Source organism: Embleya hyalina (assembly GCF_003967355.1).
In the GTDB taxonomy this organism is placed as follows: Bacteria; Actinomycetota; Actinomycetes; order Streptomycetales; family Streptomycetaceae; genus Embleya; species Embleya hyalina.
Map to the genome: position 1 here is coordinate 226,770 of NZ_BIFH01000018.1, position 47,224 is coordinate 273,993.

12 protein-coding genes and 4 pseudogenes (1 of these 16 running past the window's edge) are annotated in these 47,224 nt (G+C 74.6%); 7 read left to right on the top strand and 9 right to left on the bottom strand.

Going from position 1 to position 47,224, the window contains the following annotated elements:
* The 5 genes and pseudogenes from EMA17_RS16555 to EMA17_RS16575 all read left to right on the top strand — a co-directional run.
* Positions 1 to 1,147: the end of a type I polyketide synthase gene (locus EMA17_RS16555; protein WP_371863010.1), read on the top strand. Its footprint begins 8,255 nt before the window's first position; only the last 1,147 of its 9,402 coding nucleotides appear in the window; its start codon lies beyond the left edge, outside the window; the stop codon is at positions 1,145 to 1,147.
* A gap of 81 nt (positions 1,148 to 1,228) precedes the next feature.
* Positions 1,229 to 11,677, top strand: a pseudogene (locus EMA17_RS54095) (SDR family NAD(P)-dependent oxidoreductase); the annotation flags it as partial.
* Positions 11,678 to 11,736: 59 nt separating this feature from the next.
* On the top strand, positions 11,737 to 18,426 hold the full coding sequence (locus tag EMA17_RS16565; protein WP_126637789.1) for a type I polyketide synthase: 6,690 nt from the start codon (positions 11,737 to 11,739) through the stop codon (positions 18,424 to 18,426).
* Positions 18,427 to 18,509: 83 nt separating this feature from the next.
* Positions 18,510 to 26,189 (top strand): annotated as a pseudogene (locus EMA17_RS16570) (type I polyketide synthase); the annotation flags it as partial.
* A 293-nt stretch (positions 26,190 to 26,482) separates the two neighbouring features.
* Positions 26,483 to 30,457: pseudogene (locus EMA17_RS16575) on the top strand (type I polyketide synthase); the annotation flags it as partial.
* Between the two features lie 1,185 nt (positions 30,458 to 31,642).
* On the opposite strand, the pseudogene EMA17_RS16580 reads toward EMA17_RS16575, so the two are convergent.
* Positions 31,643 to 38,470: pseudogene (locus tag EMA17_RS16580) on the bottom strand (type I polyketide synthase); the annotation flags it as partial.
* 341 nt (positions 38,471 to 38,811) lie between these two features.
* A complete protein-coding gene (locus EMA17_RS16585) occupies positions 38,812 to 39,582 on the bottom strand; it encodes a TetR/AcrR family transcriptional regulator (protein ID WP_126637793.1) in 771 nt (256 codons plus the stop codon).
* A gap of 147 nt (positions 39,583 to 39,729) precedes the next feature.
* Between EMA17_RS16585 and EMA17_RS16590 the strand changes: the two genes are divergently transcribed.
* Positions 39,730 to 40,179 (top strand): DUF1707 SHOCT-like domain-containing protein, encoded by a 450-nt coding sequence (locus EMA17_RS16590; protein WP_126637794.1) that lies wholly within the window; start codon positions 39,730 to 39,732, stop codon positions 40,177 to 40,179.
* An 82-nt stretch (positions 40,180 to 40,261) separates the two neighbouring features.
* Here the strand turns inward: EMA17_RS16590 and EMA17_RS16595 are convergent, their stop codons facing one another.
* From EMA17_RS16595 to EMA17_RS16625, 7 genes are all read right to left on the bottom strand, one after another.
* The gene (locus EMA17_RS16595; RefSeq protein ID WP_126637795.1) at positions 40,262 to 40,621 is read right to left on the bottom strand and encodes an alpha-amylase inhibitor; all 360 of its coding nucleotides are present in this window, start codon (positions 40,619 to 40,621) and stop codon (positions 40,262 to 40,264) included.
* Between the two features lie 149 nt (positions 40,622 to 40,770).
* Positions 40,771 to 41,943 carry an agmatine deiminase family protein gene (locus EMA17_RS16600; RefSeq protein ID WP_126637796.1) on the bottom strand — a complete coding sequence of 391 codons (1,173 nt, stop codon included), beginning with the start codon at positions 41,941 to 41,943 and terminating at the stop codon, positions 40,771 to 40,773.
* Between the two features lie 243 nt (positions 41,944 to 42,186).
* Entirely contained in the window at positions 42,187 to 42,729 is a 543-nt protein-coding gene (locus EMA17_RS16605) for a GNAT family N-acetyltransferase (RefSeq protein ID WP_126637797.1), read from the bottom strand.
* Positions 42,730 to 42,843: 114 nt separating this feature from the next.
* The gene (locus EMA17_RS16610) at positions 42,844 to 43,044 is read right to left on the bottom strand and encodes a hypothetical protein (protein WP_246126709.1); all 201 of its coding nucleotides are present in this window, start codon (positions 43,042 to 43,044) and stop codon (positions 42,844 to 42,846) included.
* A gap of 498 nt (positions 43,045 to 43,542) precedes the next feature.
* Positions 43,543 to 43,713, bottom strand: a complete 171-nt coding sequence (locus EMA17_RS16615) for a DUF5670 family protein (RefSeq protein ID WP_126637799.1) — start codon at positions 43,711 to 43,713, stop codon at positions 43,543 to 43,545.
* 130 nt (positions 43,714 to 43,843) lie between these two features.
* Complete coding sequence (locus EMA17_RS16620; protein WP_126637800.1) at positions 43,844 to 44,182, bottom strand: ArsR/SmtB family transcription factor; 339 nt, start codon at positions 44,180 to 44,182, stop codon at positions 43,844 to 43,846.
* A 75-nt stretch (positions 44,183 to 44,257) separates the two neighbouring features.
* A complete protein-coding gene (locus EMA17_RS16625) occupies positions 44,258 to 45,856 on the bottom strand; it encodes an FAD-dependent monooxygenase (protein WP_126637801.1) in 1,599 nt (532 codons plus the stop codon).
* Positions 45,857 to 46,182: 326 nt separating this feature from the next.
* Here EMA17_RS16625 and EMA17_RS16630 point away from each other — a divergent pair, with 326 nt between their 5' ends.
* Positions 46,183 to 47,121, top strand: coding sequence for a tellurite resistance/C4-dicarboxylate transporter family protein (locus EMA17_RS16630; RefSeq protein ID WP_281290509.1), 939 nt, complete (start codon positions 46,183 to 46,185; stop codon positions 47,119 to 47,121).
* Positions 47,122 to 47,224 lie beyond the last annotated feature (103 nt).

The following is a 47,224-nucleotide window of genomic DNA, read 5'->3' on the forward strand; positions in this document are numbered from 1 at the left end:
GATCACCGACCTGATGCACACCGCCGGCGACCCGGGCCTGGCCACCCTGGTCGACACCGACCCGGCGGCCGTCGCCGACGTACTGGCGGCCAAGGTGGACAGCGCCCGCGTCCTCGACGAACTGCTCGACCCGGACGAACTGCGCACCATCGTGTACTTCTCCTCGGTGGCCGCCTTCTGGGGCAGCGGTGAACACGGCGCCTACGCCGCCGCCGGCGCACACCTGGACGCGCTCGCCCGACGACACCGCGCGCGGGGCCGACATGCCCTGTCCGTGGCCTGGTCGGTCTGGGACCCGACGACGCGGCCCGCCCCGGCGGGCGGCCCCGAAACCGAACAGGACGCCGCCGAGATCGCCCGCGCCCTACGCCGAATCACCCTCGGCGGCCTGCGTGCGCTCGACCCGGAAGCGGCCCTGGCGGCACTGCAGCGGGCCCTCGACCACGACGACACCTGCGTGACCGTCGCCGACGTCGACTGGCCGGTCTTCGTCCGCGCCTTCACCGCCCGCCGACCCAGCCGCCTGATCGACACCCTCCCCGAGGCCCGCACCACCCCGGTCGCGACCGACGAGCAGGCGCACGCGGCCGACGAACTTCGCCACGAGCTGGCCGAGTTGCCCGCCGCCGACCGCTCGCATCGCCTCCTGGAGTTGGTCCGCGCACACACCGCCGCGGCGCTCGGTCACGACTCGGTCGAGGACATCCGGCCCGAACGCGCCTTCGCCGACCTCGGCTTCGAGTCCGTCACCGCCGTCGACCTGCGCAACCGGCTGAACCGGCGCACCGGCCTCGACCTGCCCGCCACCCTCCTGTTCGACCACCCGACCCCGCTCGCCCTGGTCGACCTGCTGACCGCCGAACTCCTGCCGGACACACCCGTGGACGCCGCCCACGTGCACGCCGAACTCGACCGTCTCGGCGCCGATCTGGCCTCGGCATCGGTCGGCGACACGGACCGGGCCGGCATCACCCGGCGACTGCGGGCGCTGCTCGCCGACTGGAACGGCACGGCAGGCCCGACCACCCAACCCCCCGCCGGCCCGCCGAGCGTCGCCGCCGAACTCGAAGCGGCCTCGGACGACGAGATGTTGGCGTTCATCGACAGCCGCCTCGGCCGAGGCACCCCGGCCGGAGGCACGCCATGACCCGCCCCGGCCCCACGCACACCGCGACCCCAGCACCGGAGGACTGCCGTGGCCAGTGAGGAAACCCTTCGCGAATACCTGAAGTGGGCCACGACCGAACTGCACGACGCACAGCGGCGGATCGCCGCCTTCGAGGCCGCCGCCACCGCCACCGAACCCGTGGCGATCGTCGGCATGGCCTGCCGCCTCCCCGGCGGCATCGCCTCGCCCCACGACCTGTGGGACCTGCTCGAACGCGGCGAGGACACGATCGGCCCGCTGCCCGGGGACCGCGGCTGGGACGTGGACCGGCTGTACCACCCCGACCCGGAGCACCCCGGCACCACCTACACCGCGGCCGGCGGCTTCATCCGCGACGTCGCGGGCTTCGACGCCGACTTCTTCGGTATCTCGCCGCGCGAGGCCTTGGCGATGGACCCGCAGCAGCGGCTGCTCCTGGAGACGTCCTGGGAGGCATTCGAACACGCGGGTATCGTCCCGGCCGGCCTGCGCGGCAGCCGGGCGGGCGTATTCATCGGCACCAACAGCGTGGACTACGCCTGGACGAGCGGTCGGGTGCCCGACGAACACCTCGGACACCTGACCACCGGTACGGCCGCCGCCGTGCTCGCCGGCCGGCTGTCCTACCTGTACGGGCTCGAAGGCCCCGCCGTGACCGTGGACACCGCCTGCTCCTCGTCGCTGGTGGCCCTGCACCTGGCCGTGCAGGCGCTGCGCAACGACGAATGTTCGCTGGCGCTGGTCGGCGGCGTCACGGTGTTGTCGTCCCCGATCCAGTTCCTCGGCTTCAGCGCCCAGCGCGGGCTGGCCCCGGACGGCCGGTGCAAGGCGTTCGCGGAGGCCGCCGACGGTATGGGTCTCGCCGACGGCGCGGGTGTACTGCTGGTCGAGCGGCTGGCCGACGCACGCCGTGCCGGACACCGGGTGCTCGCGGTGATCCGGGGGAGCGCGGTCAACCAGGACGGCGCGGGCAACGGCCTGACCGCCCCCAACGGCCCCTCGCAGCAGCGGGTCATCCGGCTCGCGCTGGCCGATGCCGGTCTGTCCGCCGCGGACGTCGACGCGGTCGAGGCGCACGGCACCGGCACCACGCTCGGCGACCCGATCGAGGCGCAGGCGCTCCTGGCCACGTACGGCCGGGGCCGCCCGGCCGATCGCCCGCTGTGGCTGGGCTCGGTGAAGTCGAACATCGGCCACACGGGCGCGGCGGCGGGCGTCGCGGGCCTGATCAAGACCGTGCTGGCGATCCGGGCCGGCGTCCTGCCCAAAACCCTGCACGCCGAGGAGCGTTCGACCCGGATCGACTGGTCGGCGGGAGCGGTGGAGTTGCTGACCCGGGCCCGGGAGTGGCCCGAGGTGGGCCGTCCGCGCCGGGCGGCGGTGTCGTCGTTCGGGATCAGCGGGACGAACGCGCACGTGATCGTCGAGGAGGCGGCGGACCCGCGGACGGGAGAGTCGGCGGCGGGGGAGCCGCGCTCCGCCGTGTCGGGTGCGCTGCCGTTCGTGGTGTCGGGCAAGTCGGAGGCCGGGCTGCGGGCGCAGGCGGGCCGACTGGCCGAATTCGCGGCCGAGTACCCGGAGTCGGACCCGGCGGCGGTCGCGTCGGCACTGGTCGCCACGCGGTCGGCGTTCGAGCATCGGGCCGTGGTGTCGGCCTCGAACCACGCCGAGTGGACCGCCGGACTGGCGGCGCTGGCCGCGGGGGAGCCGGCGGCGGGTGTGGTGTCCGGGACGGTGCGGTGCTCGGGGCGGACCGTGCTGGTGTTTCCCGGGCAGGGGTCGCAGTGGTTGGGGATGGCCGCGGGCCTGTTGGATTCGTCGCCGGTGTTCGCGGGGTGGATCGCGGAGTGTGAGGTGGCGTTGGCGCCGTTTGTGGATTGGTCGTTGGTGTCGGTGTTGCGGTCGGGGTCGGGGGAGTGGTTGGGCCGGGTGGATGTGGTGCAGCCGGTGTTGTGGGCGGTGATGGTGTCGCTTGCGGGGTTGTGGGGTTCGTTCGGTGTGGTGCCGGGTGCGGTGGTGGGGCATTCGCAGGGGGAGGTGGCGGCGGCGTGTGTGGCGGGGGCGTTGTCGTTGGCGGATGGTGCGCGGGTGGTGGCGTTGCGGGGGCGGGCGTTGTCGGTGTTGGCGGGTTCCGGGGCGATGGTGTCGGTGGCGTTGGGGCGTGCCGAGGTGGTCGATGTGTTGGGGCCGTTCGGGGGTCGGTTGTGGGTGGCGGCGGTGAACGGGCCGTCGTCGGTGACGGTGTCGGGTGATCCGGGTGCGGTGGACGCGTTGGTGGGGGTGTGTGAGGCGCGGGGTGTGTGGGTGGGTCGGGTGGCGGTGGATTATGCGTCGCACGGGGTGGGGGTGGAGGCGGTTCGGGAGCGGTTGTCGGCGGGGTTGGCGGGTGTGCGGCCGGTGGTGTCGGGTGTGCCGTTCTATTCGACGGTGACGGCGGGTCGGTTGGGGACGGCGGCTTTGGATGGTGGTTATTGGTATGCGAATCTGCGGCGACCGGTGCGTTTCGAGGAGACGGTGCGGCTGTTGCTGGCGGAGGGGTTCGACGCGTTCGTCGAGGTGAGCGCTCATCCGGTGTTGACCACGCCGATCGAGACCACCATCGAAGCCACCGGCGCCACGGCGGTGGTGCTCGGCACGCTGCACCGGGGCGCGGGCGGCCTCGACGACTTCACCGCCTCGCTGGCGCGGGCCCACGTCGACGGCCTCGCCGTGGACTGGACGCCGCTCGTGGGCGAACACACGGCCGGAGAGGTCGAGTTGCCGACGTACGCCTTCCGGCGCCGGCGGTACTGGCTGCGCGACATCGCGCCCGGCGGGGCCGACGACGCGGCCGGGCTCGGGCTCACCGGCGAGGGCCACCCCCTCCTCGGCGCCTCGGTGTCCCTGGCGGACGGGCGGGGATTCCTGCTCACCGGACGGTTGTCGCTGTCCTCGCACACCTGGCTCGGGGACCACGCGGTCGCCGGGACGGTGCTGCTGCCCGGTACGGCCTTCGTCGAACTCGCCGTGCGGGCCGGCGATTCCGTGGGGTGCGGCCTGCTTGCCGAACTGACCCTGGAGGCGCCGCTGGCACTGCCCGAGCAGGGCGGCGTGCGGATCCAGGTCGTGGTCGCGCCGCCGGCGGCCGACGGCGGCCGGGCGGTCTCCGTGTTCTCGCGCGTCGACGACGACGCCGACCGGGAGTGGACCAGGCACGCCGGCGGCCTCCTCCTGCCCGACTCCGCCGCGTCGACCGACGCCGGCCCGGCCCCGACCGCGTGGCCGCCCGTCGGTGCGCGGCCGATCGAGCTGGATCGGTTCTATCCGGACCTGGCCGAGGCCGGTTACGCCTACGGCCTGTCATTCCGGGGGCTGCGCGCGGCCTGGCGCGTCGGCGAGGACGTATACGCCGAAGTGGCCCTCCCCGCCGAACAACGCGAGCACGCCCATCGCTTCGGGCTCCACCCGGCGCTCCTGGACGCCGCGGTACAGGTGGCGGCGCTGACCGGCATCGGCGACGCCCGTACCACGATCCGCCTGCCGTTCGTGTGGAGCGGCGTCCGCCTGTCGGCCTCCGGCGCGTCGTCGCTGCGGGTCCGACTGTCCGTGGGCGACGGCGATTCCGTGAGCATCGAGACCACCGACCACACCGGCGAACCGGTCTTCTCCGCGCAAGGCCTCACGCTCCGGCCGATCACCGCCGACCGACTCGCCCACGCCGCCGACGAGACGGCCGACAGTCTCTTCCACCTGGACTGGATCCCGACCGAGGTGGTCGAACGGCCCGGTGGGGACGAGGTGACCCGGCTCGACTGCGCCCCGTCGGCTTTCGGCGGCGGGCTCGCGGACGCGGTCGCGGCGGCGACAGCCGAGGTATTGGCCCGGATCCAGGGATGGCTCGCGACCGAGGGGCAGGCACGGTCGCGACTGGTCCTGGTGACCCACGGCGCGGTGGCGGCGGGACCGGCCGACGTGGTGACGGACCTCGTACACGCGTCGGTGTGGGGCCTGGTCAGATCCGCGCAGACCGAACACCCCGGCCGGTTCGTGCTGGTGGACACGGACGACAGCCCGGCGTCGGCGGCGCTCCTCGACGCCGCCGTACGCGGCGGCGAGTCGCAACTCGCGCTGCGCCAGGGCGACATGCTCGTGCCCCGGCTGGTCCGGGCGGGCGCCGCCGACGCGCTGATCCCGCCGTCGGGTGCCTGGCGGTTGCACACGCCCGGGACCGGCACACTGGAGGACCTGGCGGCGGTGCCCGCGCCGGAGGCCCTGGAGCCCCTGCGGTCCGGGCAGGTGCGCGTCGCGGTGCGGGCCGCGGGGCTCAATTTCCGCGATGTGCTGATCGCGTTGGACATGTATCCGGACGCCGCGACGATGGGCGGCGAAGGCGCGGGCGTGGTGACCGAGGTGGGTCCCGATGTCCACGACTCGGCCGTCGGTGATCGGGTGTTGGGGCTGTTCCCGGCCTTCGGGCCGACCGCGGTGGCCGATGTGCGGACCCTCGCGCGGGTGCCCGACGGGTGGTCCTGGGAGCAGGCGGCGTCGGTGCCGGTGGCCTTCCTGACGGCGTATCACGGGCTGGTCGCGCTGGGTCGGGTGGGCCCGGGCGACACGGTGCTGGTCCACGCCGGGGCCGGTGGGGTGGGGATGGCGGCGGTGCGGATCGCTCGCCATCTGGGTGCCGAGGTGTTCGCGACGGCGAGTCGTGGCAAGTGGGACGTGTTGCGGTCCTTGGGGTTGGACGACGCGCACATCGGTGATTCGCGGACGCTCGACTTCGCGGCGCGTTTTCGGGCCGCGACGGGCGGGCGTGGTGTGGACGTGGTGTTGAACTCGCTGGCGGGCGAGTTCGTGGACGCCTCGCTGCGACTGCTGGCCGACGGCGGCAGGTTCGTGGAGATGGGCAAGACGGATGTCCGGGACGAGACGGCGGTGCGCGCGGCTCGTCCCGGGATCCTGTCCTATCGGGCCTTCGACCTGGTCGAGGCGGCGGGTGCGGACGGCATCGCGGAGTTGTTCGCGGTGCTGATGCCCCTGTTCCGGTCGGGTGTGTTGGCGCCGGTCCCGGTGCGGTGTTTCGACGTGCGGCGGGCGCCGGAGGCGTTTCGGTTCATGGCGCAGGCCCGGCATACGGGCAAGTTGGTGTTGCGGATGCCGGTGCCGCTCGATCCGGACGGGACCGTGCTGATCACCGGCGGTACCGGCACACTCGGGGCGCTGGTGGCCCGGCATCTCGTCGCCGAACACGGCGTGCGCGACCTGGTGTTGCTCAGCCGCAGCGGCCCGGCCGCCCCGGGCGCGGCGGAGCTGGCGGACGAACTCGCCGGTCTCGGGGCGAGGGTGGTCGTCGAGGCGTGCGACGCGGCCGATCGGGAAGCCCTCGCCGCAGTACTCGCGCGCATCCCCGAATCCGCCCCGCTCACCGGGGTCGTACACGCCACCGGAGTCCTGGCCGACAGCCTGGTCGAGTCCATGGCGCCGGATGATCTGGCATCGGTGTTGCGGGCCAAGGTCGACGGTGCGATCAACCTGCACGAGCTGACCGCCGGCCACGACCTCGCCGCCTTCGTGCTCTTCTCCTCGATCGCCGGCGTCCTGGGCGGCGCGGCGCAGGCCAACTACGCCGCCGCCAACGCCTTCGTGGACGCGCTGGCCGCGCACCGGCAGGCCGCCGGCGGGCCGGGTACGTCGTTGGCCTGGGGGCTGTGGGCGCGGACCAGCGGAATGACCGGGCGGCTCGGCCGGGACGACCTGGACCGGATGGCGCGCAGCGGCGTCCTGCCCATGTCCGACGCACTCGGACTCCGGCTCTTCGACGCCGCCCGATCCGGGTCGCGGACGCTCGCCGTACCGATGCGGGTGGACCCGGCGGCGCTGCGCACCCTGGCCGGGACGGGCACGCTGCCGGAGGTGTTCGGCGGCCTGGCGCGCGGTCCGGCCCGGCGGGTCGCGGCGACCGACGGGGACGCGGGCGGGTCGACCTGGCAGCGGCGCACGGCCGCCCTCGTACCCGCCGAGCGCTCGCGGGTGCTGCTGGAACTGGTCCGTACGCACGCCGCCGCCGTGCTCGGCCACGGCGACGAGACGGCGGTCCCCGCCGACCGCGCCTTCAAGGCACTCGGCTTCGATTCGCTGACCGCGGTCGAGCTGCGCAATCGGCTCGCCGCCGGCACCGGCCTGCGACTGCCCGCCACGCTGGTCTTCGACCACCCGACCCCGGCCGCGTTGGCCGATCGACTCGGCGCCGAACTGTCCGGAGCGGAGCCGGAATCGCTCGCCGAGGAGCCGCCGCCGGCCGGCACCCACGAGCCGATCGCGATCGTCGGCATGGCCTGCCGGTTCCCCGGGGACGTGCGCTCCGCCGACGATCTGTGGCGGCTGATCGCGGCGGGCGAAGACCCGATCTCCGAATTCCCGACCAATCGAGGCTGGGACCTCGCGGGGCTGTTCCACCCGGACCCCGACCATCCGGGCACCAGTTACACCCGATCCGGTGGATTCCTGCACGACGCCGACCGGTTCGACGCCGACCTCTTCGGCATCAGCCACCGCGAGGCACTGGCGATGGACCCGCAGCAGCGGCTGCTCCTGGAGACGTCCTGGGAGGCCCTCGAACACGCCGGCATCGCGCCGGACGCCCTCGGCGGCAGCCGGATCGGCGTGTACACCGGACTTGCCGCGCAGGGGTACGCGGGCAGGCTCGACCGGGCCCCGCACGAACTGGAGGGCTACCTCGGCACCGGGAACACGCCGAGCGTCGGCTCCGGGCGGGTCGCGTACACCTTCGGGTTCGAGGGGCCCGCGGTCACCGTCGACACGGCCTGCTCGTCCTCGCTCGTCGCGCTGCACCTGGCGGTCCGGGCGCTGCGCGGCGGAGAGTGCACGATGGCCCTGGCGGGTGGGGTGACCGTGATGTCGGAACCGGGGTTGTTCGTCGAGTTCAGTCGGCAACGCGGCCTCGCGGCGGACGGCCGCTGCAAGGCGTTCGCGGCGTCCGCCGACGGGTTCGGACCGGCCGAGGGCGTCGGCGTCCTGGTGGTCGAGCGCCTGTCGGACGCCGTTCGCAACGGGCACCGCGTACTCGCCGTCGTCCGCGGATCGGCGGTGAACCAGGACGGCGCGAGCAACGGGCTGACCGCGCCCAACGGGCCGTCGCAGCAGCGGGTGATCCGACAGGCACTGGTCGACGCGGGGCTGGCGACACGGGACATCGACGCGGTCGAGGCGCACGGCACGGGCACCACGCTCGGCGACCCGATCGAGGCGCAGGCGCTCATCGCGACCTACGGCCGGGACCGGCCGGCGCGACAGCCGGTGCACGTCGGCTCGGTGAAATCCAATATCGGGCACACGCAGGCCGCGGCGGGCGTCGCGGGCGTGATCAAGATGGTGCTGGCGATGCGTGCGGGCGTCTTGCCCGCGACGCTGCACGTCGACGAGCCGACCCCGCACGTGGACTGGTCGGCCGGCACGGTGGAGTTGCTGACCGCGCCGCGCCCCTGGCCCGACCTCGGCCGGCCGCGCCGGGCGGCCGTCTCGGCGTTCGGGGTCAGCGGTACCAACGCGCACGTGATCCTCGAACAGCCGCCCGCCGCGCCGGCGCGGGAGCTGGTCCCCCGACCGGCCGGCGGCCCCGGAACCACTCCGCCCCGCCTGCCCGTCGTGCTGTCCGCCCACTCCGCCGAGGCACTGCGCGCGCAGGCCGCACGGCTGGCCGAACACATCGAGTCGCCGACCCCGGAGCCGTCCGCCAATGGCCTCGCGGCGCACGAACCCGGGCACGATCGCCTCGAGTTGGTCGATCTCGCCTACTCGTCCGTCGTCTCGCGGGCCGGGCTCGAACACCGGGCCGTGGTCGGCGCGGGCGACCGAAAGGGGTTGGCGGCGGCTCTTGTGGGGTTGGCGACCGGGGGCTCCGGGGTCGACGCGGTGCTCGGTGTCGCCCAGGCTGGGCACCGTCCGGTGTTCGTCTTTCCCGGACAGGGTTCCCAGTGGGTCGGGATGGCCGGTGGGCTGCTCGACGCGTCACCCGAGTTCGCCGCGCGGATCCGGGCGTGCGAGGAGGCGCTCGCGCCGTTCGTCGACTGGTCGTTGACCACGATCCTGGGCTCCGATTCGGACGGGTGGCTGGAGCGGGTCGACGTGGTGCAGCCGGTGTTGTGGGCGGTGATGGTCTCGCTGGCCCGGATGTGGCGGGCGTACGGCGTGCACCCCGCCGCGGTGGTGGGCCACTCCCAGGGCGAGATCGCCGCCGCCTGCGTCGCGGGCGCACTCTCCCTGGAGGACGGCGCCCGGATCGTCGCACTGCGCGGCCGCGCGCTCCTCGACCTGTCCGGCAAGGGCGGGATGGCCTCGGTCGCGCTGTCCGCCGAGGAGGCGGCCGAGCTGACCGCGCCGTTCGGCGACCGCGTCGCGCTCGCGGCGGTCAACGCCCCGCGTTCGGTGACCCTTTCCGGCGACCCGGCGGCGCTGACCGAGGTGCTGGAGCGGTGCGAGGAGCGCAACGTGTGGGCGCGGCGCGTCCCGGTCGACTACGCCTCGCACTCCCCGCAGGTCGAGTCGATCCGCGAGGCACTGCTCACCGCCCTCGCCGACCTCGAACCCCGGGCCGCGGACGTGCCGTTCCACTCCGCCGTCACGGGCGCGGTGGTCGAGGGCACCACCCTGGACGCCGAATACTGGTACACCAACCTGCGCCGCACCGTTCGCTTCGACGAGACCGTCCGGGCCCTGCTCGACCAGGGCCACGACACCTTCGTCGAGGTCAGCGCCCACCCGGTGCTGACCACCGCCATCCTGGAGACGGTCGAGGCGGCCGGCTCGCGGGCCGCGGTCCTGGACACCCTGCGGCGCGGCGAGGGTGGTCCCGACCGGTTCACCGGCGCCCTCGCCCGGGCGTACGTGCACGGCGTGGACGTCGACTGGCGGGTCGCCTTCGCCGACAGCGAGCCGCGGGTGACGGACCTGCCCACCTACGCGTTCCAGCGGGAGCGGTACTGGCTCCGGGGCGACTCGGGCACCGCGACCGACGCGCGGGGGCTGGGTCTGACCCCGACCGGACACCCCGTGCTCGGCGCGGCGATCGACCTGCCCGACGCGGCCGGGATCCTCTTCACCGGACGCGTCGGCCGGCACACCCACCCGTGGGCCGCCGAGTCGCCGTTCCCGGGCACGGCGCTGCTGACCGGCGCGGCCCTCGTCGAACTCGCCCTGCACGCGGGCCGATCCACCGGGCTCGGCACGGTGGAGGAGCTGACCCTGACGGCACCGCTGCCGCTGCCCGAGCGCGACGGGGTACACCTGCGGGTGGTGGTCGGCGCCACCCGCCCGGACGGCCGCCGCACGGTGGCCGTGCACTCCCGGCCGGACGATCCGGCGACGGCCGGCGCCTGGACCCGGCACGCCGAGGGCCTGCTTGCCCCCGAGGGGGCGGAGGAAGCGGCCGGGCCCGAGGACGACCTGCTCGTCTGGCCTCCGGTCGGTGCGGTACCGGTCCCGATCCCGGTGCCCGTTCCGACCGCCGGCGATGTGCCGGACCCGGCCGATCAAGTGCTCCGCGGCGTATGGCAGTGCGGCGCGACCCGGTACGCGGAGGTCGCGCTCCCCGCCGACCGGCGACGGGAAGCCGCCGGTTGCGGGCTGCATCCGGCGCTGGTGACGGCCGCGCTGCGAGCGCTCGACGCGGGGGCGGCGGCGGGGGAGAGCGACGCGGCGATCCGGATGCCGTTCGTGTGGTCCGGCGTCACGCCGCACGCGCCCGGCGCGACCTCGTTGCGGATCCGACTGGAGGCGGTCGGCGACACCTCGGACACCCTGTCGCTGGTCGCGGCGACCCCGACCGGGGCTGCGGCCTTCACGGTGCGCTCGCTCGTCTTGCGCGCGGCCTCGCCGGAGCGGCTCCGGGCCGCGCTCGCGGAGGCGGAATCCTCGGCGGCGGGCGCCGATTCGGTGCCGCCGCCGCTCGTGGCGGTCCGGTCGGTGGACGACGTCGCGGTGGGGGACGAGGCCGAGGTCGGCGCCCTGTCGCGCCGGCTGACCGCGCTGGGCGCGGCGGACCGGCGGCGGACGCTGCGCGACCTGGTGGTGGCCCAGGTCGCGGCCGTCCTGGGCCAGGCCGAAGCGGGCGTGCCCGTGGACAAGCCGCTGCGTGATCTCGGCCTCGACTCGATGGCCGCGGTCGAACTGCGTGGTCGGCTGAGTACCGCCCTCGGCCTGCACCTGCCGGTGACCCTCGTGTTCAGCCACCCCACGGCGGCCGCCCTGGCCGCCCACCTGGACACCACACTCGGGCCCGAGACCGCGACCGAGGCCGGTCCGGCGCCGATGGCGTTCGGCCGGCTGGAGCACGCGTTGTCCCGGCTGCCCGCCGACCCGGCGACGCGGGCCGCGGTTGCCCGGCGCCTGGAGACCCTGCTGTGGACCTGGCGCGACCCGTCGCCCGCCGAGGCGCCGGACGACGCCGCCCTGGACGGGGAGGCACTGGCCGCCTCCTCCGCCGAAGACATGTTCGACCTGCTCGACCGGGAACTGGGGCCCGACAGCGCCTGACCCGACCCAAGAGGACTCCCTACGGCTTCCCTCCGGCCACCTGGCGAAAGTGGGCTCGCGTGTCGACCAACGCATCGAGCGACGCATCGACGGACGCTTCGACCAACGCTTCGACCGACGTATCGACCGACGACGTATCGACCAACGAGGAAAAGCTCCTCGACTACCTCAAGCGGGCCACCGCCGATCTCGGCCGGACCCGCCGCCGGCTGCGCGAGGTCGAGGCGGCGGCACACGAGCCGATCGCCGTGGTCGCCACCGCCTGCCGCTACCCCGGCGGGGTGCACACGCCCGAGGAGCTGTGGCGGCTCGTCGCCGAAGAGGTCGACGCGGTCGGCGACTTCCCACCCGACCGCGGCTGGGACGTCGACGGCATCTACGACCCGGACCCCGCCCGGGCCGGGCACACGTACACCCGACGCGGCGGATTCCTGGCCGGCGCGGCCGACTTCGACGCCGAACTGTTCGGCGTCAACCCGCGCGAGGCACTGGCCATGGATCCGCAACAGCGGCTGTTCCTGGAGACCTCCTGGGAGGTGTTCGAGCGCGCCGGCATCGACCCGACCTCGCTCGGCGGCAGCCGGGTCGGGGTGTTCGCCGGCGCCATCTCCTCCGGTTACGCCGAGCGGATCGCCGACGTGCCGGAAGAGGTCGAGGGCTACCTCGGCACCGGCGGCATGGTCAGCGTCGTCTCCGGGCGCGTCGCCTACACCCTCGGCCTGGAGGGGCCGGCCGTCACGGTCGACACCGCGTGCTCGTCCTCGCTCGTGGCCATCCACCTCGCGGTGCACGCGCTGCGTCGCGGCGAGTGCACGATGGCAGTGGCCGGTGGGGTGACCGTGCTGTCCACGCCCGGCATCTTCATCGAGTTCAGCCGGCAGCGCGGCCTCGCCCCCGACGGACGTTGCAAGGCGTTCGCCGCGGCGGCCGACGGCACCGGCTGGGCCGAGGGCGCGGGAGTGCTGCTGCTCGAACGGCTCGGCGACGCGGTCCGGGCCGGACACCCCGTACTGGCCGTCATCCGAGGCAGCGCCGTGAACCAGGACGGCGCCAGCAACGGCCTGACCGCCCCCAACGACCTCGCCCAGGAACGGGTCATCCGCCAAGCCCTCGACGCCGCACGGCTGAACGCCCACGACGTCGACGCGGTCGAGGCACACGGCACCGGTACGGTCCTGGGCGACCCGATCGAGGCGCGGGCCCTGCTGGCCACCTACGGCCGCGACCGGCCCGCCGGACGCCCGCTGCGCCTCGGCGCGGTCAAGTCGAACATCGGCCACACCGGCGCGGCGGCGGGCGTGGCCGGCGTGATCAAGATGATCGAGGCCATGCGGCACGAACTGCTGCCGCGAACACTGCACGTGGACGAGCCGACCCCGCACGTCGACTGGTCGTCCGGCGGCGTGGAACTCCTCACCCGGGCCCATCCCTGGCCCGGCGACGGCGGTCCGCGCCGCGCCGGGATCTCGTCCTTCGGCGTGAGCGGCACCAACGCACACGTGATCGTGGAGGAGGCACCGCGGTCGGCGGCGGAACCGGCGCGGGGCGAACCCGACGTGCCGACCGGCGCCGATACACCCGCCCTGCCGTGGGTCCTCGGTGCCCGGGGCGACGAGGCGTTGCGGGACCAGGCCGCCCGGCTCGCCGCGCATCTGCGGGCGCGGCCGGGGTTCCGGCCCGCCGACGTGGGCTATTCGCTGGCCGTGTCGCGAGCCGCCCTCGACTCACGCGCCGTCGTCGTGGGCACCGGTCCCGACGACCTGCTCGCCGGGCTCGACACGCTGGCCCGGGGCGAGGACTCCACCCGTGTCGTGCGCGGTCGGGTCGGTCAGGACACCCGCGTGGCCTTCCTGTTCACCGGGCAGGGCAGCGCGCGTGCCGGCATGGGCCGGGAACTGTACGCGACCTGGCCGGTGTTCGCCGACGCCTTCGACACGGTGATCGGGGAACTGGACGCCCGGCTGGCCGGACACGTCGAACGACCGTTGGCCGAGGTCGTGTCGAGCGTCGACGATCCGGACGCGGAGGAACTGCTCGGGCGGACCGTCTACGCGCAGACCGGCCTGTTCGCGCTCCAGGTCGCCCTCTTCCGACTCTACGAATCGTGGGGTGTGCGGCCGGAGTTGCTGCTGGGCCACTCGATCGGCGAGTTGTCCGCCGCGCACCTGGCCGGGGTGTGGTCGCTGCCCGACGCGGCGGCGCTGGTCGCGGCCCGTGCGCTCGCGATGCAGGAACAGCCCTCCGGCGGCACGATGATCGCGGTCGCCGCGAGCGAGGAGGAGGTACGCGCCGCGATCGTCGAACACGGCGGCGCGGTGGACCTGGCGGCGGTCAACGGCCCGGCCGCCGTGGTGGTCTCCGGCGATCCCGAGCCGGTGCTCGCGCTGGCCCGGCGGTTCGCCGAACAGGGCCGCCGGACCCGGCGGTTGGCGACCGGCCACGCGTTCCACAGCGCGCACATGGACGGCCTGTCGGATCGGTTCCGCGAGGTGGCGGCGAGCCTTTCCACGTCGCCCCCGCGCATCCCGGTGATCTCCAACCTGACCGGCCGCCCCCTCACGGCGGAGGAGGCGGGCAGCGCCGACTACTGGGTCCGGCACGTGCGCGGGACGGTCCGGTTCGCCGACGGCGTCGCCGCGCTCGCCGACGCGGGCGCGACCGCGCTGATCGAACTGGGCCCCGACGGGGTGTTGACCGCGCTCGCCCGGGACTTCCTGGTCGCCCGACCGTCCGGATCCGCCGCGATCCCGGTCTGCGTACCGACCCTGCGCCGGGGCCGACCGGAGGCGGTCACGGCGGTACACGCCCTCGGCACACTGCACGTATCCGGCGACCGGATCGACGGCGAGCGGTTCTTCGCCGGCACCGGTGCCCGCCGGATCGACCTCCCCACCTACGCCTTCCGACGCGGGCGGTACTGGCTCGACGTGGACGCGGGCGCGCCGATACCGGCCGGTCCCGGATCGACCGCCACCGGGCACCCGCTGCTCGGCGCGGAACTGAGCCTGGCGGCCGGCGACGGACCGGTCCTCACCGGACGGTTGTCCCGACGCACCCATCCGTGGCTGGCCGACCACGCGGTCGGCGGCAGTGTGCTCTTCCCCGGCACCGCGTTCGTGGAGATCGCGATCCGGGCCGGCGACCGGGTGGGCTGCCCGCACGTGGCCGAACTCATGGTGGAGGCACCGCTCGTCGTTCCCGAGGTCGACGCGGTGTGGATCCAGGTCACGGTCGGACCGGACGAGGAGGCCGGGCGCCGTCGGGTGGAGGTGCACTCCCGACGCGCGGACACGGGCGACCACGGGTCCGGTACGGACGGCGCCTGGATTCGGCACGCGGTCGGCGTACTCACCTCCGAGGCCGCCGCCGAGAGCGGGCCCGACGCGGACCCCGTCACCTCGGCGCTCTGGCCGCCGCCCGGGGCCCGACCGGTCGACCTCGGCGACTTCTACGCCGACCTCGCGGCCGGCGGATTCGGGTACGGCCCGTCGTTCCGCGGTCTGCGCGCCGCCTGGCGGCTCGACGATCAGGTATACGCCGAGGTGGCCCTGCCCGACGAACACCTCGCCACCGCAGCCGACTTCCTCCTGCATCCGGCGCTCTTCGACGCCGCCCTGCACGCCGGCGGCCTGATCGGGCACGGGCGCGATCCCGGGCAGCCGCGACTGGTGTTCTCCTGGAGCGGGGTCGGCGTGCACGCCGTCGGCGCGGGGGCACTGCGCGTGCGCGTGTCGGTCACCGGCTCCGACGCGGTCGAACTGGTCGCCGCCGACGGCGCCGGCAACCTCGTGGTCTCGGTCCGCGAACTGGTGACGCGCCCGGCCGGCCCCGCCGACGCGGCCGGCGGCGAGCTGTACCGGCTCGACTGGGTCCCGTTCGCCGCACCCGAGCAGCCGCGGGACGCGGGCCCGTGGGCCGTGCTCGCCCCCGACCCCTTCGGCCTCGGCGACGCGCTGGAGCGGGCCGGGATCGCGGCGCGCGAGTATCGCGAACTCGACGCGCTCGCCGCGGAGTCCGCGACCCCGACGGTGGTCCTGCTCCCGCTCGCCCCGGAGCCCGCGGCGGCGCTGCCCGACTCGGCCGACCGGTCCGTGGAGCGCGTGCTGCGCATCGTCCGGCAGTGGTTGGCGCAGCCCGCGTGGGCGACGACCCGGCTGGTCGTGCTCACCCGCGGTGCGGTCGCGGCCCGGCCCGGCGAGGGCATCACCGACCCGGCCCACGCGCCCGTCTGGGGCCTGCTGCGCTCGGTACAGGCCGAACACCCGGGGCGGTTCCTGCTGGTCGACATCGACCCGGACGCCGACACGCCGACCACGCCGGCCGACGCGGTGGGGGCGGCGTTCGCCGCCGGCGAGACGCAGATGGCCCTGCGCGCGGGTGCGATGCTGGCCCCGAGGATCGTTCGAGGCGACGACACCGGACTGTTGCCCGCCGCCCCCGACGGCCCCTGGGTGCTCGACACCACCGGCGCGGGCGACCTGGACCGCCTCGCGCCGCTGCCCTTCCCGGACGCCGCCCGCCCGCTCGCCCCGCACGAGATCCGGCTCGCCGTACGGGCCGCCGGCCTCAACTTCCGCGACGTCCTGGTCGGTCTGGGGGTGGTGCCCGCGCACGTCGGCATGGGCACCGAGGCCGCCGGGATCGTCACCGAGGTCGGCTCGGCCGTCGGCGACCGGCGACCCGGCGACCGGGTGACGGGCCGGGTGCCCGCCGCGCTCGGCCCGGTCGCCGTCGTCGACCATCGGGCCGTCGTGCGCATCCCGGCGGGATGGACGTTCGCCGAGGCCGCCGGCATGCCCGTCGCGTTCCAGACCGCCCACCACGCCCTGTTCGACGTCGCCGACCTCAAGCCGGGCGAATCCGTCCTGATCCACGCGGCGGCCGGCGGCGTGGGCATGGCCGCGGTACGACTGGCCCGGCACCTCGGCGCCGAGGTCTACGCCACGGCGAGCCCCGGCAAGTGGGACACCCTGCGCGAACTCGGCCTGGACGACCGGCACATCGCCTCCTCCCGCACGCTCGACTTCGAGCACGCCTTCGCCGGCGCGGGCGACGGCCGCGGCGTCGACGTGGTACTCAACGCACTGGCCCGGGAGTACGTGGACGCCTCGCTGCGCCTGCTGGCGCCCGGCGGTCGGTTCGTCGAACTCGGCAAGACGGACCGGCGCGACCCCGAAGCCATCGCCGCGCGGTACCCGGGGGTGACCTACCACCCCTTCGTCGACCCCGGCCCCGAGCGCATCGGCCGCATCCTCACCGAGATCGTCGACCTCGTCGAGGGCGGCGCACTGCACCTGCTCCCGGTGCGCACGTGGGACATCCGGGAGGCGGCACACGCCTATCGGTACATGAGCCAGGCCAGGCACATCGGCAAGATCGTGCTGACCGTGCCCGCCGCACCCGACCCCGACGGCACCGTACTGATCACCGGGGGCACCGGTGCCCTGGGCGGCCTGCTGGCCCGGCACCTGGTGACCGAGCACGGTGCCGAACGCCTGCTGCTCACCGGTCGCGCCGGCGAGCGCGCCCCGGGTGCGCCGGCACTGCGCGAGGAACTGCGCCGGCTGGGCGCCCGGCACGTCGAGATCGTCGCCTGCGATGTCGCCGACCGGGAGCAACTGGCCGACGTACTGGCCCGGGTACCCGCCGCGCACCCCCTGACCGCCGTCGTGCACGCCGCCGGCGTGGTCGAGGACGGCGTGGTCACCTCGATGACCGACGACGGGCTGCGCCGGGTGTTGCGCCCGAAGATCGACGGCGCGATGAACCTGCACCGGCTGACCGCCGACGCCGACCTCGCGATGTTCGTGCTGTACTCGTCGGTGGCCGGGGTGTTCGGCGGCGCGGGACAGGGCGGCTACGCGGCGGCCAACACCTTCCTGGACGCGCTGGCCCACCATCGCCGGGCGGCCGGGCTGCCCGCCGCGTCGCTGGCCTGGGGGTTGTGGGACCAGGCGAGCGAGATCACCGCCGGCCTCGGTCCGGCCGACCGCGCCAGGGCGGCGCGTGCCGGGATGGTGCCGCTGTCCGCCGCGCGGGGGCTGGCCCTGTTCGACGCCGCCGCGAACCTGCCGGATCCGGTGCTGCTGCCGCTGCACCTCGACGGCGCGGCCCTGGAACGCGGCGCCGGCCCGGTGCCCGCCGTGCTGCGCGCCCTGGTGCGCGGCCCGGGACGGCGCAGCGTCCGCGCCACCGCCCGGGCGGAGCCGGCCGCCGACCTGGGGCGACGCCTGGCCGCGGCGGCCGAGGCGGACCGTCGCAGGCTGCTGGTCGACCTGGTCCGCGGCCACGCGGGCACCGTGCTCGGCCTGGGCGGCGCGGACGCGGTGGACCCGTATCGGGGTTTCACCGACATCGGCTTCGACTCGCTGACCGCCGTGGAACTGCGCAACCGCCTCGACGCCGCCACCGAGCTGCGGCTGCCCGCCACCCTGATCTTCGACCACCCGACCCCGGCCGACCTCGCGGACCACCTGTACGCCGAACTCGTCCCCGACGCCGACACCTCCGCCGCGGTGCCGGCGCTGCTCGCCGACCTCGACCGCCTGGCCGCCCGGCTCGCCGAAGTGCGCGCGGACGAGGACGACCGGGCGGAGATCGCCGGCCGGATCGACCGGCTGCGCACCGCGTGGCGCGGCCGGGAGGAGCACGACACCGAGGCCGTCCCGACATCCGCCGCCGCGCGGCTCGAGGAGGCGAGCGCGGACGAGGTGCTCGACTTCATCGACCGCGAACTCGGGTCGACCTGACGGGGGTTCGCCCCATATGGCCGCCGATAAGCCCCGTTCAGCCCCGTTCAGCCCTGTTCAGCCCAGGAAGGACCGACGCGACCATGCCGGACCGCGACCCGCCGGACAACCACAAGCTGGTCGGCTACCTCAAGCGCGTGGCCGCGGAACTGCACGACGCGCGCGCGGAGTTGCGCCGCGTCGAGGAGCGGGACTCGGAGCCGATCGCGATCGTCGCGATGGCCTGCCGCTTCCCGGGCGGGGTGGCCTCGCCCGAGGACCTGTGGCGCCTCGTGACCGAGGGGGGCGACGCGATCGGACCGCTGCCGACCGATCGCGGCTGGGACCTGGACGGGCTCGACGCCGTCGCCGGGAGCCGGGTGCGACAGGGCGGATTCCTCGACCGTGTGGCCGACTTCGACCCCGAGTTCTTCGGCATCTCGCCGCGCGAGGCCCTGGCGATGGACCCGCAGCAGCGCGTCCTGCTCGAAGTGGGCTGGGAGTTGTTCGAACGCGCCGGCCTGGACCGGGCCGCCGTGCGCGGCAGCCGTACCGGTGTCTTCGTCGGCGGTGGCTGGACCGGCTACGGCAGCGACCTGGGGGAGGTGCCCGACGGCGTCGGCGACCACCTGGCCACGGGGACGATCATCAGCGTCCTGTCCGGCCGCCTCGCCTTCGTGTACGGGCTCGAAGGCCCCGCCGTCACCGTCGACACCGCGTGCTCGTCCTCGCTGGTCGCCCTGCACCTCGCCGTCCGGGCGCTGCGCGCCGGGGAATGCACGATGGCGCTGGCCGGCGGGGTCACGGTGATGCCGCACATCGGCGTGTTCGGCGCGTCCGGTCGGCAGCACGGCATGGCACCGGACGGCCGATGCAAGGCGTTCGGGGCCGGCGCGGACGGTACCGGCTGGTCCGAGGGCGCCGGACTGCTGCTGCTGCAACGGCTCTCCGACGCGCGCCGCGCCGGCCGGCGGGTACTCGCCGTGGTGCGCGGCAGCGCGGTCAACCAGGACGGCGCCGGCAGCGGCCTGACCACCCCCAACGGCCCCGCGCAACGCCGGGTGATCCGGCAGGCGTTGGCCGACGCCCGGCTCACCCCGGACGACATCGACGCGGTCGAGGCCAGCGCCACCGGCACCCCCCTCGGCGACCCGATCGAGGCACGAGCCCTGCTGGCCGGCTACGGGCCGGGCCGCGACCCCCGGCAACCCCTGTGGCTCGGCTCCCTCAAGTCCAACGTGGGCCACACCCAGTCCGCCGCCGGCGTCGCGGGCGTGATCAAGACGGTCATGGCGCTGCGCCACGGCGTGCTCCCCAAAACGCTGCATGCGGACGAGCCGACACCGCACGTGGACTGGTCGGCCGGCACCGTACGCCTGTTGACCGAGGCGCGGCCGTGGCCCGACACCGGGGAACGGCCGCGCCGGGCCGGGGTCTCGTCCTTCGGGATCAGCGGCACCAACGCGCACGTCCTCGTCGAACAGGCGCCGGACGAGCCCGGGTTCGAGCCGGTGCGGACCCCGGTGGCACACCGGCCTTTGGTGCCCTGGGTGTTGTCGGCGCGCGACGAGGAGGGGCTGCGCGCGCAGGCGGATCGGCTGGCGGTCCGGGTCGCCGCCGAGCCCGATCTCGTGCCCGACGACGTCGCCTACTCGCTGGCCACCACCAGGACGGCACTGGCCTGCCGCGCCGCGCTGACCGCCGGCGACCTGAACGGCTTCGGCGAGCGTCTACGCGCCCTGGCCGACGGCGAGGGCACGGTCGCCATGGCCGCACGGGACCCGCGTCCGGTCTTCGTCTTCCCGGGCCACGGCCCGCACCATCGGACCGCCCTGCTCCGCGAACTGCTGGACACCACACCGGAGTTCGCCGCGACGATCGCGGAATGCCAGCGCGCACTCGACCCCTGGGTCGACTGGTCCGTCGCCGAGCTGTTGCGCGCGTCGCACGAGCGGGCGCCGACCCGGGTCGCGGTGGCCGAGCCCCTGTCGTGGGCCGTGGCGGTCTCGCTCGCCCGGCTCTGGCAGGCACACGGCGTGCACCCCGCCGCCGTGGTGGGCCACGGCCACGGCGAGATCGCCGCGGCCTGTGTCGCGGGCGGCCTGAGTCTGGCGGACGGCGCCAAGGTGGTCGCCCTGCGCGGGCGGGCCCTTCGCGAACTGGCCGGCACCGGCGGCATGGTCTCGGTCGCGGTGTCCGCGTCCCGGGCCCGGACGCTGATCGGGCCGCTCGGCGCGGGGGCGACCGTCGCCGCGATCGACGGGCCGAACTCGGTGACGATCGCCGGCAGCCCGCCCGCCCTCGACGAACTCCTGGCCGTATGCGAGGGCCAGGGCGTGCGGGCACGGCGCCTCCCGGTCGACCACGCCCCCAACACGCCCCACGTGGAGGCGATCCGCGACCGGCTGACACGGGACCTGGCCGACCTTGCGCCGATGCCGGCCACCGTGCCGTTCCACTCCGCGACGACCGGCAGGCGGTCGGATACCGCCGTGCTCGACGCCGACCACTGGTACGGGAACCTGCGACGACAGGTGCGCTTCGACGACGCCGTCGGCGCTCTGTTGGCCGAGGGGCACGACACCTTCATCGAGATCGGTGCCCATCCCGTCCTCACCACCGCGTTGGCCGACACGATCGCCGCCGCCGATGTGCCGGCGGTCGTGCTGGACACGCTCCCGCGCGGGGAGGACGGTCCTGGCGGCTTCGCCGAGGCCCTGGCCGGCGCGCACGTGCACGGGCTCGGCGTCGACTGGCGGCATCTGTTCGCCGGGTGGGCGGTGCCGCCGCGCCGGGTGGATCTGCCGACCTACGCGTTCCGGCGTCGGCGCTTGTGGCCGGCGACGATGGGCGCCGGGGACGCCGTCGGCGGCGGACATCCGCTGCTCGGCGCCCGACACTCGCGGCCCGGCGCCGGGCCGGCCGGTGCCGACGGCGGCGCGCCGGCCCACGGCGACTCCTCGGCGCCGGACGGCGATCCGGATGCCGACCGCCTCGTCCGCGATCTGCTCGCCCTCGACGTGCCGGCGCGCGAGCGTGCCCTGACCCGGCTGGTCCGGGCCCAGGCCGCGGCGGCCCTGGGCTACGACACCGCCGAAGCCGTCGACCCGGACAGCCCGTTCAAGAACCTCGGCGTCGACTCCGTCATCGCCCTCGACCTGCGCAACCGCCTGGCCGCACACATCGGACGGCGACTGCCCGCCACCCTGGTCTTCGACCACCCGACGGTCGTCGCGCTCGCCCGACACCTGGGCACCGAACTGTCCGCTGCCGGGGACGAGTTCGCGACGCGTCCGGCCGCGGCACCGGCCTCGACCGGGGTCGACCACGAACCGCTCGCCGTCATCGGCATGGCCTGCCGCCTCCCGGGCGGCGTCGGCTCGCCCGAGGACCTGTGGCGCCTGCTGGTCGACGGCCGCGACGGACTGACCGACTTCCCCACCGACCGGGGATGGCCGCTCGACGGGCTCTACCACCCCGATCCCGACCACCCCGGCACCAGCTACGTGCGCTCGGGCGGCTTCGTCGCGCACGCGACCGACTTCGACGCGGAGTTCTTCGGCATCTCGCCGCGCGAGGCGTTGGCGATGGACCCGCAACAGCGCCTGCTCCTGGAGACCTCCTGGGAGGTGTTCGAACGGGCCGGGATCGACCCCGCCACACTGCGCGGTTCCGACACCGGCGTGTTCGTCGGTGCCGTCGACATCGGCTACCCGACCGGGATGCGGGTGCCCGACGAACTCGGCGGCCACCTCGGCACCGGGAACGCCGCGAGCGTCGCCTCCGGCCGCCTCGCCTACACCTTCGGCCTGGAGGGGCCGGCGATCACGGTCGACACGGCCTGCTCATCCTCGCTGGTCGCGCTGCACCTGGCCGGTCAGGCGCTGCGTGGCGGCGAATGCTCCATGGCGCTGGCCGGTGGTGTCACGGTGTACGCCAACCCGGCGGCGTTCGTGGAGTTCAGCCGGCAGCGGGTGCTCTCCGCCGACGGCCGGTGCAAGCCGTTCGCGGCCGCCGCCGACGGTACCGGCTGGTCCGAGGGCATCGGGATGCTGCTCGTCGAACGACTGTCCGACGCGCGCCGCAACGGCCATCGTGTCCTGGCGACCATCCTCGGTTCGGCCGTCAACCAGGACGGCGCGAGCAACGGCCTGACCGCGCCCAACGGACCCGCGCAACAGCGGGTGATCCGGCGGGCGTTGGCGAATGCCCGACTGAACGCGCGGGACGTGGACGCCGTCGAGGCACACGGCACCGGCACCGCCCTCGGCGACCCGATCGAGGCCCAGGCCCTGATCGCCACCTACGGCCGGGAACACCACGCGGACGAGCCGGTCCGGCTGGGTGCGCTCAAGTCCAACATCGGGCACACCACCGCCGCAGCCGGCGTGGCGGGGGTGATCAAGATGGTGTTGGCGATGCGGCACGGCGTGTTGCCGAAGACGCTGCACGTCGATGCGCCGACGCCGCATGTGGACTGGTCGGCGGGCGCGGTGCGGCTGTTGACCGAGGCGTGTCCGTGGCCGGAGACCGGTCGGCCCCGTCGTGCCGCCGTGTCGTCGTTCGGGATCAGCGGGACGAACGCGCACACCGTGCTCGAATATCGCCCGCCCGAGCCGGCCGACCCGCCGAGCGCCGATGCGCGGGTCGATCCGGGCGTACTGCCGTACCTGCTCTCCGCCGGGACACCGCGGGCGCTCGCCGCGCAGGCCGAACGGCTGCACGCGCACCTGACCGCCGCCGAGGCCGAGATCGCCCCCGCCGACCTCGCCGCCGCGCTGGCCGGCAGCCGCGCCGCACTGGCGCACCGGGCGGTGGTGACCGCCGCGGACCGCGCCGAGTTGCTTGCCGGTCTTGCCGCCCTCGCGGCGGGAGACCCGATCGGCACCGTGACCGTCGGCCTCGCACGGGCGGACCGCATACCGGTGTTCCTCTTCGGTGGGCAGGGTGGTCAGCGGGTGGGGATGGGGCGGGAGTTGTATGCGGCTCATCCGGTGTTCGCGGCGGCCTTCGACGAGGTGGTGTCGGCGTTGGACGGTCGGTTGGCGGGTGGTGTGGGGTGTTCGGTGGGGGATGTGGTGTTCGGTGTGGGGGGTTTCGGGGGGCTGTTGGACGGGACGGTGTTCGCGCAGGCGGGGTTGTTCGCGGTGGAGGTGGCGCTGTTCCGGTTGGTCGAGTCGTTCGGTGTGCGGCCTGGGTTCGTGTTGGGTCATTCGGTGGGGGAGTTGGTCGCGGCGTATGTGGCGGGTGTGTGGTCGCTGGCGGATGCGGCGGCGGTGGTGGCGGCGCGTGGGCGGTTGATGCAGGCGTTGCCGGCGGGTGGGGCGATGGTCGCGGTGCAGGCCGGCGAGGACGAGGTTCGTGGCGTCCTGGACGGGCGGGGAACGGTGGGTGTGGCCGCCGTGAACGGGCCGATGTCGGTGGTGGTTTCGGGGGACGAGGATGCCGTGCTGGCGGTTGCCGCGCGTTTCGCGGGGCGGGGTCGGCGGACCCGGCGGCTTCGGGTGGGGCACGCGTTCCACTCGGCGCGGATGGAGCCGATGCTGGCCGACTTCCGGACGGTGCTGGAGGGCGTCTCCTACGCCGATCCGCGGATCCCGCTGCTGTCCAACCTCACCGGCGCCGTCGCCGGCGACGGCGAGTTGACGGGCCCGGACTACTGGCTGCGCCAGGTACGCGAACCGGTCCGCTTCGCCGACTGCGTCGCCTCGGTGCGGGCCATGGGCGATCTCGTACTGGTTGATGTGGGGCCCGACGGGGCGTCGACCGCGATGGCCCGCGAATGCCTCGGCCCGGTCGTCCGGACACCGACCGCCGGGACACCGACCGCCGAGACGCCCACCGTCGCGCTGCTCCGCCGGGATCGACCGGAGCGCGCCACGCTCACCGCCGCCCTGGGGGCGCTGCACGCATACGGGACACCCGTCGACTGGTCCGCGTTGCTCACCGGGCGCGCCGCGACGGTCGACCTGCCCACCTACCCGTTCCAGCGACAGCGCTACTGGCTCGACCCGCTGCCCGACGCGCGCACGGCCGGTGACCCTGACAGCCGGCGGTACCGCGCCGCGTGGACCCCGTGGACCGAACGATCCGACGCCGAACCGTCCGGCACCTGGCTCGTGCTGAGCCATCCGGCGAGCCCGTACACGGACGCGTGCGTGCGGGCGCTCGAACGGCGCGGTGCCACCGTGACCCCGCTTCGGGTCGACGCGACGGAGTGCGACCGCGGCATCCTCGCCGAGCACCTGCGCCGCCTCGGCCCGCTCGACGGTGTGCTCTCGCTCCTGTGCGATCTGCCGGGCGAGCGCGCCGACCTGCCGGGACTCGCCCACGGTTTGGCGGCCACCCTCGCTCTCGTCCAGGCGTCGGCCGACGCCCGGCCGGGAGGCAGACTGTGGTGCCTGACCTCCGGCGCGGTGTCCGTCGCGGAGCATGACCCGCTCGGCTCCGCCGACCAGGCCGGGATCTGGGGACTCGGCCGTGCCGCCGCGCTCGAACTGCCCGACCTCTGGGGCGGTCTCGTGGACGTCGCCGAAGCCACGCGAGCCACGGTCGACGCGCTCCCGGAGGAGACCGACGCCGTCGACGTCTGGTCCCGGCTCGCCGACGTGCTCGCACACGGCGCCGAGGACCAGGTGGCGATCCGTCCCGACGGCGTCCACGTACGCCGCCTGGTCCGCGCGTCCGCCACCGCCGGGACCGCCGAGCGGCCCTGGCAGCCCACCGGCACGGTACTGATCACCGGCGGCACCGGCGGCCTCGGCGCCCGGGTGGCGCGCTGGGCGGCGGGCGCGGGCGCGGAACGTGTGGTCCTGGCCGCGCGTCGGGGTGCGCGGGCGCCGGGGGCGGAAGACCTTGCCGCCGAACTGTCCGCCCTCGGCGCCGCCGTGCTGATCGAGAGTTGCGACACGGCCGACCGGCACGCCGTGCGGCGTCTGATCCGGCGGATCGACGCCGACGGGCCGCCGCTGAGCGCGGTGGTGCACGCCGCCGGGGTGGCCCAGGCCGCCCTGATCGCGGACACCGATCCGGTCGAGGCGGCGCGCATCATGGCGGGCAAGGCCGCCGGCGCCGCCCACCTGGACGCCGTGCTGGGCGAGCGCCCGCTGGCGGCGTTCGTGCTCTTCGCCTCGATCGCCGGCGTCTGGGGCAGCGGCGGCCAGGGCGTCTACGCGGCCGCCAACGCACACCTCGACGCGCTCGCCCGGGACCGGCGCGCCCGCGGCCTGGTCGCCACGTCGATCGCCTGGGGCCCGTGGGCCGGGGGCGGCATGGTCGAGCGGGCCGACGGGGACCGGCTCGCCCGGCTCGGCCTGCGCGCGATGGACCCGCGGGCCGCGGTGACCGCGATGGCCCGCGCGGTGGGCCGGGACGACGCCGAGGTGGTCGTCGCCGACGTCGACTGGCGTGCCTTCGCCGCGAGTTTCACGTCGTCGCGCCCGAGCCCGCTGCTCCGCGGCCTGCCCGAGGCGGACGCCGCGCTCGCCGCACCGGCCGCCGGCGTCGGCGCGGCGGACCCGGGCCTGATCGGGCGGCTGGCCGCGGCGGGACCGGCGGAACGCGAGACGATCCTGCTCGACCTCGTACGCGGTCAGGTCGCGGCCGTCCTGGGCCACACCTCGACCGGGCGGATCCGGGCCGACCAGCCGTTCGGCGACCTGGGATTCGACTCGCTGACCGCCGTCGACCTGCGCGACCGGCTCGGTCGGGCGACCGGTGTCGAACTGCCGAGCACGCTGGTGTTCGACCACCCGACCCCCCTCGACCTGGCCGCCCGACTGCGGGCCGCGCTGACCGACGGCGACGAGTCGGTGCTCACCCCGGTGCTGGCCGAACTGGACAACCTGGACGCCGCGTTCGGCCGGATCGCCGACGAGGACCCGCAGGTCCGGGCCCGGGTCGCGCTGCGCATGCGGCGCTTCGTCGAACGACTCGGCGCCCTCGACCGGGACGACACCGCGACCCCCGACGGAACCGGGGTCGAGGCCGCCTCCGACGACGAACTGTTCGCTCTGCTCGACCACCATCTCGAAACCCCCGGGCAGGCCCCGAAAGGTGACCACTCATGAGCGGCGGCGAAGACCGACTGCGGGACTACCTCAAGCGTGCGACCGTCGACCTCCAGCGGGCCCGCGCCCGCATCGCCGAGTTGGAGCGACCACCCGAACCGATCGCCGTGATCGGCATGGCCTGCCGCTATCCCGGCGGCGTGCGCTCGCCCGAGGACCTGTGGCGGCTGGTCGCCGACGGGGTGGACGCGGTGAGCGGCTTCCCGAACGACCGGGGCTGGGCGGTGGACGACCTCTACCACCCCGATCCCGAACACCGGGGCACCAGTTACACGCGCGAAGGCGGATTCCTGGCCGGCGCGGGCGAGTTCGATCCCGCGTTCTTCGGGATCTCGCCGCACGAGGCGCTGGTCATGGACCCGCAGCAGCGGCTGCTCCTGGAGACCTCGTGGGAGGCGTTCGAACGGGCCGGGATCGATCGGCGCGCCCTGCGGGGCAGTTCCACCGGAGTCTTCGTCGGCGGCACCCCCAGCGGCTACGGCTTCGGGGCCGAGCGCCTGCCCGACGGGGTCGAGGGATACGCGCTCACCGGCGGGGTCGGCAGCGCGATGTCGGGCCGGGTGTCCTACGTGCTCGGCCTGGAAGGCCCGTCGGTGACCGTGGACACCGCGTGTTCGTCCTCGCTGGTGGCGCTGCACCTGGCCGTGCAGGCGCTGCGGGGCGGCGAGTGCACGATGGCGCTCGCGGGCGGGGCGAGCGTGATCGCGGACCCGGCCGTCTTCGTCGAGTTCAGCCGCCAGGGCGTGTTGTCCGCCGACGGCCGGTGCAAGTCGTTCGCCGCGGCGGCCAACGGCACCGGGTGGGCCGAGGGGGTCGGGATGCTCCTGGTCGAGCGGCTGGGCGACGCGCGCCGCAGGGGGCACCCCGTACTGGCCGTGGTGCGCGGCAGCGCGGTCAACCAGGACGGCGCGAGCAACGGCCTCACCGCCCCCAACGGCCCCGCGCAACGACGGGTGATCGAGGGGGCGTTGGCGAACGCGGGCCTGGCCCCCGCCGACATCGACGCGGTGGAGGCGCACGGCACCGGCACCCGGCTCGGCGACCCGATCGAGGCCCGGGCACTGATCGCCACGTACGGCGGCGGCCGGGACCCCGAACGGCCGCTGTGGATCGGCTCGGTGAAATCCAACATCGGCCACACCGCCGCCGCCGCCGGCGCGGCCGGGGTCATCAAGATGGTGATGGCGATGCGCCACGGGGTGCTGCCCGGCACGCTGCACGTGGACACGCCGACCCCGCACGTCGACTGGACCGAGGGCGCCGTCGAAGTACTCGCCGAGGCCAGGAACTGGCCCGGCGACGAAGCACCGCGCCGAGCCGGCGTGTCGTCCTTCGGGATCAGCGGTACCAACGCGCACCTGATCCTCGAACAGGCTCCCGAGGCGGCTCCCGACGCCGACGGGGAACCAGAGCCCGGCGCACCGGTGTTGCCCGACCCCGCCGTACTGCCGTTCGTCCTCTCCGCGGACAGCCCCGAGGGCCTGCGGGCCCAGGCCGCGCGCCTGGCCGCCCACCTGGACACCGACGCCGGCCGGGACGCCGCGCTGCCCGACCTGGCCCACTCCCTGCACGCCACCCGGTCCGCCCTGGACCACCGCGCCGTGGTCCGGGTCGGCGACCGCGACCACCTCCGGGAGGCGCTGGCGGGCCTCGCCGCCGGCACCCCGACCGCCGCGGTGACCAAGGGCTTGGCCCGGTACGGCGAACGCGTCGTGTTCGTCTTCCCCGGCCAGGGCTCCGAGTGGTTCGGGATGGCGGTCGAACTGCTCGATCGCGCACCGGTGTTCGCCGCGCGGATCGCCGCGTGCGAGCAGGCCCTCGCCCCGCATGTGGACTGGTCCCTCGAAGAGTTGTTGCGCGCCGACGCCGACACCGCACAGGCGTGGTTGACCCGCGTCGACGTGCTGCCGGCGGTGTTGTGGGCGGTGATGATCGCCCTGGCCGAACTGTGGCGCGCCTGCGGTGTCGAACCCGCCGCCGTGGTCGGCCATTCGCAGGGGGAGATCGCCGCCGCGCACATCGCGGGCGCCCTGAGCCTGGCCGACTCGGCGAAGATCGTCGCCCTGCGCGGCAAGGTCGTCACGGCGTTGGCCGGCCGCGGCGGCGTGCTCTCCGTCGGCGAATCCGCCGCCCGGGTCGGCGCGCGATTGCGACGGTGGCCCGGCCGGTTGTCGATCGCCGTGATCAACGGCCCCGGTTCCACCGGGATCTCCGGCGACACCGCCGCCCTCGACGAACTCACCGCCGAATACGCGGCCGAGCGCGTCCGCCACTGGCGCATCCCCACCACCTACGCCTCGCACAGCCCCCAGGTGGAGGAGATCCGCGACCGGCTGGTCGACGCCCTCGCCGGGATCGAACCGCGCCCGGCGCGCATCCCGTTCCACTCGACGGTCACCGCCGGCCGGTACGACACCACCGGCCTCGACGCCGACTACTGGTACCGCAACCTGCGGCGGACCGTGCGCTTCGAGGAGACCGTACGCGGCCTCGTCGACGCCGGACACACCGCCTTCGTCGAGGTCAGCCCGAATCCCCTGCTGGTCCCGGGCATCGAGCAGATGCTGGACGAAACGGACCGCACCGCCGTCGCGCTCGGCACGCTGCGGCGCGGCCGACCGGATGTCGCACGATTCCTCGGTTCGCTCGCGGAAGCCCACGCGCACGGGCTGCCGGTCGCGTGGAACGCGGTCCTGGGCGCCGGTTTCGGACGGCGGGTGGCGCTGCCGACGTACGCGTTCCGACACCGGCACTACTGGCTGGAAAGCGGCGGCGGCCGGGCCGGCGCGGACGAGGTCGGGCTCGCCCCCGTCGACCATCCGCTCCTGCGCGCCGGGACCACGTTGTCCGACCTCGGCCGGTCGGTGCTGACCGGGTCGATCTCGGCGCGGACGCACCCCTGGGTCGCCGATCACGCCGTCGATGACACCGTCGTGCTGCCCGCAACGGCCCTGGTGGAGCTGGTGATCCGGGCGGCGGACGAGGTGGGCTGCGGCCGGGTCGACGAACTCGACCTCGACATACCGCTGATCCTGCCGCCGACCGGCGGAGTGCGGCTGCAGGTCGTGGTGGGCCCGCCGGACGAAGCGGGCCGTCGCGAACTGACCGTGCACTCCCGCCCGATCGGCGACGGCGGGGCGGCCGAGGGGGGTTGGCAGCGCAACGCCACCGCCGTACTCGATCCCCGCGGCTCCGCCGCGGACTTCGACCTCACCACCTGGCCGCCGACCGATGCCGTCGCGGCGGACATCGATGCCGTCCGGGACCGGGCTCGGGCCGTCGGCCGGGAGTACGGGCCCGCCTTCCGGGGCCCGGAACAGGTATGGCGGGTGGGCGAGGAGGTCTACGCGGAGGTCGTGCTGGGCGAGCGGGAGCGCGACGAGGCCGGGAGATACGGCCTGCATCCGGTGTTGCTCGACCTCGCGCTCCGGGCGTACGACCGGGGCGACCCGGGCGATTCGGACGACGGGGTTCGGCTGCCGTGGGTCTGGCGCGGTGTCTCGCTGCACGCCTCGGGGGCACGACGGCTGCGCGTGCGGCTCGTGCCGCGGGGCGCGGATACGGTGACCGTGCTGGTGGCCGACGGCATGGGTGCTCCGGTGTTGCGCGCCGAGTCCGTCGAACTGCGCCGGATCCGGGTCGAGCGGGCGATCGACGCCGGCGGCGTGCGCGGCCCCGCCCGGGGACCGGCTCGACGGGTGGCGGCGGACGACGCGACGGCCCAGGGGCCCTCGCTCGGGCGACGGTTGTCCGGACTGTCTGCGGCGGACCGGGAGGACGTGCTCGTCGACCTGGTCCGCGCGCAGGTCGCCGCGGTGCTGGGCCACGGGTCCGCGGGCGCGGTGGATCCGGACCGGGCCTTCCGCGACCTGGGCTTCGATTCGCTCACCGCCGTGGAACTGCGCAACCGCCTCACCGCCGACACCGGCCTGCGACTGCCCGCGACGCTGGTCTTCGACCACCCCACGTCCGTCGACCTGGCGCGCCGGCTGCTCGCGGATCTGGCTCCGGAACCGGCCGATGTGCCGCCTCCCGGCACGGCGGGACCGGACGCGTCGGGCGCCGGCGGCACGCCCGCCCACGACCGCGCCGAGGAGGCGGTGGCGTCGATCGCGCGGATGGACGCCGACGAACTCGTGCGCCTCGCGCTCGACGGGCTCGGGGAGGACTGAGGGCGGGGCCGGCCCGCCGGGGTCCGCCCCGCCGCGGCCGTCGTCCCACGCGCGGGCGGAGTACGCCGCGACGTCACCGGGATGCGTCGACGGGTCCGCCGGCGCCGCCGTTCGATGCCGTCACCGCGTCCTCGACGCGCCCAGCCAGTACGGCTCGCGTTGGAACGGGTAGGTCGGCAGCTCGATCCGCCGGGCGGGGACGTCCCGGAACAGCGCGGCGGGCTCCGGGTCGGCGCCGGCCGCGTACAGTCGGGCCACCGCCAGCGCCACCGCCCGAGCGGCGGGCAGTGTGTCCGACAGCAGGTGCACCGTGCCCGGCCGGTCCCCGCCGGGGGCGCCGAGCACCACGACGAGGTCGGTGCCGGGTGTCCCGGTCGCGGCGTCGTGCCCCTCGCCCGCCGTGCCGGTGCCGCCCGCTGCGTCGGTGTCGCTCACCACGTCGGTGTCACTCGCCGCGCCGGCGAGCAGCGCCGCGGCGTCGATCCGCGCGCCGCCGTCGGCCGTCAGGACGGGAACGCGCGCCGGCGCGACCGCGCGGTCGTTCGGGTCGGCGCTGCCCCGGGCGGCCACGGCGGCGGCCTGACGCAGGGTCAGGCTGCCGCCGAGATGGGCGGCGGCGAGCCGGCCCGCGCCGCGCCCGGCGATGGCGTCCGGGCGCAGCCCCAGGCTCTCCAGGAGCCGGTAGGCGGCGACGTGTGCCGCGAACGCGGCGGCGCCGGTGTACGGTTCGGCGTCCTTGCCCGGTGTGGGCAGCGGCCGATCCAGGTGGGGGGCGAGGGCACGGGCGGCCTCGTCCCAGGCGTGCGCGTAGGCCGGGAACGCCGCGTAGAACTCGGCCTCCGCGGCGGGCGAGCGCTCGTCGGCGTCGGGCAGCAGCGCCACCAGGCGGGCGTCGTCGTCGCCGACCCGCCCGGTGACCACGGCGGGATGCGGGGTGCCGGCGGCCAACGCGGCCAGCGCGTCCAGGAGTTCGGCCCGGTCTTCGGCCGGGATCGCGGCGCGTTGCTCGAACATGGTGCGGGTGGTGGCCAGCGACCGCGCCACCTCGGCCGGGGTGACGGTGTTCGCGCGGGCCGTCAGGTGCTCGCGCAATCGGCGGGCCTGTGCGGCGAGCGCGGGTGCGGTGCGGGCCGACAGCAGGCAGGGCGGCGGGCACGATCCGGTGTCGGATACCGGTGTCGTGGGCTCCTCGGGCGGCTGCTCCAGGATGAAGTGCACCTTGGTGCCGTTGCCGCCGAACGAGGACACCCCGGCGCGGCGCGGCCGTCCGGTTTCCGGCCAGGGCACCGCCCGGTGGGGCAGGGCGATGCCGCTGTGCTCCCAGTCGACGTCGGGCAGCGGCTCGGCGGCGTGCAGGGCTTCGGGTACGACGCCGTGTCGCATGGCCAGGATCGTCTTGATCACGCCGACCACCCCCGACGCGGCGTGGGGGTGGCCGATGTTGGCCTTGACGCTGCCCACCCACAGGGGCCGGTCGGCGGGACGGTGCCGGCCGTACGCGTCGATGATCGCCTCGGCCTCGACGGCGTCGCCGAGCGGCGTTCCGGTGCCGTGCGCCTCGACCACGTCGATGTCGGCCGGGCCGAGTCCGGCCTCGGCGAGCGCGAGTCGCATCACCCGACTCTGCGACGGGCCGTGCGGTGCGGTCAGCCCGTTGCCGGCGCCGTTGTGGTTCAGCGCCGAGCCGCGGATCACCGCGAGTTCCGGGTGACCACGTCGGCGGGCCTCGGAGCGGCGTTCGACGATCAGCACCCCGGCGCCCTCGCCCCACCCCGTGCCGTCGGCGGCGGCCGAGAAGGACTTGCACCGGCCGTCGGGCGCGATGCCGCCGAGGTTGTCGAAGGCGGCCGGGAACGCCAGTACGGTCACCCCGCCGACCAGCGCGGAGTCGCACTCGCCGCGCCGCAGCGCCTCGCAGGCCAGGTGCAGGGCGACGCCGGAGGAGGAACAACCGGTGTCGACGGTGAGCGTGGGCCCCTCCAGACCGAACGTGTAGGCCACCCGGGCACAGGCGAACGCCGAGCCGGAGCCGGAGGACACGTAGGGCACGCTCGCCGGGGGAACCGCTCCCGGGTCGAAGACGTAGTTCTGGTAGAAGGTGCCCAGGTAGGCGCCGGTGCGGCCGGCGTCCACCCGCCGGGGGTCCTGCCCCGCGCGCTCCCACGCCTCCCACACCAGTTCCAGCAGCAGCCGCTGCTGGGGATCGATCACCAGCGCCTCGCCCGGACCGATGTCGAAGAACGCCGGGTCGAAGCCGGAGGCGCCGGTGATGAACCCGCCCTCGGGCAGCAGGCCGACGCCGGGCATGGTGTCGGTCAGGGCGGCGAACCGGTCCCGATTCCAGCCGCGGTCGTCCGGGGCGGGCCCGATCGCGTCCCCGCCGGCCGCCAGCAACTCCCAGAGCGCCTCCGGTGATTCGATGCCGCCGGGGAGCCGGCAGCTCATGCCGACGACGACCACGGGGTCGTCCTCGCCGATCGGCTCGGCGCGACGGCGGGCGGCGACAACCGGAGCGGGTTCGTCCGTGTCCCCGGTGAGTCGGGTGCGCAGGTGTCGGGCGACGGCGCCGGGTGTGGGGTGGTCGTAGATCAGGCCGACCGGCAGGCGCAGCCCGGTGCCGGCGGCCAGCCGGTTGCGCAGGTCGACGGCGTTGAGCGAGTCGAAGCCCAGTTCGCGGAAGGGCCGCCCGGGGCCGACCGCGTCGCCGTCGGCGTGGCCGAGGACGGCGGCGGCCTGGGTGCGGACGAGGTCGAGCAGGATCCGGGTTCGCTCGGCGGGCGGTTCGGCGGCCAGTCGGGCGGCGAGGTCCGCGCCGTCGCCCGTGCCCGCGCCCGCGCCGACCGCTCGGCGCAGCGGGGCGCGGATCAGGCCCCGGTACAGCGGCGGCGGGGCGGTGCCGGCGAGTCGGCGGGCGAACGCGTCGAGGTCGATGCGCAGCGGTACGAACAGCGCGGTGTCGGTGCGCAGCGCGGCGTCGACGACGGCCATGCCCTCCGCCGTCGACAGGGCCTGGATCCCGGCATCGACCATGCGCTCCCGGTCGGCGCTCTTCACGCGGCGGGTCAGCTCGCTCGGTTGCGCCCACGGGCCCCAGGCCAGCGAGGTGGCGGGCAGGCCGTGCGCGCGGCGGCGGGCGGCCAGGGCGTCCAGGAAGGTGTTGGCGGCGGCGTAGTTGGCCTGCCCGGCGGTGCCCAGGACGCCCGCGGCCGAGGAGTAGAGCACGAACGCGGCCAGGGGCGCGTCGCGGGTGAGTTCGTCGAGGTGCACGGCGGCGTCCACCTTGGGGCGGAAGACGGCGGCCAGGCGTTCGGGGGTCAGCGCGTCCACGACGGTGTCGTCGACGGCCGCCGCGGCGTGCACGACGGCGGTGAGGGGGTGCTCCGGGGGGATGGCGGCCAGGACGGCGGCGAGCGCGTCCCGGTCGGCGGCGTCGCACGCGGCGACGGTGACGTGGGCGCCTGACTCGCGCAGCTCGGCGACCAGTTCCTCGGCGCCGGGGGTGGTCGGGCCGCGCCGGCTGAGCAGGGCCAGGTGCCGGATGCCGTGCCGGGACACCAGGTGGCGGGTCACGAGTCCGCCGAGGGTGCCGGTGCCTCCGGTGATGAGCACGGTGCCGTTCGGGTCGAGCGGGGTGTGTTCGGGCGCGGGGGTCGTGGCGGCCCGACCGAGCCGGGGGGCGCGCAGCGTGCCGTCGCGGACGACCAGCCGGGGTTCGCCGACGGCCAGGGCGGTGCGGAGGAGTTCGACGGAGAGCGGTGCGGTGATATCGGGGTTGGTGCCCGTGTCGGTGCTCGTGCTCGTGCCGGTGCCGGTGTCGAGCAGCAGCAGGCGTCCGGGGTGTTCGGCGGCGGCCGAGCCGACGAGTCCCCACAGCGGTGCGAGGGCCGGATCCGGGATCTCGCCCGCGTGCACGGCGATCGCGGTTCGGGTGAGCAACACCAGTCGGCTGTCGGCGAGTCGGTCGTCGCGCAGGAACGCCTGTACGGTCGCCAGGACGGCGCGGGTGGTGGCCTCGGGTCCGTCGTCGCCGGCCGGGATCGGGACGACGACGGCGTCCGGGACGCGGGCGCCCGCGGCGACGGCGGCGCTCAGCGCCTCCTGATCGCGGTGGACCCGCACCTCGGCGCCGGCGGTGTGCGGAGCGGCGGACAGGCCCACGCGGTCGGGGACTTCGGTGAGCAGCGCCCAACGCGTCGGTGCGTCGTCCGCGGTCGCGGTCACCGGGGCCCACTCGACGCCGAACAGCAGGTCGGGCGGGAGCGCTGTCGCCGGGTCCGTCGCGGCGACCCGCCCGAAGGCCACCGGGCCGAGGTCGGCGAGGGGTTGCCCGGCGGCGTCCGCGAACGTCGCGGTGACCGTGCCGTCGGGGCCGGGACGGAGCCGGACGCGGGCGGCGTCGGCACCGACGGCGTGTACGGCGACCCGCCCGAGCGAGGTGGGCAGCAGGTCGTGGTCGCCGCCGTCGTCCGGGGTCGGTCGGGCGAGCCGCCAGGCCCGGAGCGCGGCGTCGAGCAGCGCGGGATGGATGCGGTGGCCCCGTACCTCGCCGGCGTCGGCGTCGAGCACCACATCGGCGAACACCTCGTCCCCGCGCCGCCACAACCCGCGGATCCCCGCCGCGTCGGACGCGCCCTCCCGGTCGGGCGGTACGAGCGCGTCGGCGTCGTGCGGCGGCCACTCGTGCTCCGCCGCGACCGGGGGCGGCCCCGGTTCGGCGAGCGCGGCGCCGGCGTATCGGACCCAGCCGCCGTTCCCGACGTCGGGGTGGCGGGCGTGCACGGTGAGCGTACGGGCGGCGACGGTCACCTGGATCCGGGTGGCCCCCGTCGGGGACACCACCAACGGTCGGTCCAGGGTCAACGCCGCCACCGTGCCGCCCACCTCGTCGGCGGCGCGCACCGCCAAGTCCGCCAACGCCCCGGCGCCGAGCGTGGGTACGCCGCGCGCATCGGGCCGCACGCACGGGTCGAGCGCGCCGACGGTGCCGGTCAGGACGACCTCGTCGCGCTCGGCCGATTCCAGCACGGCACCAAGGATCGTATGCTCGGCGGCGTCCAGGCCCAGTGCGGCCGGCTCGCCGGCCCGGCCGCCCGGCATCAGCCAGTAACGGGTGCCCTGGAACGGGTAGGTGGGCAACTCCACGTCCGCCGTGTCGACTTCGGCGAACAGCGGGCCGAGGTCGACCCGGGTGCCGCGCACCGCCGCCTCGGCCAACGAGGTACGAAACCGCAGCAGGGAGTCGTCGTCGCGGCGCAGCGTCGCGACGGCGACGGCATCCGCCTCGGTGCTCTCGATGCACTCCTCGACGGCCGCCGTGAGCACCGGGTGCGGCCCCATCTCGACGAACACACCGTGTCCGTGTCGCAGCAGTGCGCGCACGCCCTGCTCCAGCAACACGGGCCGGCGCAGATTGCGGTACCAGTAGTCGGCGTTCAGATGTGTGGTGTCGATCCAGTCGCCGGTGACGGTGGACCACATCGGCACTTCGCCGTCCCGGGGCACGATGTCCGCCAGTTCGGCGATCAGTTGCCCGCGCACGGCCTCGACCTGCGGCGAGTGCGAGGCGTAGTCGGCCGGGACGCGGCGCACCCGCACACCGTCGGCCTCGCAGGCCCGGACGAAGACGTCGAGTCGATCCGGCGGGCCGGAAACGACGGTGGAGCGGGGGCCGTTGTGCGCGGCGACGGACAGTTCGGTACCGGTGTCGGCGATCCGGGCCAGGACCTCGTCGGCGGACAGGGCAACCGAGGCCATCCCGCCGCGACCGGCCAACGCGGCCACGGCCCGGCTGCGCAGTGCGACGACCTTGGCGCCGTCGGCCAGGGACAGCGCGCCGGCGACACAGGCCGCGGCGATCTCTCCCTGGGAGTGGCCGAGTACGGCGGCCGGCCGCACACCGTGGTCCTGCCACAACCGGGCGAGGGAGACCATGACCGCCCACAGCGCCGGCTGCACGAGATCGACCCGGGCGAGCGCGGCCTCGTCGTCCAGCACCCGGCTCAGCGGCCGGTCCAGCCACGGCGCCAAGGCTTCCTCGCACGCGGCCAAGTGCGCGGCGAACGCCGGGCATTCGGCACGCAGCCGGGTCGCCATCCCGGTCCACTGGGAGCCCTGGCCGGGGAAGACGAAGACCACCTTGCCGCGGACGGTGGCCGCCCCCTCGACCAACAGCGGGGACACGGCGCCGGATTCGAGCGCCCGCAGCGGCTCGAAGGCCCGGTCGAGGTCGTCCACCAGGAGCACCGCCCGATGCTCGAAGGCGGCCCGGCGACCGGCCAGGGCGGCACCGATCGCGACGGGGTCCGGCCGGGGATCGCGCGCGCACCACTCGGCCAGTTGCCGCGCCCGCGCCCGCAGCGCCCGCGGGGTGGCCGCCGACAACAACCACGGCACCGGTCCGCCGCGCAGCGGACCGTCGGGACGCCGCTCCCGAGGTACGGCCGGCGGCGGGTCGTCCGCGGGGTCGGCCTGTTCGAGCACGACGTGCGCGTTGGTGCCGCTGACCCCGAACGAGGACACCGCGGCGCGGCGCGGCCGGTCGGTGTGCGGCCACGGGCGGGCCCGGTCGGCGAGCCGGACGTGCCCCGCCGACCAGTCGATGTGCGGAGAGGGCGCGTCGATGTGCAGGGTGCGCGGCACCTGCCCGTGGCGCAGCGCCAGCACGGCCTTGATCACCCCGGCGACTCCCGCCGCGCCCTGGGCGTGGCCGATGTTGGACTTGACCGACCCGAGCCACAAGGGCCGTCGCGGATCGCGTCCCTGCCCGTACGTGGCCAGCAGGGCCTGTGCCTCGATCGGGTCGCCGAGTGTGGTGCCGGTGCCGTGCGCCTCGACGAGGTCGACCTGATCGGGCGTCAGTCCGGCGTCGGCGAGGGCGGCTCGGATCACCCGCTGCTGGGACGGGCCGTTGGGTGCGGTCAGTCCGTTCGACGCGCCGTCCTGGTTGACCGCCGAACCGCGCAGCACGGCGAGCACCCGTCGGCCGTTGCGACGGGCGTCCGACAGCCGTTCGACCAGCAACAGGCCCGCGCCCTCGGCCCACGCGGTCCCGTCGGCCGCGGCGGCGAAGGGTTTGCAGCGGTTGTCCGGGGCGCGCAGGCCCTGGTCGCCGAAGCCGTGGAAGATGGCGGGGGAGGCCATCACGGTCACCCCGCCGGCCAGGGCCAGCGAACACTCGCCGGAGCGCAGCGCCCGAACCGCCAGGTGCAGTGCCACGAGCGAGGAGGAGCAGGCGGTGTCCACGGTGACCGCCGGGCCCTCCAAGCCGTAGACGTAGGAGAGCCGGCCCGAGAGCACGCTGCTGGACGCGCCGCTGAGCAGGTAGGTGGCCACCCCCTCGGGCACCTCGGCGACGCCGTGGCCGTAGTTGCTGACCGTGGCGCCGACGAAGACGCCGGTGGAGCTGTGCCGGAGCGAGGCGGGCACGATGCCGGCGTTCTCCAGGACCTCCCAGGAGGTCTCCAGGAGCAGCCGCTGCTGGGGGTCCATCGCGAGCGCCTCGCGGGGCGAGATGCCGAAGACGGAGGCGTCGAAGTGGCCGGCGCGGTCGAGGAATCCGCCCTGGAGCCGCGGGCCGATGCCGAGCCCGGCCGCGGCGAGGTCGAGCAACTGCCGTTCCCAGCCGCGATCGTCCGGCGGATCGCCGATGGTGTCGACGCCGTCGGCGAGCACCCGCCACAGGTCCGGGGCGGAGGCGACCGACCCGGGCAGGCGGCAGCCCATCCCGACGATCGCGATCGGCTCGCCGGTGGCGGCGGTCAGTTCGGCGTTGTGCGCGCGCAGCCGTTCGTTCTGCGTCAGAGCCGCCCGAAGCGCCTCGACGAGCCGATCGGAAGGGGCGTTGGCACGCGGGGGTGTGGCACTCACGCCGAACTCCGCTCGTCGCAGTGAACAGGCCGGCACCGGCACGGGCCCCGGCGGAGAACAGAACCATCCCCAACCTAGGCGCCGCGATCCGCGATCCCCGACCCCACCTTCCCACCACCCGACCCCTGCCCACCCGACCCGAACCCCTCACACCCTCCCCGACCCCACCCCTGCCGCCCGGCCGCGCACCGGCGTGGGAGAGGGGAGGTTGCCCCGGCTCGGCGGAGTCCGGCAATCGGTTCCGGGGCGTGGGAGCGGTGTTCGTCGTGCGGTTCGCCGTCGGCGCGCGAACGCGCCGGTCACGGGCGGGGGATGCCGGCCAGGCCCCTGATGAAGATGTCGAGGCCGAATTCGATCCTGGCCTCGCGGTCTCCGCCGATCATGTGCGGCATGAGCGCGACCAGGGTCGGGAAGCGTTCCGGTGGCAGTGCGGCGATGACCTCGCCCAGATACGCCTGCGCCATCGCCATCGGATTCTCGCCCTCCCCGGCCCGCGACAGGTACAGCGCCGCCTCGAAGACGTCGGCCGATATGTAGAGCTGAAGCACGTCCAGCACCCACGCGCTGGCCTGCTCCGGCACGCCGCCGCCGCGCATGACGGCCAACAGCCCCTCACTGATCCGCAGGGCGTTGGGCCCCGACGGGATCGCGGCCAGCGCCGCGCGGCCCAGGTCGTTGTGCGAGGCCAGGACGCGGCGGAAGTCCAGTACGACGTCCTTGAGTTGCTCCTGCCAGCGGGCGGGGTCCGGCGTCGGGATCCGCACCTCGCCGAGCACGTGGTCCAGGACCAGTTCGAGCAACTCCTCCTTGCCCGACACGTGGACGTACAGCGACGCCGGCCCCGTGTGCAATTCGTCCGCGACCCGGCGCATGCTCACCGCCTCCAGCCCGCCGGCGTCGAGCACGGTCAGCGCCGCCGCGACGATCGAGTCCCGGCTCAGCGGGGGTCGCACCGGCCCGGCACGCCGCCGGCGCCACGGGGGCGCGGGCAGGTCGGGTGCGTTCGCGCCGATGGATTCCGGCTGCCGGTCGCCGTCGGCGCGGGGCCCGGTCCGCGACGTTTTCGCCATGTGATGCCCGTCCTGCGTCGATCGAGGGTTGCGATCAGCGTAGTTGACCCGAACACTGGCAGATGAAGGAACGTCGTTCGTTGTAACGAACGTCATTCGTAAAGGAGTTGCCATGAACACGGACACCATCGGCACGGGAGCCACCCGATGACACACGACATCGACGTCGCGGTCCGCGAGGACGACCGCGACGCCGCGGCGAACCTGCTCGCCGAGCACTACGCCCTCGGCACGCTGGACAAGGAGACTCTGGAGGCCCGGCTGAGCGACGTGCTGGCCGCCGCCACGATCACTCAATTGTCCGCCGCGACGGCCGACTTGCCCGCGCTGCGGCAAACCCCCGCCCCGCCGTCCGGGACCACCCGACGGCGGGACGAACGCCCGGGCCGCTCCGACTCCCGACGCCTCGCCCGGTCGCCCCACCGCACCCCCGGCCGGCATCGTGGCGGCCGCGCGTACGCCCTCGCCGCGCTGCTGGTCGTCGTACTGTGCCTGGTCGTCGACGACCCCAAGGCCCGCATCCTCGTCGCGATCCTCGTGGCGACGGCCCTGACCCGAAAGTTGCACCACCGCCGGCACCACCACCGAAGGGCCTGACCGCCGACGGCGGTCGCGAGGTGGGCGGGGGGAGGGTCCGGGATCTCGAACCCTCGCCCCGGGTGGTCGTGGGACGGCGCTGTCAGCCGCCGCAGTCCCACGCGTAGTTGGCCGGGCCGCCGGTCGAGTCCCAACGGAAACGCTTGGTCTCGGTGGGGGCGAGGTATTGGCATTCGGGATCGGGCCAGCCCGAAACCTGGACGCTCAGATTCATCCGGCGTCCGCAGTCGTTGCGAACGTCCGCCCACCGCCACGTGGGAAACCCGACGTGCGTGTCCTGGGCGACGATGACGGCGCACTCCAGGGGTTCCGCGGCGGGAACGGCGGTGGTGCCGGCGGTCGCCGCCGGTGAACAGAACGCGAGGACGCCGGCGGCCGCGATCGTGAGGGCGGCGGCGGTCGCCGGGGCCGGATGTCTGCGGGAACGAGCGGAAGTACGCATGGTTTCCTCCGTATCGGGACTATGCCGCCCGGTTTGGGGGCACACGTCCACCCTTCCGCAATCGGGCAACCGAGTCGTCACGCAGCGGTACGAGCGGGTCGTACACCGAACTGTGTACGGCCTTCAGCCATTCGGCCTCGTCCGGATCCTCACGGCGCGGCGGGGCCGGGCTGATCGTGGGTGGAGCAGTGGATGCCGCCGCCACCCGAGGCGATGAAGTCGATCTGCACCGGCACGATCTCGCGGCCGGGGAAGTGGTCGCGCAGGATCTGTCGTGCGCGGTCGTCGGCCTTCGCGTCGCCGAACTTCGGCATGAAGACGGCGCCGTTGGCGACGTAGAAGTTGGCGTACGTGGACACGAAGTCCTTGCCGGTCCCGGTCATCAGATCCGGGTCCGGCTGCGGCAGTTCGACGATCTCGATGGCCTTGCCGCGGGCGTCGGTCGCCTTGGAGAGCACGGAGCGCGCCTGGTCGGCGGCCCGCGACCACGAGTCGGCCGGCATCCCCGGGAACGCCTTGTCGAGCAGTACGGCGCCGGACGCGGCGAAGCGCGCGAGCGAGTCGACGTGCGCGTCGGTGATGTCCTCGCCGCGCACGCCCGCGAACCAGATCACCGTCGTGACGCCCAGGACCCGCTTGAGTTCGTCCTCGATCTCCTGGCGCGACTTGCCCGGATTGCGGTTGGCGTTGACCACCGAACTCTCGGTCACCATCAGCGTCCCCCGGCCGTCGGTCTCGAACGAGCCGCCCTCGGCGACGAGCCAGGTGCGGTCGCGGGGCAACCCGTACCTGGTCAGGACCGCGCCGGCGACCTTGGCATCGTTGGCGTGTTGCTGCTTGTCGCCCCAACCGTTGAAGTTGAAGTCGACGCCGGACACCTTGCCGTCGCGCTCGACGAAGACCGACACCGTGTCCCGGGCCCACAGGTCGTCGACGCCGATGGGTACCACCTCGACGTCGTTTCCGCATGCCTGCCGCGCCGCGCCGACCTGGTCGGGCCGGGCCAGTACGACCACGGCCTCGTGGGCCGCGACGGCACGCGCGACGCGGGCGATGTCCTGGCGCACCCCCGGCAGTTCGCTGCCCCAGATGCCGGTGGACGCGGGCCAGGACATGAAGGTGCGGGTGTGGCCGTCCCACTCGGCGCCGAACCGGACCCCGGACGGCGAGCCGGACGCGGATCCCCGCGGGGTGGTGGGCGTCGGCCCGGACGAGGTGTCGCCGCCGCCGGAGTCGGAGCAGGCCGCCACGCCGAGGAGGACGGCGCCGGCTCCGGTGAGGTGGCGCAGGAGGGACCTGCGGGACAGCGAGTTGTCGGGCACGTGGACTCCGGGAATCGGGCTGCGGGCGCGGCCGGGCGGGCGGGCCCGGCGAAGCGCGGCACCGCAACGACGGTAGGGCAAAGTGGACGAATCGGTCGGCGACGCCACGACCGCCGACCCGGAGGAGGGGGCGGACGGGTGAAATCGCGACTGGGTGGACGACGGTGTCTCGACTGTCGCACTAACTGAAAGTTCAGTCAATTCCGGAGAAATCATCACGGTGCGTGATGGGTGTCGACTCGGCTATGCGCGGTCGCGGAACACCTTGCGGAACAGGACGCCCACACCGCCCTCGAAGGTGACTCCGGGGATCTCGAAGTCTCGAGTCTCCTCGTGGAATCCCATGCGAGCGTGCAGTTCGACGGAGACGCGGTTCCGCGCGTTGCAGAAGTATCGGGCCTCGGGCGCGCGGGCTTCGATCCAGTCCAGGCGGGATCGGGTCGGACTCGTCCCCGCCCCGAGTCGGCGGGCGTCGGGATCGACCACGACACCGGCGAGGTAGTAGCCGGTCGGCGCGGTCGCCACGTCCAGTCGGACCACGCGTCCGTACCCGATCACATCGTGATCGGCGCCGATCGCGACCAGGAAGCACCCGGTGGGCCGGCGCAACCACCCGCGAACGAGCCCCTCGAAGTCGACCGCGTCGGCGCCCTCTCCCGCGTACCGCCGCGCCAGGACCGCACAGCGTTCGACGTCGGCCACGGTCGCATGGCGTACCGATACCGGCGTGGCGCGTGGTTGTCGGGACTTGCCCCCGGCGGGCTCGAAGTCCGCGAACTCCGGCATGGCTCGGTCTCTTCTCCCGGTCCGGAACGTGGAATCACACGGCACCACGGATTCTGCCGGCGGCCCGAACGGTGCCGGTGATCGCGTCGTGGGGCAACCGAAGTCGGGGGGTCGTCAGTCGGTTGTGGCGGGGGTGGTGCGTCCGTTCGTGGTCACGGCGGACTTGCCGCCGATGGCCGACATGCACGCGGGGCACAGAAGGTCGGACAGGGCGTCGTCGACCGCCGCGGCGGTGTGGTCCGGCAGCCCGACGCCACACGCGGCGGTGCGGAAGTGCGCGACGGCGTGCCACCAGCGGGTGTCCTTGCTTTCCACTGCTCGCAGGATGTGCATGACAACCTCTCGGATGTCGGATCATCGGCCGTCGTCCATGCAACTACCGCCGCTCGCCGGCCGCACCCGCACCGTGGCGTCGAGCCCGGCCGCGGAGCCGGGCGCGCGGGACACGGCCCGGAACCGGCGGACATCCTCCGCTGTCGGCCGAACGGGTGCGGCGGGGCCGGAGCCGCGGGCCGCCCGCGTCGGGCCCGAGTGCGTCCGTGTCGCTCGGCATCGCGCCGGGCGGGCGGGGAAAGACGGCCGATTCCCGACGGTTTTCCCGGCGGCCCCCGCCGGTTTTCACCGCCGCCCGGCCGTCGGGAATTCGACCGCCGGGGCGGAACGATCCGCCCGGGAATTCCGATGTCGCGGGGCATGCGAAAAAGGGCGGGGTGCGGCCCGAACTCGATAAACGAGTCGGGCACACCCCGCCCGCACGTTTCGGTGACGCGGACGAGCCGGGCCGGACGGGCGTGGGGCGCGTCGTCGGGCGGTCTACCAGCGGTACCAGCGTCCCCGCCTGCCGCCGGCGCCCGCCGAGCGGAAGATGAAGCCGAGGGCCCAGACGACCAGGACGATCACCGCTATCCACCACAGAGCCTTCAATGCGAAACCTGCGCCGAAAAGGATCAGCGCGAGAAGCAGGACCACCAAAAGGGGAATCATTGTTTTACCTCCGCCCCACGTCTGCCCCGCGCACCGAAGCACATTCCCGAGAATTCCCCTGTTTCGCCCGCTCATTCCCGGAAAGACTCCGCCGAAGCCCGCATGCGCGCGGCGTCCGGGCGTGGGGCGGTCAGTCGGCCGGGTCGGTTTCGGGGGCGGTGCCTTCGGCGAGGACCAGGGCCAGGAGGCCGGGGAAACGTCGGTCGATGTCCTCGCGGCGCAGTTGCGCCTTGCGGCTGTTGCCGCGATCGACCTGCCGGATCAGGCCGGCCTCGCGCAGGATCCGGAAGTGGTGGGTGAGGGTGGATTTGCCGACGGGCAAACGGAAGGACGTGCAGGTGCGTTCGCCGGTGTCCGGGTCGTGCACGAGGACCTTGACGATCCGCAGCCGCATGGGGTCGTCGAGAGCGGCCAGCACCTGGGCGAGGGTGACGTTCTCGATCTCGGGGTGGAACAGCTCTCCCGGCATGGCCCTCGTTCCTCGTGCTGTTCGTCGTGCGGTGCCGCCGCCCATTGCTCATGGTAAGGGCTGGATCGTACCTCCCTATCGTCCCGTCGCGGCGAGGGTGTGCGAGGCGCTCGGCGTGCCGGCGTCGCGGGGGCCGAACAGGGCCGTGAGGGTGCCCTCCAGGCGGTGTGCGGCGAGCTCGTCGTGGGGCGCGGACCAGGCGATGTAGCCGTCGGGGCGGACGAGCCGGGCCCGTGGCGGGTGGGCGTGCGCGGGCTTGGCGTGGGCGATCGTGACACGGTCGGCCCAGGGGTGGATCCGTGCGGACAGGGTGGCGGTGTCGCCCGCGGTCTCGGAGATCAGTACCGCGTTGCCGTCGGCGAGCAGGTCGCTCAGGCGGGTGGGGCCGCCGCCCGGGGTGGTCAGTGGCCGGTCGGTGGCGAAGGTGCCCGCGTCGGGGGCGTCGCGGGAGACGCCGGCGGCGGTCGACGGCGGGTAGGCGACGTCCTGTGCGCTGATCATGTCGCCGATGTGGCGCCGGGCCTCGGGCAGGGCGAGGAGTTCACGGGTCAGCGCGCGCAGCGGGTCCGCGGTGGCGTCGGGCCGCATGAGCTGGGACTGGACGCGGGTGTTGTCGATGACCCGGCGGGCGGCGGGGCGGCGCTCGTCGGTGTAGGTGTCGAGCAGGGCGACATCGGCCCCGTCGCGGATGACGGACGCGAGTTTCCAGCCGAGGTTGAACGCGTCCTGCAGGCCGAGGTTCAGGCCCTGGCCGCCCATGGCCGAGTGGTGGTGCGCCGCGTCGCCGGCGAGCAGGACGCGGCCCAGGCGGTAGGTGTCGGCCAGGCGGGCGAAGTCGCCGGTGCGGCGGGCGATGCGGAGGTCGGTGAACGGCACCGGGCGGCCGACGATCCGGTCCAGGGTGCGCCGCAGTTCGTCGGCCGTCACCGGGCTGTGCCGGTCGGGGGCCGGGAGGGTCCAGTCGAAGGTGATGATCCGACTCGGGCCCGCGGGGTTGACGTTGGTCATGGTCCAGCCGCGCGGGGTGCGGTTCCACCCGATGGGGGCGTGTCGGGGCTCCAGCAGTCGGGCGAGTGCGACGATCGAGGAGAACGTCGCGGGGTGGTCGCCGGCGGCGATGCCGGCGGCGGTACGTACCGTGCCGCGCGCGCCGTCGGTGCCCACCGCCCAACGCGCGGACAGGGGACGGGAGATGCCGGTGGTGAGGTCGGCGACCTCCAGGTCGACCCGGTCCGGATGGCGGGTGAGGCCGCGGACCTCGTGGCGGCGGAAGACGCGTGCGCCGAGCCGCGTGGCGCGGTCCTCGAAGTAGCGCTCGACCCGCGCCTGCGGCAGGCCGGCGATCGGGGCGCCCTCGACGGCGGGCGCGGTGATGGTCAGGCCCGACATCCCAGCGAAGTGGAACGGCGTGGTCACCTCCGCGTCCGGTGCGGCGTCGAGCGGGCCGCCGGCGAGCACGCCGCGCCGGACGAGGGACTGCACGGTACGGGCGTGCAGGGTGCCCGCCTTCGGCTCCTCGCAGGGCTCGGCGGCCCGCTCGACGACCACCACCCGCACGTCGCGCAGGGCGAGTTCGGTGGCAAGCAGCATGCCCACGGGACCACCGCCGACCACGGCCACCTCGACCTCCCGGGGCAGGACGGGGCGGGGGGCCTCCGGCACGGATGACGTCATCACAACCTCCTTGGTACGGTGTGGATCGTACCTTTAGGTACGGCCGAGATCCTACCTTGATGGTATGGCTGTCATCGTACCTGGATGGTACGACTCTGATCGTACCTTGATACGCCGGGATCGCACTCGGAACCGCCGTCCGGGTCGGATTCCTCGCCGCGCCCGCCGCAATCCGTGCCCGGCGGGTGGGACTTCGTACGATCGTTGAGCAGTGGCCGGACCGGAGCGGATCGGGCGAACGACGTGGGCTTGGCGGGTGTGCGGCGGATGGTCTGGAGTGGGATCGAGTGCGGGTAGGGCGCGAGGCGGTGCCGAGGCCGGCCCGGGTGTCGTCGGAGCGCCGGTGGGTTGCCGTTCCGCCCGCGTTCGGGTCGGTGGTGATGGCCACGGGCATCGTGTCGATCGCGCTGTTCGCCGCCGGATTCCGCACGCTGTCGGTGCTGTTCATGTGGCTCGACGTCGGCGTGTGGGTGCTGCTCGCGGCGGCCTTCGGTGCCCGAGCGCTTCGTGATCCGCGTGGCTGGCGGACTGCCGCCGCCACACCGCCCGCGCTCACCGCCGTGGCGGCGACGACCGTTCTCGGTACCCGGCTCGTGCTCTTCGGGTGGACGGACACGGCGTGTGTGCTTCTGGCGCTGGCCGCGGTCGTCTGGCCGGTCCTGCTCGTCGATGTCGTCACCCACATGGGGCATCGCATGCCGGGCGCGGTCTTTCTCGTCTGTGTCGCCACCCAGGGCCTCGGCGTCCTGGCCGGCCAACTCGCCCTGGTGGGGGAGGGCGACTGGCTCGCGTGGGCGGCACTCGTGCTGTACGGGCTCGGGTTGGCGCTGTACGTCCTCGCCTGTACGCGCTTCGACTTCCGGCAGGTGCTCACCGGCGCGGGAGACCACTGGGTCGCGGGCGGTGCCCTGGCCATCTCCGCCGTGGCCGGATCGAAACTGGTCGCGTCACCCGTGTGGACCGGGCCCGCGCACGACGCGCTGCGTACGCTCACGCTGGTCGTCCTCGGCCTGGCCCTCGCCTGGTACGCGGTGCTCGCGGTGGGCGAACTCGTGCGCCCGCGCCCGCATTACGACACGCGCCGCTGGGCCACGGTCTTCCCCCTGGGCATGACCGCGGCGGCCTGCCTGCTCCTGTCCACCGCCGCGCACGTGTCGTGGCTGGACCCGCTGGGCCGTGTCCTGCTGTGGATCGCGGTGGCGGCGTGGACGCTGACCGGCATCGGACTCCTGCGCGACCTGGCCGGCCGCGACGACCTCGGGTAGCACCGAACGCCCGCTCGCGCGCGTCCGCCGCCGGCGGTCGCCCCGGGACGACCGCCGGCCCCGAGGAGGCCGCACCTCCACCTCCGGCCGAGCCGATCGGCTC

Excerpts from the sequence above, each read along its gene's own strand:
- EMA17_RS16625 (WP_126637801.1), bottom strand. The coding sequence starts at position 45,856 with ATGACGTCATCCGTGCCGGAGGCCCCCCGCCCCGTCCTGCCCCGGGAG.
- EMA17_RS16615 (WP_126637799.1), bottom strand. The coding sequence starts at position 43,713 with ATGATTCCCCTTTTGGTGGTCCTGCTTCTCGCGCTGATCCTTTTCGGC.
- EMA17_RS16620 (WP_126637800.1), bottom strand. The coding sequence starts at position 44,182 with ATGCCGGGAGAGCTGTTCCACCCCGAGATCGAGAACGTCACCCTCGCC.
- EMA17_RS16590 (WP_126637794.1), top strand. The coding sequence starts at position 39,730 with ATGACACACGACATCGACGTCGCGGTCCGCGAGGACGACCGCGACGCC.
- EMA17_RS16605 (WP_126637797.1), bottom strand. The coding sequence starts at position 42,729 with ATGCCGGAGTTCGCGGACTTCGAGCCCGCCGGGGGCAAGTCCCGACAA.
- EMA17_RS16595 (WP_126637795.1), bottom strand. The coding sequence starts at position 40,621 with ATGCGTACTTCCGCTCGTTCCCGCAGACATCCGGCCCCGGCGACCGCC.
- EMA17_RS16585 (WP_126637793.1), bottom strand. The coding sequence starts at position 39,582 with ATGGCGAAAACGTCGCGGACCGGGCCCCGCGCCGACGGCGACCGGCAG.